This window comes from Adhaeribacter soli (assembly GCF_008727925.1).
In the GTDB taxonomy this organism is placed as follows: Bacteria; Bacteroidota; Bacteroidia; order Cytophagales; family Hymenobacteraceae; genus Adhaeribacter_A; species Adhaeribacter_A soli.
This window is the reverse complement of sequence record NZ_VTWT01000004.1, coordinates 115,344-173,014: the sequence shown is the minus strand read 5'-3', so window position 1 is coordinate 173,014 and position 57,671 is coordinate 115,344. Positions and strand designations below refer to the sequence as shown.

General features: G+C 47.1%; 50 protein-coding genes (2 of these 50 cut by a window edge). 30 read left to right on the top strand and 20 right to left on the bottom strand.

Annotated features, from left to right (window positions below; all coding sequences use genetic code 11):
- From F0P94_RS08890 to F0P94_RS08830, 13 genes are all read left to right on the top strand, one after another.
- Positions 1-662 carry the 3' portion of a succinate dehydrogenase/fumarate reductase iron-sulfur subunit gene (locus F0P94_RS08890; protein WP_150903687.1) on the top strand. Its footprint begins 91 nt before the window's first position, so the window shows 662 of its 753 coding nt (coding positions 92-753); its start codon lies beyond the left edge, outside the window; its stop codon occupies positions 660-662.
- A gap of 272 nt (positions 663-934) precedes the next feature.
- Positions 935-1,462: an NADPH-dependent FMN reductase gene (locus F0P94_RS08885; protein ID WP_150903531.1), complete on the top strand. Its 528-nt coding sequence runs from the start codon at positions 935-937 to the stop codon at positions 1,460-1,462.
- A 28-nt stretch (positions 1,463-1,490) separates the two neighbouring features.
- Positions 1,491-2,375, top strand: coding sequence for an AraC family transcriptional regulator (locus F0P94_RS08880; protein ID WP_150903530.1), 885 nt, complete (start codon positions 1,491-1,493; stop codon positions 2,373-2,375).
- Positions 2,376-2,441: 66 nt separating this feature from the next.
- Complete coding sequence (locus tag F0P94_RS08875) at positions 2,442-3,008, top strand: DUF417 family protein (protein ID WP_150903529.1); 567 nt, start codon at positions 2,442-2,444, stop codon at positions 3,006-3,008.
- Positions 3,009-3,371: 363 nt separating this feature from the next.
- Entirely contained in the window at positions 3,372-5,066 is a 1,695-nt protein-coding gene (locus tag F0P94_RS08870; protein WP_150903528.1) for an acyl-CoA synthetase, read from the top strand.
- Between the two features lie 73 nt (positions 5,067-5,139).
- Positions 5,140-6,285, top strand: a complete 1,146-nt coding sequence (locus tag F0P94_RS08865; protein ID WP_225307169.1) for a DUF3800 domain-containing protein — start codon at positions 5,140-5,142, stop codon at positions 6,283-6,285.
- 270 nt (positions 6,286-6,555) lie between these two features.
- The gene (locus F0P94_RS08860; protein WP_150903527.1) at positions 6,556-7,263 is read left to right on the top strand and encodes a VIT1/CCC1 transporter family protein; all 708 of its coding nucleotides are present in this window, start codon (positions 6,556-6,558) and stop codon (positions 7,261-7,263) included.
- A gap of 225 nt (positions 7,264-7,488) precedes the next feature.
- On the top strand, positions 7,489-7,845 hold the full coding sequence (locus F0P94_RS08855; protein ID WP_150903526.1) for a hypothetical protein: 357 nt from the start codon (positions 7,489-7,491) through the stop codon (positions 7,843-7,845).
- On the top strand, positions 7,835-8,059 hold the full coding sequence (locus tag F0P94_RS08850) for a hypothetical protein (protein ID WP_150903525.1): 225 nt from the start codon (positions 7,835-7,837) through the stop codon (positions 8,057-8,059). The genes F0P94_RS08855 and F0P94_RS08850 overlap by 11 nt, the downstream gene beginning before the upstream one ends.
- Before the next feature lie 154 nt (positions 8,060-8,213).
- Positions 8,214-9,614, top strand: coding sequence for a hypothetical protein (locus F0P94_RS08845; RefSeq protein WP_191906979.1), 1,401 nt, complete (start codon positions 8,214-8,216; stop codon positions 9,612-9,614).
- Positions 9,615-9,782: 168 nt separating this feature from the next.
- Positions 9,783-10,346 carry a Crp/Fnr family transcriptional regulator gene (locus tag F0P94_RS08840; RefSeq protein WP_150903524.1) on the top strand — a complete coding sequence of 188 codons (564 nt, stop codon included), beginning with the start codon at positions 9,783-9,785 and terminating at the stop codon, positions 10,344-10,346.
- Positions 10,347-10,415: 69 nt separating this feature from the next.
- Positions 10,416-10,748 (top strand): DMT family transporter, encoded by a 333-nt coding sequence (locus F0P94_RS08835; RefSeq protein WP_150903523.1) that lies wholly within the window; start codon positions 10,416-10,418, stop codon positions 10,746-10,748.
- A gap of 180 nt (positions 10,749-10,928) precedes the next feature.
- Positions 10,929-11,693, top strand: coding sequence for a class I SAM-dependent methyltransferase (locus F0P94_RS08830; protein WP_150903522.1), 765 nt, complete (start codon positions 10,929-10,931; stop codon positions 11,691-11,693).
- A 93-nt stretch (positions 11,694-11,786) separates the two neighbouring features.
- Here F0P94_RS08830 and F0P94_RS08825 read toward each other — a convergent pair whose 3' ends face one another.
- The 15 genes from F0P94_RS08825 to mraZ all read right to left on the bottom strand — a co-directional run bounded on the left by F0P94_RS08825 (position 11,787) and on the right by mraZ (position 30,115).
- The gene (locus F0P94_RS08825; protein ID WP_150903521.1) at positions 11,787-13,304 is read right to left on the bottom strand and encodes a malate:quinone oxidoreductase; all 1,518 of its coding nucleotides are present in this window, start codon (positions 13,302-13,304) and stop codon (positions 11,787-11,789) included.
- Positions 13,305-13,624: 320 nt separating this feature from the next.
- Entirely contained in the window at positions 13,625-15,346 is a 1,722-nt protein-coding gene (gene ftsZ / locus F0P94_RS08820; protein ID WP_150903520.1) for a cell division protein FtsZ, read from the bottom strand.
- Complete coding sequence (locus F0P94_RS20030) at positions 15,321-15,401, bottom strand: hypothetical protein (protein ID WP_150903685.1); 81 nt, start codon at positions 15,399-15,401, stop codon at positions 15,321-15,323. The genes ftsZ and F0P94_RS20030 overlap by 26 nt, the downstream gene beginning before the upstream one ends.
- Complete coding sequence (gene ftsA / locus F0P94_RS08810; protein ID WP_150903519.1) at positions 15,370-16,701, bottom strand: cell division protein FtsA; 1,332 nt, start codon at positions 16,699-16,701, stop codon at positions 15,370-15,372. The genes F0P94_RS20030 and ftsA overlap by 32 nt, the downstream gene beginning before the upstream one ends.
- A gap of 9 nt (positions 16,702-16,710) precedes the next feature.
- Complete coding sequence (locus F0P94_RS08805) at positions 16,711-17,478, bottom strand: cell division protein FtsQ/DivIB (protein ID WP_150903518.1); 768 nt, start codon at positions 17,476-17,478, stop codon at positions 16,711-16,713.
- Positions 17,479-17,491: 13 nt separating this feature from the next.
- On the bottom strand, positions 17,492-18,913 hold the full coding sequence (gene murC / locus F0P94_RS08800) for a UDP-N-acetylmuramate--L-alanine ligase (protein WP_150903517.1): 1,422 nt from the start codon (positions 18,911-18,913) through the stop codon (positions 17,492-17,494).
- Positions 18,914-19,254: 341 nt separating this feature from the next.
- On the bottom strand, positions 19,255-20,364 hold the full coding sequence (murG, locus tag F0P94_RS08795) for an undecaprenyldiphospho-muramoylpentapeptide beta-N-acetylglucosaminyltransferase (protein WP_150903516.1): 1,110 nt from the start codon (positions 20,362-20,364) through the stop codon (positions 19,255-19,257).
- A complete protein-coding gene (locus F0P94_RS08790; protein WP_150903515.1) occupies positions 20,357-21,538 on the bottom strand; it encodes an FtsW/RodA/SpoVE family cell cycle protein in 1,182 nt (393 codons plus the stop codon). Before F0P94_RS08790 ends, murG begins: the two co-directional genes overlap by 8 nt.
- A gap of 99 nt (positions 21,539-21,637) precedes the next feature.
- On the bottom strand, positions 21,638-22,984 hold the full coding sequence (gene murD / locus F0P94_RS08785) for a UDP-N-acetylmuramoyl-L-alanine--D-glutamate ligase (protein ID WP_150903514.1): 1,347 nt from the start codon (positions 22,982-22,984) through the stop codon (positions 21,638-21,640).
- Between the two features lie 107 nt (positions 22,985-23,091).
- Complete coding sequence (gene mraY / locus F0P94_RS08780; protein ID WP_150903513.1) at positions 23,092-24,315, bottom strand: phospho-N-acetylmuramoyl-pentapeptide-transferase; 1,224 nt, start codon at positions 24,313-24,315, stop codon at positions 23,092-23,094.
- A 214-nt stretch (positions 24,316-24,529) separates the two neighbouring features.
- Positions 24,530-26,005, bottom strand: coding sequence for a UDP-N-acetylmuramoyl-L-alanyl-D-glutamate--2,6-diaminopimelate ligase (locus tag F0P94_RS08775; protein ID WP_150903512.1), 1,476 nt, complete (start codon positions 26,003-26,005; stop codon positions 24,530-24,532).
- On the bottom strand, positions 26,005-28,113 hold the full coding sequence (locus F0P94_RS08770; RefSeq protein ID WP_150903511.1) for a penicillin-binding protein: 2,109 nt from the start codon (positions 28,111-28,113) through the stop codon (positions 26,005-26,007). The genes F0P94_RS08775 and F0P94_RS08770 overlap by 1 nt, the downstream gene beginning before the upstream one ends.
- A complete protein-coding gene (locus F0P94_RS08765) occupies positions 28,103-28,537 on the bottom strand; it encodes an FtsL-like putative cell division protein (RefSeq protein ID WP_150903510.1) in 435 nt (144 codons plus the stop codon). The genes F0P94_RS08770 and F0P94_RS08765 overlap by 11 nt, the downstream gene beginning before the upstream one ends.
- 148 nt (positions 28,538-28,685) lie before the next feature.
- Positions 28,686-29,645: a 16S rRNA (cytosine(1402)-N(4))-methyltransferase RsmH gene (gene rsmH, locus F0P94_RS08760; RefSeq protein ID WP_150903509.1), complete on the bottom strand. Its 960-nt coding sequence runs from the start codon at positions 29,643-29,645 to the stop codon at positions 28,686-28,688.
- Positions 29,646-29,647: 2 nt separating this feature from the next.
- Positions 29,648-30,115, bottom strand: coding sequence for a division/cell wall cluster transcriptional repressor MraZ (mraZ, locus tag F0P94_RS08755; RefSeq protein ID WP_150903508.1), 468 nt, complete (start codon positions 30,113-30,115; stop codon positions 29,648-29,650).
- Between the two features lie 218 nt (positions 30,116-30,333).
- Between mraZ and F0P94_RS19660 the strand changes: the two genes are divergently transcribed.
- The 10 genes from F0P94_RS19660 (at position 30,334) to F0P94_RS08710 (ending at position 41,967) form a co-directional block, all read left to right on the top strand.
- Positions 30,334-30,480 (top strand): hypothetical protein, encoded by a 147-nt coding sequence (locus tag F0P94_RS19660; protein ID WP_191906978.1) that lies wholly within the window; start codon positions 30,334-30,336, stop codon positions 30,478-30,480.
- A 630-nt stretch (positions 30,481-31,110) separates the two neighbouring features.
- Positions 31,111-33,333, top strand: coding sequence for a hypothetical protein (locus tag F0P94_RS08750; RefSeq protein WP_150903507.1), 2,223 nt, complete (start codon positions 31,111-31,113; stop codon positions 33,331-33,333).
- A 4-nt stretch (positions 33,334-33,337) separates the two neighbouring features.
- Positions 33,338-35,029: a T9SS type A sorting domain-containing protein gene (locus F0P94_RS08745; RefSeq protein WP_150903506.1), complete on the top strand. Its 1,692-nt coding sequence runs from the start codon at positions 33,338-33,340 to the stop codon at positions 35,027-35,029.
- A 176-nt stretch (positions 35,030-35,205) separates the two neighbouring features.
- Positions 35,206-35,835, top strand: coding sequence for a hypothetical protein (locus tag F0P94_RS08740; protein ID WP_150903505.1), 630 nt, complete (start codon positions 35,206-35,208; stop codon positions 35,833-35,835).
- A 31-nt stretch (positions 35,836-35,866) separates the two neighbouring features.
- Positions 35,867-36,517: a hypothetical protein gene (locus F0P94_RS08735; protein WP_150903504.1), complete on the top strand. Its 651-nt coding sequence runs from the start codon at positions 35,867-35,869 to the stop codon at positions 36,515-36,517.
- Between the two features lie 116 nt (positions 36,518-36,633).
- The gene (locus F0P94_RS08730) at positions 36,634-37,056 is read left to right on the top strand and encodes an HYC_CC_PP family protein (RefSeq protein WP_150903503.1); all 423 of its coding nucleotides are present in this window, start codon (positions 36,634-36,636) and stop codon (positions 37,054-37,056) included.
- 85 nt (positions 37,057-37,141) lie between these two features.
- Entirely contained in the window at positions 37,142-39,355 is a 2,214-nt protein-coding gene (locus F0P94_RS08725) for a TonB-dependent receptor (protein WP_225307168.1), read from the top strand.
- Between the two features lie 244 nt (positions 39,356-39,599).
- Positions 39,600-39,950, top strand: coding sequence for a heavy-metal-associated domain-containing protein (locus tag F0P94_RS08720; RefSeq protein ID WP_150903501.1), 351 nt, complete (start codon positions 39,600-39,602; stop codon positions 39,948-39,950).
- Between the two features lie 152 nt (positions 39,951-40,102).
- Positions 40,103-41,389 carry a DUF2157 domain-containing protein gene (locus F0P94_RS08715; RefSeq protein ID WP_150903500.1) on the top strand — a complete coding sequence of 429 codons (1,287 nt, stop codon included), beginning with the start codon at positions 40,103-40,105 and terminating at the stop codon, positions 41,387-41,389.
- Positions 41,386-41,967, top strand: a complete 582-nt coding sequence (locus F0P94_RS08710) for a GDYXXLXY domain-containing protein (protein WP_150903499.1) — start codon at positions 41,386-41,388, stop codon at positions 41,965-41,967. The genes F0P94_RS08715 and F0P94_RS08710 overlap by 4 nt, the downstream gene beginning before the upstream one ends.
- A 700-nt stretch (positions 41,968-42,667) precedes the next feature.
- On the opposite strand, the gene F0P94_RS08705 is transcribed toward F0P94_RS08710, so the two are convergent.
- Genes F0P94_RS08705 through F0P94_RS08690 form a run of 4 tightly spaced genes read right to left on the bottom strand, consistent with a single transcriptional unit; the run spans position 42,668 to position 48,807 of the window.
- Entirely contained in the window at positions 42,668-43,882 is a 1,215-nt protein-coding gene (locus F0P94_RS08705) for a TolC family protein (protein ID WP_150903498.1), read from the bottom strand.
- Positions 43,879-46,989 (bottom strand): efflux RND transporter permease subunit, encoded by a 3,111-nt coding sequence (locus F0P94_RS08700; RefSeq protein ID WP_150903497.1) that lies wholly within the window; start codon positions 46,987-46,989, stop codon positions 43,879-43,881. The genes F0P94_RS08705 and F0P94_RS08700 overlap by 4 nt, the downstream gene beginning before the upstream one ends.
- Positions 46,990-46,994: 5 nt before the next feature.
- The gene (locus tag F0P94_RS08695) at positions 46,995-48,503 is read right to left on the bottom strand and encodes an efflux RND transporter periplasmic adaptor subunit (RefSeq protein ID WP_150903496.1); all 1,509 of its coding nucleotides are present in this window, start codon (positions 48,501-48,503) and stop codon (positions 46,995-46,997) included.
- Between the two features lie 55 nt (positions 48,504-48,558).
- On the bottom strand, positions 48,559-48,807 hold the full coding sequence (locus F0P94_RS08690; protein ID WP_150903495.1) for a hypothetical protein: 249 nt from the start codon (positions 48,805-48,807) through the stop codon (positions 48,559-48,561).
- 432 nt (positions 48,808-49,239) lie between these two features.
- On the opposite strand from F0P94_RS08690, the gene F0P94_RS08685 reads away from it, so the two are divergent.
- Entirely contained in the window at positions 49,240-49,473 is a 234-nt protein-coding gene (locus F0P94_RS08685) for a hypothetical protein (protein WP_150903494.1), read from the top strand.
- A 354-nt stretch (positions 49,474-49,827) separates the two neighbouring features.
- Here the strand turns inward: F0P94_RS08685 and F0P94_RS08680 are convergent, their stop codons facing one another.
- Entirely contained in the window at positions 49,828-50,286 is a 459-nt protein-coding gene (locus tag F0P94_RS08680) for a hypothetical protein (RefSeq protein ID WP_150903493.1), read from the bottom strand.
- Between the two features lie 442 nt (positions 50,287-50,728).
- Here F0P94_RS08680 and F0P94_RS08675 point away from each other — a divergent pair, with 442 nt between their 5' ends.
- The 6 genes from F0P94_RS08675 to F0P94_RS08650 form a co-directional block, all read left to right on the top strand.
- On the top strand, positions 50,729-51,610 hold the full coding sequence (locus F0P94_RS08675; RefSeq protein WP_150903492.1) for a DUF4349 domain-containing protein: 882 nt from the start codon (positions 50,729-50,731) through the stop codon (positions 51,608-51,610).
- 120 nt (positions 51,611-51,730) lie between these two features.
- The gene (locus F0P94_RS08670; protein WP_150903491.1) at positions 51,731-52,825 is read left to right on the top strand and encodes an AI-2E family transporter; all 1,095 of its coding nucleotides are present in this window, start codon (positions 51,731-51,733) and stop codon (positions 52,823-52,825) included.
- A gap of 46 nt (positions 52,826-52,871) precedes the next feature.
- Positions 52,872-53,153, top strand: a complete 282-nt coding sequence (locus tag F0P94_RS08665; RefSeq protein ID WP_150903490.1) for a type II toxin-antitoxin system RelE/ParE family toxin — start codon at positions 52,872-52,874, stop codon at positions 53,151-53,153.
- 1 nt (position 53,154) lies between these two features.
- Complete coding sequence (locus tag F0P94_RS08660) at positions 53,155-53,454, top strand: HigA family addiction module antitoxin (RefSeq protein ID WP_150903489.1); 300 nt, start codon at positions 53,155-53,157, stop codon at positions 53,452-53,454.
- Positions 53,455-53,499: 45 nt separating this feature from the next.
- Entirely contained in the window at positions 53,500-54,315 is an 816-nt protein-coding gene (locus tag F0P94_RS08655) for a hypothetical protein (protein ID WP_150903488.1), read from the top strand.
- A gap of 86 nt (positions 54,316-54,401) precedes the next feature.
- Positions 54,402-57,671 carry the 5' portion of an alpha-2-macroglobulin family protein gene (locus tag F0P94_RS08650; protein ID WP_150903487.1) on the top strand. 2,193 nt of this gene lie beyond the right edge of the window, so the window shows 3,270 of its 5,463 coding nt (coding positions 1-3,270); its start codon is at positions 54,402-54,404; the stop codon falls past the right edge of the window.

Genomic DNA, 57,671 nt, shown 5'->3' with positions numbered 1-57,671 from the left:
TGTCTTTCCTGGAAATGCTGGACGTGGTAAACGAAAATCTTGCGCACACCGGCGTTGACCCGATCGCGTTCGACCACGATTGCCGCGAAGGTATTTGCGGTATGTGCAGCCTTTTCATTAACGGCCGTCCGCACGGTCCGGAAACAGGTACTACTACCTGCCAGCTGCACATGCGTAAGTTCAAAGACGGCGATACCATTACCATCGAACCATGGAGAGCCCAGCCGTTCCCGGTTCACAAAGACCTGAGCGTAGACCGTTCTGCTTTCGATCGGATCATCCAGGCGGGTGGCTACGTATCGGTGAATACCGGTGGCGTACCGGATGCCAATGCTATTCCAATTCCGAAATCGATTGCCGATAAAGCTTTCGATGCTGCTACCTGTATTGCCTGTGGCGCTTGCGTAGCAGCCTGTAAAAATGCTTCGGCCATGTTGTTCGTTAGCGCGAAAGTGAGCCAGCTGGCCATGTTGCCGCAAGGTAAAGTGGAGCGCAAAACGCGTGTAGAAAACATGCTTGCCCAGATGGACAAAGAAGGCTTTGGCGCTTGTACCAACATCGGTTCGTGCGCGGCAGAGTGTCCGGTAGGCATTTCCCTGGAAAACATTGCCATGCTGAACCGCGAGTTTATCGCCGCCAAAGCAACTTCCGACAACGTTTAATCCCACCAAACTCTCCTCTGATTCAGGAGAGAGTTTTTAGAATACCAATGTTTCAAACCTGTGAGGTCTTAAAGACCTCACAGGTTTTTTTTATGTCCGGAACGTAGAGACGCCCAAATTGGGCGTCTCTACAGATGAACCGATAAAACCAATCCGGAAAATTGGTTTAAAAACAATATCCTTTTCCGCCGAAAAACGGTTAAACGCAAACGGCTACCCATACCAAACCGGATTTTAGTTAACTTTGGCCGGTAGAAAATTACTCTTTCAGCATGATCACGATAATTGTCGGCACGAACCGGAATGATTCTATTTCCCGCTTAATTGCGGAACAGTACGCCGACATGCTATTACAGAAGTTTCAGCAGCCCACACAATTACTCGATCTGCAGGAATTACCCGTCGATTTTATCAGCACTGCGCTGTACGAGCATACCGGCAAAAACGAAGCTTTTAATGCTGTTAGCGCTTTGATTGCCGGTTCCGAAAAGTTTGTTTTCGTGTTGCCGGAATATAACGGTTCGTTTCCCGGTGTATTGAAAGCCTTCATCGACGGCCTGGCTTACCCGAATACCTTTCGCCATAAAAAGGCGGCCATGCTGGCTATTTCCAACGGCACCCAGGGCGGCTTGCTGGCCATGAGCCACCTGACCGATATTTTCAATTACCTGGGCATGCACGTACTCGCCAATAAGGTGCGCATCCCGCAAGTGCATAACCATATGGCCGAAGGCAAGATCATTACCCCTTTTTACCTGGAACTGATGGAATTGCAGGCGGAGCAGTTTTTGAGCTTTTAAGGCTACGGTTTTACTATAATTTAATGAGATGCTGACCGGAAAGCTGCCCTTACACGTTTACAAAGCCAACCAGGAAACGGAGCCCTTGCTTATTTCAGAGGTTCAGGCGAAGGATAAGGTGTGGCAAAACCATACGAATTATTTCAGCGTGCTTTGGGTACAGGAAGGCGAAGGCAGGCTGGAAACCGATTTCTCGAAAACCAGCTTTGGGCCGGGGCAGGTATTTTGCTTTAACATTTACCAGGCTTTCGCCCTGCAACCCCATTCCCCGACCAGGGCGCAATTGCTGCTTTTTCACCCGAACTTTTTCTGCATCGAAACCTACCAGCACGAAGTAGGCTGCAATGGGGTGCTTTTCAACCAGGTGTACAACGCCCAACCCATAGCCGTTGAACCGGAAACGGCAATAGAACTGGCACAACTGCTTAAAAACATGCAGGCAGAAATGAAAACCGGGGAATTGGCCACCGGCGAGCTAGTCTTCTCGTACCTGAAGATTTTCCTGGTAAAACTTACCCGTCTGAAGACCGCGCAAACGCCGGGCTGCAATCCGAAGTTTCAAATTCCGGCGGTTTTAACCCAGCTCGAAACCCTGATAAACGAGAACTTCAGCAAGCACCACCAGCCTTCTTTTTACGCCGATGCCCTGCACCTGCCGCTTAAAACGCTGGGAAGTTTATGCCGGAAGCACTTCCATAAAAGCCTGTCGATGCTGATTTCGGAAAAGGTGCTGCTTCGGGCCAAATGGGAATTGCTGCACACCGATACGCAGGTAAAAGGCGTGGCTGCCAGCCTGGGTTTTAAAGACGAACATTACTTCAGCCGCTTTTTTAAAAAACACATTGGCCTCTCCCCTACGCACTTCCGTGAAGCCGAATGGGAGATGCGACGGGGATATTTGTCCATCCCTTAAAGCTTTTGGTGCATGGTATGGCGGCAATAAAAACCGGAAATTTGCAATAAAACAAATTTCTGAACCATGCATAAATTATTTCAATTCGCGGCCAGCCTCCAGGAAACCGGACTACACTTATGCCGCCTTGGCCTCATCATCGTACTCGTTTGGATCGGGGGCTTGAAAGCATTTCCTTACGAAGCCAACGGCATTGTTCCGTTTGTAGCCAACTCTCCGCTCATGAGCTTCTTTTATAAGTACGACGCGCCGGAATACAAAAAACACATGAACAAAGAAGGTGAACTGAAACCGGAAAACGTAGCCTGGCACACCGAAAACCACACCTATATTTTCTCTTATGGTCTCGGCACGGTGATCGTGCTCATCGGTTTGCTCATAGCCGCCTATCCGCTATGGCCGGGCGTCTCCGCCTTGGGAAGTTTTCTGGCTTTCGGCATGAGCTTGGTAACGCTTTCGTTTCTTATTACCACGCCCGAAACCTGGGTGCAATCCCTTGGCGACATACACCACGGATTCCCTTACTTGAGCGGTGCCGGAAGATTGGTGATAAAAGATGTGATCATGCTGGGCGCGAGTGTGGCTACCATGGCGCAGGCGGCGCGGAAGTATTTGCAATTGAAGGAGGTTTGACCTCACCTAAATCCTCCCCTAAAAACAGGGGAGGACTTTTTCTTTGCTGCTTTCTAATCTCAGGCATTTAGCTGTTTCGGACAATTGTGCCGGAAGAGCACGGGTGAAATCTTTTTTTTAAATTCTGAGAATTCTTTAAACTCTGATAATTCTGATTCAGACAATTTCTGTCTGAATCAGAATTATCAGAGTTTAAAGCCCTCCCCTGATTTAGGGGAGTGTTGGGTGGGGTCAAATTCTATCCCCACATTCTTCGCCTTTTACCAAATCCTTTCGTACCTTATTCAATCTTTTCAGCCGCAATAAAACGCTATTGTTTTCCGGCTAAAAGTCATTTCCATCAGATCTTAAACCGCTACTTATATGAGTTTAACGCCTTATTTCCAGGAAGTCAGAAGTTTAATAGCCAACCACGAATTCAGCAAACTCCGCGGCCTGCCTTTGGAAAAACCGGAATATTTTAACTGGGTTACCGAAGTGTTTGAAGCCATTAACCTGAAACAGCACCCACAACAGGAAGCTTTACTTTGGACCGATGGCGAAAAGGAAGAACGATATACTTATACCGAAATAGCCGAAAAAGGAAACCAGCTGCTCAACTTTTTCCGGGCGAACAGATTGCAGCAGGGCGATTGCATGTTCCTGCAACTGGCCTTGCTGCCGGCCAACTGGTTTGCCTATTTCGCGGCCATAAAAGGGGGCCTGGTGATGGTGCCGGTAGCAACGATCATGGGCGTGCAGGACATTAAATACCGTTTCGAAAAGCTCTTACCCAACGTGGTAATTTCCGACCTGGAAAATGCGGATAAAATTGATGAAGCCGAAAAACTGCTGGGGCAAAACGTGCAGCTCAAAATAATTGTGGACGGCGAAAAGCCTGGCTGGCAGCCTTTAAACGCTATCGAAAGCCAGGAAAAAACTGCCGAAGCTGCTCAGACCAAAGCCGACGATCCGCTGTTTTTGTTTTTCACTTCCGGCACCACCGGCATGCCCAAAGTGGTTACGCATACGCATCTGAGTTATCCGTTCGGGCACCTTTCCACGGCTTCCTGGATCGGGCTGAAACAAGGCGACGTGCATTACAATATTTCGCAACCGGGCTGGGCCAAGTTTTCGTGGAGCTGCGTGTTTGCGCCCTGGAACGTGGGCGCGACGGTTTTTGCCTATCATCCGGCCGGAAGGTTCAACGCCAAAGCGCAATTAGAGCAACTCGAAAAGCATAAAATCACGACCTTCTGTGCGCCACCTACGGCTTTGCGCATGCTCATTCAGGAAGACCTGAAAGCCTTCAACTTCAGCTTCCGGGAATGCGTTGCGGCCGGCGAACCGCTGAATCCCGAAATTATTGAAACCTGGCACGAAGGCACCGGAATCATGATCCGCGACGGCTACGGCCAGACCGAAAGCACCTGCATGGTGGCCAACCTGGTAGGCGACGAACTGAAATTCGGGAGCATGGGTAAACCCACCTTCCTCTACGACATTATTATTGCCGACGATGAAGGCCGCGAACTGCCGCTGCACGAAGAAGGTCACATTTGCGTACGCACCGATACTGGCAAACCCAACGGCATTTTCAAAGAATATTTCGGCGACCCGGAAAAGAAAAAGGACGTTTTCAAACACAACCTCTACTACACCGGCGACAAAGCTTACAAAGACGGCGACGGCTACATCTGGTTCATCGGCCGCGACGACGACGTGATAAAAGCTTCGGATTACCGCGTGGGCCCGTTTGAAGTGGAAAGTGTTTTAATTGAGCACGAAGCAGTAGTGGAATCGGCAGTTGTCGGAAGTCCGCACCCAATCAAAGGTTTTCAGGTAAAAGCGTTCATTATTCTGGCACCGGAGCATAAACCTACCAAAGAACTGGCTCAGGAAATTTACCAGTTCAGCCGGCATAACTTGGCGCCCTACAAAATTCCGCGCCTCATCGAGTTTGTGGAAGAACTTCCCAAAACCATCAGCGGCAAGATCCGAAGGGTAGAGCTGCGGGCCACCGAAGCGCAGAAAAAAGCCCGGAAAGAAAGTTCGGAAATGGAGTTTAGCTTTGAGTAGTTTTTGTTAGGAAATGGTAGTGTTTTGGGTTGGAAAGTGTAGATTGCTATATAAACGCAAACTAATAGATTAAATGATGCAAAATAAAATAACTGCATTTGCAGACGAATTTGGAAACAACTCATTTAATTTCGAAACTCAAGGAAGTCACTTCATTGTAGCAACCGTTATTTGCAAAAATGATAATCTGGATAAACTTAGAGATGGGATTGACCAGATTAGAAAAGTTCACAACTTTCAAACGGGTGAAATTAAATCAAGTGGAGTTGGACCAAATCATTCAAGAAGAAAAAGAATACTTTCTGATATTGCCAAATTAGATATCTCGGTTTATGCTGTGATAGTTGACAAAAGAAAATTATTTGGTAAAGGCTTTGGATATAAAAAGTCATTTTACAAATACATAAATAATCTTCTTTATAAAGAACTTTTCAGAACATTTCCAAGCCTTGAGTTATTTGTTGATGAGCACGGCGGTAACGAATTTATGAGAGAATTTAAAAGGTATGTTGAAAAACAGCATCCACCTACCTTATTTTTTGGTTATGAATTCAATATCCAAAACAGCAAACAAAGCTACTTCATCCAATTAGCAGATTTCATTGCAGGTACTTTAAGTTACATTTTTGATGAAACAAAAAAATCAGAGTTCAGCCAAGAATTTGAAGAACTGCTAAAACCAATCACAATTGATTTTAACTTCTTCCCTAGAGAGTTTACCTATAGTGAATTAGCAGAATCTAATATTGATGAAAGCTTTGATCCCCAAATTGCTGAAGTAAGTTATTTAAGAATCCAAAACTTTTTGGATTCTCATACAGGAACAGACCAGCAAAAAACTGATCAGCTGAATTTTCTGAAACTTTTATTATTCTTCCAAAGAACAAGCCCTAAAAATAGATATATAACAACTAAGGAAATTTTCAGGCATTTAAATCAAAGTAGACAGGATAAATTAAAGCCTGAATATTTTAGAACAAAAGTTGTGGGTGCATTAAGGGATAATGGTATCCTAATAGCATCTGGTAGAGATGGTTACAAAATACCAACTTGTACAAAGGATTTAAACAACTTTGTAAAGCATGGCAAGAGAATCATTTTACCAATGCTAAATCGAATTAAGGAGGCTAGGGAAACAATAAAACTTGCAACTGGAAACGATCTAGACTTACTTAATAATGATGAATTCAGAGAATTAAGGGATTTATTAGGAAATTGAAATAATGGCCTTAAATCATGATTTTAGTTCTATTAGTTTTAAGTTCCTAGTAACACACCTAACCCCAATCCCCGCCAGCCTTATTGAACTGCGCGACGACCGAAAAAAACAAAGCTGGAAAGTAACCATCAAACCTATCCTGCTGACCAGACTTCCGACAACACAGGAACTATATCAAACCGTGAAACCATAGTTTTGCAATTTACTTTCGGCGCAAACCAGCCTGCAACCGCACTTTGAGTTGCCTTTCAATTTCCTAAAAACCAAACCATGGCAGAAGAAACGAACGACTATTTAGCCCCGCATTTTGTACAGCGCAGCAACTGGCTTCGGGCAGCCGTGCTGGGTGCCAACGACGGCATTTTATCTACTGCCAGTCTTGCCATTGGGGTGGCCGCCGCCAGCAGCACCCGCGATCCCATTGTACTAGCCACGGTGGCCGGTTTAGTAGCGGGCGCTTTGTCTATGGCGGCCGGCGAATACGTATCGGTCAGCTCGCAGGAAGATGTGGAAAAGGCCGATATTGCGCGGGAAAAGCAGGAATTAGCCGATATGCCCGAACTTGAACTGCAGCGCCTGGCGGAGATCTACGAGAAAAGAGGGCTTAAAAAAGAAACGGCCTTAACCGTAGCCAGAGAACTTACCCAGCACGATGCCTTAGGCAGCCACATGCGCGACGAGCTGGGCATGAATGAAATCACGCAGGCAAACCCCATTCAGGCAGCCCTGGCTTCGGGAGCTTCTTTTACCGTGGGAAGTTTGCTGCCCTTGCTGGTTACGCTCTTTCTGCCCGTTGCCAACATGGAGTATGCTTTATATTTCTTTGCGATCGTATTTCTAGCCGCCTTGGGTGCGCTGGCAGCTAAAACTGGCAGTTCCAGCATCCTGAAGGCCGTCCTGCGCATTACTTTCTGGGGCACGGCCGCAATGGGTTTAACGGCTTTGGTAGGCTATTTATTCGGCGTGAACGTAGGCTAATTTAAATCAGGGTTTGAGGTAATACATTCAGCGGGCACCGAACCGACGAAAGGAAAAAAGGTAGTGTTTTGGTTGGAAAAGACAACCCTGGTATAACCGCTCCTGAAACAAAACTGCTCAGCGCGAAAACCGGACCTGTACGGGTTCAATCAAACAAAAATTACCGGAAATTCACGAAGTGTAAACCCACTTTCCGGAAGACCTCAGGCAAGAACTCCCAAAGAAATGAAATTAGAAAATCGCCGACAAAAAGTTGTTCCTTTCCCGCACTTCTTAGTCCGGCTTGGGCGTTACGGCTTGTTCGCTTTTGGCCTGATCCTGATCTCAGTATCACTGGGCACCATCGGCTATCATCATTTCGGCAAAATTTCCTGGCTCGACAGTTTTCATATGGCCTGTATGATCCTGACCGGCATGGGACCGGTGGTGGAAATGACTACGCCTACTGCCAAAATATTTTCTTCCCTTTATGCCTTGTACAGCGGCGTAGCATTTTTGAGTATTACAGCCGTGTTTTTCACCCCCATCATTCACCGGCTTCTACACATCCTGCACGTAGAACAAACCGAAGATGAAAACTGACAATCTGCAGAAAAATAACTGGCAACCAGGCATTGCTGCAGGCGCCACTGACGAACAGGGCAGAACTTTTGAATGCAGCGCAGCTTTCGCATTGAATTTATATAGAGGACACGTGCAAATCGGCTTTACAAAAAACCTCTGTGGGAAGCTTCGAAAAGCAGAACTGCGGATCATGAAAGCACAGAAAAAAGGAAAGTTCGGAATGGGAGTTTAGCTTTGAGTGGTTTTTCAGGTGAAATGGTAGCGTTTTTGAGGTAGAAAAAGGTAGCTTATTCAGGATTAAGATCCCGGTAAGCTGAACATTTGGTTTCTGAAGCAGTTGTGTGTTGTGCGACCTGTTCAGGTAATTTACCTTAAACACAGAAACCATGAAAATACAGATCAATTCCCTGGTAGAACTGATGGCAGCTCTCAATAATGCCACTCCGGCGGCTTTGGAATTACAAACCTCAATACTTTGTCCTTACGCCATTACCTTACCCGCCGGCTTCAGTATAACAGGCACTGACAAAGACAAGTGTATTTTAAGTTTCAGCAGCAGCGACGGCCTTGGTCTTACCGCCAACAATGAGGTTGCTGATCTTACCATTCAAACCAATCCGAACAACCGGGCCATTTATTTGCTAAGCAACCAGGCCGATCTTGGAACCCTTACCCTGAAAAACCTTACAGTAACCGGGCAGGTTCAGATCTTAACCCGAGCGGGAACCAGCAAAACCGATCTTATTGCCGACAACATAGACATTGTGGCTTGTGATTCCCGCCGGTATTCGGAGCAGCCACAGAAGTATGGCGTAAATGTTTACCAGGGTGCGTTTACCGTTTACAATTATAACAGCGATACAGAAAGTGTAATCAATGCCACTTTAACCAACATTAGTCTGGGTCGTAAGGGTGCACCGGTAATTGGCTCCGGGTTATTTGTGTGCGGCTTTGGCGATCAGGGCGGTTGGGTAATTGCCGACAATATTACCACGGGAGCAATTTACTCCAACGGTATGTTGCCGTACGGCCAGCCCGATATGATCACGGCCGGCGTGTTTATAGTCAACGGAACCAAGGTAAAAAACATCACACATACTGGCGAAATAACTACCTATGGCGTTAACGATATGGTGCTGGATACGTGGGGAAAGGTGGAAAAATGGACGGCAGAAAAACCCATCACTTCTTATGGTCCGAGTGGGATCGGCTTTGTGAACTTCGGGGTTGTGGATGAATTTGAAGCGAAAGATAAGATTGAAACCTTTGGCTTAGGCGCACGCGGGTTTAATCAATACGACGGGACGGTTACCAAATCAACCTTTCATTCCCTGATTACGCATGGCAACGGCTCTATCGGGATGCAGGTAAGTAAACCGGTAGGGAGCATAACCGTTAAAAACGGAATTGTAACCCATGGCTCCAAAGGACAAACGCTGGTTAAAGGCGTAATCATGGAACTTCCGGCTGATGGAGTTAGCGTAAAACCGGGAGGTGAAATCAGGAAATTAACAATTTCCGGCGGTATTACCACGCACGGCGACGAGGTGCATTCTTTTAATGTGGAAGGTGGCCTGGTTCAGCAAGTGGAAATAAAAGGAATGGTGGAAGCCAATGGGAAAAATTCCGTTGCCGTGTCCGTTACGGATAATGGCCAGACACCATTAACCAATATATCCGCTGCTTCTAAACAAGGTATAGCAGTGCAGATCGACAAAGGCAAAATCACAGACCGAACAGGTTTGGATGCAAACGGCGCAAAGGGAAATATAGTAGAGAAAGAATAACGTTGCCAAACACAATCGCCCAAGGATCGGCTTGATGAAAGTCCGGCCGACGGACCTTGGAAAACATTTGCGCAGGTTCTGCCTTACTGCTTATTTTATATTCGTGAAAAAATCCCGTCCTTCGGCAAGTCGCAAAACGCAATGTGCTACGCAAGCAGGAGATAATAAATGCACCTAGATCAAATCCTCGATAAAATTCACCCGCTTCCCGGCACATCTAAAGCGATCCTCAAAGCAAGCATTACCGAGATCACCTTTCCCAAAGGCCATATTCTTTTAAGGGCCGATAAAGTTGAGCCGAACATCTATTTTATAAAAAAAGGAATTGCCCGCGCGTTTGCCAGCTTACCGGATACCGAAGTAACGTTCTGGTTTGGAAAGGAAGGCGATACCGTTATTTCCATGAAAAGCTACGTGGAAAACCAGAAGGGCTACGAAAGCATCGAGTTGCTGGAAGATTGCGTTTTATATGAATTACAGGCCGGTAACCTGCAAAAACTCTTTCTGGAAGACCTGCCCATTTCCAACTGGGGCCGGCGGTTTGCCGAACAGGAACTCATAAAAACGGAAGAACGACTCATTTCCCGGCAATTCCGCACCGCTTCCGAACGCTACCAGCAATTGCTCGACGAGCATCCGGACTTAATACAGCGGGTTCAGCTGGGGCATATTGCCTCTTACCTGGGAATAACCCGGGGCAGCTTAAGCCGGATCAGGGCGGAAATCAGGTAAAACGGCTGCATTTTTTCACATTTGAGAAATAATCTTTCAGCCATCTTCCGGACCTTTGCTTAAAAAAGTATGAACTGGATCATCCTGATAATTGCCGGCCTGTTTGAAGTAGCTTTTGCTTCCTGCTTGGGAAAAACGAAAGAAACTACCGGAAATGAAATGTATATGTGGTACGGCGGTTTTCTGGCTTGTTTAACCGTAAGCATGTTACTCCTGATGAAAGCCACCCAAACCTTACCGATCGGCACGGCCTATGCAGTCTGGACCGGAATTGGTGCCGTGGGTACCGCCATAATGGGAATTCTGGTGTTTAAAGACCCGGCCAGCTTCTGGCGGATCTTCTTTCTTTTTACCCTCATCGGCTCGATTATCGGGCTGAAAGCGGTGTCGCACGAAGCATAATCCAGACACAAGACCCCACGGCTGGTTTCTGCAATGTTTAATCTCCTCAGATAAAGGAAGCCTGAACGTTCAATAAAAAGTACATAAGTAAAAGGTAAAATTCCGGTAAGATCCCATGCAACCAAAGCAGATTTCGGCTTGTCTTAGTGGCAAAACCTTTCATGCAAAACCTAAATTTCAATGAAGATCTCGAACCCTGCATTTAATTATGAAACAGGCGGACAAACGTATTCCAATATCCGCCGAACCGACCCCAGAATTGCAGCATACGTAACCGAAGCTTTAGGCGAGGCCAAAACTATTTTGAACGTAGGCGCCGGAGCAGGTTCGTATGAGCCTGATAACCGGTATGTGGTGGCAGTAGAACCTTCGGCCATGATGCGGTCGCAACGGAAGAAAAACGGGAAAGTGCCGGCCTTAATCGGAACTGCCGATTCGCTGCCATTCGATGACAAGGCCTTTGATGCGGCCATGGCAATGGTTACGGTACACCATTGGCCCGATCTGCAAAAAGGCCTGAAGGAATTACGCCGCGTAACCACCGGTCCGGTCCTGGTCATGACCTTCGATCCGGATGCCCTGGATGAATTCTGGAACGTGAATTACTTCCCCGAGCTGATTGCCGTAGAAAGGCAGCGTTACCCGAAAATCGAAACAATAGTAAAAGCCCTGGGCGGAAATTGCGAAGTGAAACCCATTCCGGTTCCGCTGGATTGTGTCGATGGTTTTCAGGAAGCCTTTTACGGCCGGCCGGAAGCTTTTCTGGAAAGAGAGGTCCGGAAGTCGCAATCGGCCTGGGGCTTTTTACCGGAGGGCCTGGAAGAAAAACTGGTAAAAGCCTTAGCCGATGACCTGGAATCCGGTGCCTGGGATCAGAAATACGGCAACTACCGAACCCAGCCTTATTTTACCTGTGCTTTGCGGTTGATTGTTTCCCAACCGTAGGTTTAAAGCTGCATTTTTTCAAATAAAAAGTCTCTTTCCTTTACAGGAAGAGGCTTCTACTTTTTGGGTCACCAGGCTACCGTTTCAAGTAACCTACAACCTGGATGCTACCGGTTTCAGGCCAAGCACTTCGCTCGTAAAGGTTCTTACTTCTTCCAGCAATTGCGCATTCTTACCCAGATCCTGCCCATGCGAAGGAATCATTTGCCTGATCTTGTGCTGCCATTCTTCGGATCTATATTTTTCCGGAAAACAGCGCGCAACCAGGTTCAGCATAATGGCCACTGCCGTAGAAGCACCCGGCGAAGCGCCGAGCAAAGCAGCTAAGGAACCGTCTTTGGCGCTCACCACTTCCGTTCCGAATTCCAGGACCCCGCCCTGCTCCTCGTCTTTCTTAATGATCTGCACCCGCTGCCCGGCAATCTGCAAATCCCAGTCTTCCAGTTTGGCGTGGGGCACGAATTCCTGCAGCACGGCTAACCGGTCTTCCGGCGACTGCATGACCTGACTGATCAGGTAGCGGGTTAAAGGAATATTCCGGGCGCCGGCATATAGCATAGGCCGGAGGTTGTTCAGTTTTATGGAGGCCGGCAAATCGAAATAAGAACCGCTTTTGAGGAACTTGGTAGAGAAACCGGCATAAGGTCCGAAAAGTAACGCTCTCTTCCCGTTTATTACGCGGGTATCCAAATGCGGTACTGACATAGGCGGCGCTCCAACCGAAGCTTTGCCGTAAACTTTGGCCTGGTGCTTTTCAATAACTTCCGGATTGTTGCAAACCAGCCACTGGCCGCTTACCGGGAAACCGCCAAAGCCTTTTCCTTCCGGAATATCCGACTTTTCAAGCAAAGGCAAGGAACCGCCTCCGGCGCCAATGAACACAAACTTTGCCCGCACATTGTGCTTTTCGCCGGTAGCCAGATTTTTTACTCGCACGTTCCATCTTCCGTCCGGTTCCTGGCGAAGCTTGCGCACCTCCTGGCCAAAATGCAGGTTCACGCCGGTTGTACCTTTCAGGTAGTGGAACATGCAGCGGGTTAAGGTGCCAAAGTTTACGTCGGTGCCAATGCCCATGCAGGTGGCTGCCATTTTTTGAGAAGTGTCGCGGCCTTCCATCATGAGCGGGATCCATTTCTGCAGCTGCACCGGATCTTCGGAATATTCCATGTCTTTAAACAAATGGCATTGCGTAAGGGCCGCGTGCCGCTTACGTAAGAATTCCACGTTTCGCTCGCCCCACACAAAACTCATGTGCGGAATTTTGCGGATAAACGTATCGGGCAGTTTTAGAATATTATGCTGAATAAGGTAAGACCAGAACTGCTTCGATACTTCAAAGGACTCGGCAATTTTTACGGCTTTGGAAATCTCGATCGTGCCGTCCGGAAGTTCGGGCGTGTAATTGAGTTCGCAAAAGGCGGAATGGCCGGTTCCGGCATTGTTCCAGGCATCGGAACTTTCAGCGGCGGCCACGTCCAGGCGTTCGAATATTTCAATGGTGAGCTCGGGTTGCAGTTCTTTCAGCAAAACGCCCAGCGTAGCACTCATAATACCGGCCCCGATCAATACTACATCGGGTTCAGGCTGGAAGGGAATATTATTGTTGGTCATAAGTTTTCTGAATTTCGGTTGCAAGTAAGCTTGCTTAAAACCGCATTACGATAGTTCAGAAACTTTTGACGAAGAATTTGCGAATAGGTTGGCGTTTTGGTTAAAAATCAGGTTTCTGGATTCAATATCAGTAATGCTAAGTTGTAATACCGACTTCCATTAAATTAAAATTTCAGCAGGCTATAGCGCAAGCGTCCGCTTGTGCTATATCAAATAATGGAAGATGCTAAATTTGAGTGGAATAACACGTAAAAAAGTAAAAGCCTCTCCGAAACAATCCAGGGAGGCTTTTACTTTTTATGCTAAAACGGTACCGTTTATTAGTCTACATTATCGTGCAGGAAACGGTTGTCGCCTAGAATTTCGTTGTCGTCGTTCAGGCTGAAACGGGAGATGTTTCTTTCGTTGGAAGGCACTACTGTTTCCAGGGCCACGTTCCGGCGAAGGTAAGCAGGCACTTCCAGTTTCTCCTTGATGGCATCGTTGGAAATCTCAGAGCTCAACCGGCGAAGACGTTCGCGGCGCTGTCTCAGGGCTTCGCTTTCCAGGTGTAACAGGCGTTCGTTTTCCTCGAAGTTATCCATTGCCGGAACTGCGGGTGTGGCAGGCGCCTGGTATTGCGGCTGCGGGTAACCGGCCGGCAGTTCATGCTGAAATACTTCGTGACCAACACCCAGATCGAATACTACACGGGCAGGACTTTCCGGCATTTGCACCGGAGCAGGCTCCGGCTGATAGACCGCCTGCTGCGGCTGAGCAAACTGGTTATTCGGATGCTGCGGTTGCTGCGGCTGGTAAGATGGCTGTTGCGGGGTTACTGGTTGCGTTGGCTGTACATATTGCGGCTGTGGTTGCGGTAGGCGAACCGGTTCCGGAGCAGGTGCATTATAAGGGGCTGGTGTCGGAGCCGTAAATGCCGGCGCGGCAGGAGCAACTGGCTTGGCCGGCGCTTCCACTACCGGATTGAAATCGGTATTGAAAATATCTGGTTGGGCAGGAGCAGCTTGTTTAGCAGCTTCCTGATCCATTATTTTTTTTAAAGCGGACATTTGCATAATGCTGTTGCCTTCTCTGGCAAAGCCAGTAGCAATTACCGTAACGCGAATGCTCTGGCCTAATTCCGGATCGATGCCGTGACCGAAGATCACTTCTGCTTCTTCGCCGGCTTTGTCCTGGATGTATTCGGTAATTTCGGTCAGCTCGTCCATTTCCAGTTCGGCCTGGTCGCCGGACATGATGGAAAGAAGAATTTTCTGAGCGCCGTGAATATCGGTATTGTTCAGCAAAGGCGAAGAAAGGGCTTCTTCGGCGGCGCGAAGAGCGCGGTTCTCCCCTTCGGTAATAGCAGACCCCATTACGGCAGCGCCGGAGTCTTTCATTACCGTTTTCACATCTTCAAAGTCAACGTTAACTTCGGAGGTAACCGTAATAATTTCAGCAATACTTTTAGCGGCAGTGGTTAATACATTATCGGCTTTGGCGAAAGCGGCGCGGATCGGCAGGTTGCCGAAAATTTCGCGGAGCTTGTCGTTCAGAATTACCAGTACAGTATCGCAATTGTCGGAAAGTTCTTTAATTCCGTTATCGGCGGCAACACGCTTCTTACGTCCTTCGAACATGAAAGGCGCCGTTACGATACCAACCGTTAGAATATCGAGTTCTTTGGCAACTTTGGCAATTACCGGGGCGGCACCGGTTCCGGTTCCGCCACCCATACCCGCCGTAATGAATACCATCTTGGTGTCGGTACCCAGTAATTCGCGGATCTGTTCTTTGCTTTCGATTGCAGCTTGTTTACCTCTCTCCGGGTTGGCGCCTGCCCCTAAACCCTCCGTTAAATCAACCCCGATCTGCAGTTTGTTTGGTACCGTGCTGCTTTTTAAAGCTTGGGCATCGGTATTACAAACCACAAATTCCACATCCTTAATTCCTTGCCCGAACATGTGGTTAACCGCATTGCTGCCGCCGCCGCCCACTCCTATCACCTTAATGATGGATTTGTTCTGTGCCGGAACGTCAAATTTGTAAGAAGAAAAGGTCATAATGATTGCCGCTTATAGTATTATTAGTAATTCTGTTGTTTGTCGTCGAAGTCATCGATCAACAGGCCTTTGGTCCGGTCGATGATCTTCTTGAAGAAATCGCCGCCGCTGCTGGAACCCGAGATCTTGGCTGCCGGACGGTTTTCTTCGCGTCGCACGCTGTTCTCTTCTCTGGCTTCCATGTACCGGTTCATGCGGTCGTCCAGAGACTGGTAACCCGCCAGAACCAGGCCTACGGATGTAGCATAGGTCGGGCTTTTCACGGCGTCGATCTTGCTTTTGCCTAGGTGTTCGTTCGGGTAACCGATGCGGGCATCCATACCGGTCAGGTACTCGGCCAGCTGCACTAAATTCTGCAGTTGCGCACCACCACCCGTAATCACGATACCGGCTGCCAGATTATTTGCGTACCCAGACCGAACAATTTCTGAATAAACAAGTTCAATAATTTCTTCCATTCTTGCTTCTATAATATATGCAAGATTTTTCAAAGAAATTTCTTTCGGGGTCCGGTCACGAAGGCCAGGAATCGAAACGATCTCATTCTCAGAGGCTTCGTCGGCAATGGCTTTGCCAAACTTCACCTTAAGCGCTTCGGCCTGGTTCTGCATTACCATGCAGCCCTGCTTAATATCGGAAGTAATAATGTTACCGCCGAAAGGAAGAACAGCCGCGTGCCGGATGATATTATCCTTAAAGATAGCTAAATCTGTGGTTCCGCCACCAATATCTACCAACGCAACACCGGCTTCTTTTTCTTCTTCGCTTAAAACAGACATAGAAGAAGCAAGCGGCTCCAGGATCAGGTTCTCGATCTCGAGGCCGGCGCGGGTTACGCACTTGTTAATGTTGTTGATGGCATTGCTTTGCGCGGTAATGATGTGGAAGTTACCCTCCAGGCGCACGCCGCTCATCCCTACCGGATCCATAATGCCTTCTTCGTAATCCACTTTATAATCCTGTGGCATTACGTGAATAATCTCGGAACCCGGAGGCGTTACCAGCCGGTACATATCGTTGGTCAGACGGTTTACGTCTTCGATGGTGATCTCATTGTCTACAGTTGCGCGGGTGATGCTGCCGTTGTGCTGCAGGCTTTTAATGTGCTGCCCGGCAATGCCTACGTTCACTACGCCAATGTTTATGCCGGATTGCTCTTCCGCCTGAAGGATGGCTTTCTTAATGGCGTCTACGGTTTTGTCGATGTTGCTAACGATGCCCCTCACGACCCCTTCGGAATTCGCTTTACCCATACCGAGGATCTCCAGCTTTCCGTATTCGTTTTTGCGCCCAACCAATGCACAGATCTTGGTTGTTCCGATGTCGAGGCCTACTACTATTTTATCGTTTTGCATAGCTATATTTTATTCACAGATAATCTGATCATTGAATTCTATATTAACCCGTTTATACTTGTTCCACCCCATTTGCGGCAGCACGTGCTTATAAACGATCATCAGTTTTTTGAACTTCCGTTCGATGTCTTCCGGCAAGCCGAACTCGATAACCTGGTCGCCGACTTGCGGCATAAAGCTCACTTTGCCTTTCGCATCTATGTGCATTTGGGCCAGCTGGGCTTTCCAGAAGCTATCGTGGTCAATAAACTGCAACAAGGACAGGTAGGATTGACCTACCGAGTCCTGAAAAAAAGCGTTGTTCAGCGCTGGAGATTTTTCCGACTTGGTGATCGGAATTACGCGGGCGGTAAAACGTTCGGATAAGGGAAGGATGTTCCCTTCGTCGTCGATGTAAACGTCCTGATCGGACTCGGGCTGTATAATTCTTGCTATAGGCCTGTTCTGTTTTATGCTTACTCGTAAATTTCCTTTTAAATCGCGCGATACCTGGGCTTCCTTCACAAATTTGTGCGCGGTAATGCGCTGTTCAAGGTTCTTCAGGTTGATCTCGTTCCGGCGTAAACCGGTAATTTTCTCAGTTCCGCTTTTGGTAAGCAACTCCGTTACTTCCCTGTCGCTAATAAAGTAATTATTGTATTCATTTTCAATAGCAATGCTCACTTTATTTATTGTTTTCTGTTGCTGGCGCAAATCGGCAAAGTAAGCCAGAGCACCGAAAACCGCCACGCAACAGAGGGCAAAAATTAGCGATTTTATTTTACGGTTCAATGGCATTGCCAATGTTTTTTTACTTTTTTTCTAAAATATTTTTTATTGGCGTTACCAAAGTATCGATATCGCCTGCACCTACCGTAGCCAACACATCGAAGCTATTTTCGGATTGCAAATTTAGCAATACTTCTTCTTTGGTTTGCAAAGATTTTCGTGAACTCGTGATTTTTTTCAGGATAATTTCGGAAGTAATTCCGGGGATCGGTTTTTCGCGCGCCGGATAGATATCGAGCAGCACTACTTCGTCGGCCGGGCTCAGGCTTTGCGCAAAACCATCGGCAAAATCGCGGGTGCGGGTAAACAGGTGCGGCTGAAAAATAAGCTTGATCTTTTTCCCCGGATAAAGCGCTTTCAATGATCTCACAAACGCCTCAATCTCAGTGGGATGATGCGCATAATCATCGATGTAGACTTTTTCACCAGTTTCAGCTACGAATTCGAAACGTCGTTTTACGCCCTTGTAATGCTTTACCCCTTCCCGGAGCGCGCTTTCGTTTACGTCCAATAACAAACAAGCCTGCAGGGCGGCCAGCATGTTTTCCACATTGTGAAAACCCGGCACCGGCAATTTCAGGTTAGCAATATTTTTTCCCGGACCTTCGAAATTAAATTCAAACGTGTGGCCCTGCACGGTAATGTTACCTGCCTGCAGCTCGCCTTTGTTTAAAGAATAAGTAATAACATTCACCGAGGGATCGATCTTCTCGGTCAGGCGCGGGTCGGTGTTGCTGTTGAGAATGAGCGTGCCGCCGGGCTTTATCTGGAAAATAAAATCCTGAAAGGAATGAATAAGGTGATCTTTGTCGCCGTAAATGTCGAGGTGGTCGGCATCGGAGGAAGTAACAATGGCAATGTCCGGGTGCAGCGTGAGGAAAGAACGGTCGTATTCATCGGCTTCTACCACTACAATGGGTTTGCCATTCTTCTTCGCATCGCCCAGGAGTAAATTCGAATTCAGGTTTACCGAAATACCCCCTAAAAAGGCCGCGCAACTTACCCCGGCATCTTTAAGCAAATGCGCGATCATGGCGGAAGTACTGGTTTTGCCGTGCGTGCCGGCAACGGCCACCGTGTAGGCATCAGCCGTGATCACACCCAAAACTTCGGAACGTTTTTTAATGGTATAGCCTTCGCGGCGGAAAAAATTCAGTTCAGCATGATCCTGCGGAACAGCCGGCGTAAGCACCACCAAGGTTTCGGCTTTGTTTTCCAGAACTTCCTTCGGGATCAGGTTCACATCATCTTCGTAATGAATATTTACGCCTTCGGAAGTTAAGGCTTTGGTTAGCGGCGTTTCGGTTTTATCGTAGCCCCAAACCGGTTTGCCATTCGCCCGGAACCAACGCGCAATCGCACTCATGCCAATACCGCCAATTCCTAAGAAGTAGATGTATTTGTAATTCGTTGTTCGTTGTTGGTTGTTAGTTGTTGGTTCCATGTTTTTTTCAATTGTTCGAATGTTCGAATTTTCGAATGTTCGAATTTTCGAAGATTTAAATGTGTAACTTACTTTTTATGCCGAAAGCAATAGCGTATTTTATCAAGAGCTACTTTAATAAAAGTTTTGTCATGTTGAGCGTCAGCGAAACAACTCGTCGGCTCACAGCAGTACCGTTTTTTCTAAGATTTCTACTGAGAGCCAACGAGTTCCTTCACTATCGCTCAGGATGACAGATATAAAAGCTGCAGTACGGTTGTTGGTGAAAACACCAACAACGGCAAGTTTTAATTTCAACTTCTATTTCAAAAATCGAAAATTCGAACCTCGAACATTCGAACTTACAATAACTTAATCAGTTCGTTTACAATTTCGGCGGTGGCTCCCGGTTTGCTCATGCTTAACACATTCGTGCTTAGTTCCTGTAGTTTCGCTTCGTTCTTCAACAGAGCAAAAGCTTCGGGGTAGAGTTTGGTATTTGCTTCCGAATCCTTTACCAGTACGGCGGCACTTTTTTGCACCAGGGCCATAGCATTTTTAGTCTGGTGGTCTTCGGCTACGTTCGGGGAAGGCACTAAAATGGCAGGCTTTCCGGCGAGGCAGAGTTCAGAAATAGACAAAGCACCGGCGCGGGAAATTACCAGATCAGAAGCGGCATAAGCCAGGTCCATGGTCTTTATGAAGTCGAAAACGCGAACGCCTTTTTCTGACAATTCAGCGCTTTTTTCCTGAGCGGTTTGATGGTACGTTTTTCCGGTTTGCCAGATCAGTTGATACCCTTCCGCTACCAGTTGGTTCAGGCTTTGCGCGGTGCTTTCGTTTAGCGTTCGGGCGCCGAGGCTGCCGCCAATTACCAGAATGGTTTTCTTGTTTGGCTGCAGGTTGAAGTGTGAAAGCGCTATGAAGCGTTTAGTATTGCAGCCGATAATGTCGCTTCGCACCGGGTTTCCGGTAAGCACAATTTTATCGGCCGGAAAATACTTCTCCATGCCTTCGTAAGCCACGCAAATTTTCCGAACCCGTTTAGCTAAAAGTTTATTGGTAATACCGGCATGGGAATTTTGTTCCTGAATTAAGGCCGGAATTTTTTTGGAAGTTGCCGCAAACAAAACCGGCGCGCTCGCATATCCTCCTACCCCAACCACGGCATCGGGCTTAAAGTCTTCGATGATCTTTTTAGCGGCGGAAATACTGCTCAGCACCTTAAACGGAAAACTTAAATTCTGAAGCGTGAGCTTGCGCTGCAAACCGGCAATGTTGAGGCCCACAATTTTGTAACCGGCTTCCGGCACGCGGGTCATTTCCATGCGGCCGTTCGCGCCCACAAATAAAATTTCAGCGTTTGGGTAAACCACTTTAAACTGGTTTGCGATGGCCACAGCCGGAAAAATATGTCCGCCGGTGCCGCCGCCGCTGATGATGATCCGGTATTTTTTATTCTGCTCAGGCATTGACTAATACATTTTCGGCGGCCGGTTTTATTTTCGGTTTGGTGTTTTCTTTGGTAAAAGGCGGCTCCATTTCGTTCCGGCTCACAGATAAAATAATACCCATGGAAATACCGGTAAAGATCAGGGAAGTACCACCCATACTTAATAGCGGCAGGGGCAAACCGGTGATCGGACCGAGCCCTACGGCTACGCCCATGTTGATCATGGCCTGGATGACGAGACTGAAACTTAGCCCCGCCGAAAGCAAGCCGCCGAATGCGCCTGAACTTCGGGCTACCACAATCATGCCGCGGTAGAGAAAAGCCAGGTATAAAAACAGAATTACTACGCCGCCCACAATACCGTATTCTTCAATGATAATGGCATAAATAAAGTCGGAGTACGGGTGCGGCAGGAAGTTACGTTGGTCGGAGTTGCCCGGACCTTTGCCCACTACGCCGCCGGTTGCAATGGCAATGTAAGATTGCTCAAGCTGAAAAGGCACTTCGTCTTTATCCATGAACTTCTCGATCCGGCTGATTGCCGTGCCCATCCGTTGCCCGACGGCCAGGGCCACGCTTCCGAAGATCGCGCCCACAATGATCAGCATGCCAATGTATTTCATGGGAACGCGACCGATAAACATTAACAGCAGACAGGTAGCAAACAGCAACAAGCCGGAAGAAATGTTACTCAGCATGATCAGGCCGCAAATGCCGCCGCACCACAACAGGATCGGGATCAGAGTTTCCTTTACCGCATCGATGTTCATTTGTCGCTTGGAAAGCATACTGGCCAGGTGCGAAATAAGGGCAAGTTTCGCTAAGTCGGAAGGCTGGAATGTCTGGTTGATAAGCGGAATTCGGATCCAGCGCGAAGCATCGTTCAGGTTGGAACCGAATTTCCAGGCAAACAGCAGCAAGGGCACCGATAAGCACAAAGCCAGCAATGAAAGCTTCGAGTAATATTTGTAGTTGATCTTATGCGCAAACCACATAAAAATGAGGCCCACGAAGATCAGACTGCTATGCTTGAAAAGAAAATACTCGGTATTGCCGCTCATTTTTTTGTACGCCAGCGTGCCGGTAGCCGAATACACTACCAGGATACTGATAAGCGAGAACGCAATGATGATGCCCCATAAGATCGGGTCACCTTTCAGGTTCTCCTGCAGCCATAACTTTGCCTTTTCCATACTTTAAAAGAGTTAAAAGTTATGAGTTAAAAGTTATGAGTTGAGATTTAAAAGGCTATGCTGAAACCTAAAAAACTTTAAACTCATAACTTTTAACTCTTAACTATATTTTAATGCTATTTCCCGCACGGCTTCCATGAAGCGGTGGCCGCGGTGCTCGTAATTATTGAATAAATCGAAACTGGCGCAAGCCGGAGAAAGCAATACCACGTCGCCGGCGGTTGCCAGGTCTTTTGCCATCTGCACCGCTTCTTCCACTCGTTGCGTTTCCCGGATTTCCGGAACAATGCCGCCGAAAGAAGTTTTGAGTTTCTCGTTGTCTTTGCCCAAACAAATGAGCGCTTTAATTTTTTCTTTGGCGAAGGGTTTCAGGGTTTCATAATCGTTGCCCTTGTCCACGCCGCCGGCAATCCAGACGATGGGCTGTTTAATTCCTTCGAGCGCAAACCATACCGCTTCCACGTTCGTGGCTTTGGAATCGTTGATGTACAGTACACCATCCGCTTCGCCGATCTTTTGCAGGCGATGCTCCGCATTTTCGAAGGTTGCTAATGCAGCTTCAATTTGTGCTTCGGTTAAACCTAACAGCTTAGCCACCGAAACGGCTGCTAACGAATTGTACTGGTTGTGCTTGCCGATCAGAGGGGAGTTTTCGGTGGAAACAGTAGCGTTTCCGGGCGCAAAACCCAGCACCATTTTATTCCCTTCGAACCAGGCTTTAGCATGCTCGCGTTTTTCGAGCGCAAATGGTATGGTTTGGCCGGCAAAAGCTGCCGGTTTGAAGTACTGAAAAATCAGCGGGTCTTCCTGGTTGTAAATAAAGTAATCTTCCGAAGTCTGGTTTTGCGTGAGCCGAAGTTTGGAAAGCGCGTAGTTTTCCATGCTGTAATTGTAGCGATCCAGGTGGTCGGGCGTGATGTTGAGCAGCACCGCAATGTCAGCTTTGAAACTGTACATGCCGTCGAGCTGAAAGCTGCTTAGTTCCAGTACATAATAATCGTAGGTATCTTCAATTACTTTTTCCGCCAGACTTTCACCGATGTTTCCCGCCAGGCCTACATTCAGCCCCGCACTTTTAAGCAGGTGATAAGTAAGCAGCGTGGTAGTGGTTTTTCCGTTCGTTCCGGAAATGCAAATGAACTTCGCTTTGCTGTAGCGGCCGGCAAATTCGATCTCAGAAATCACCGGAATCTGGCGGGCATAAGCCTCCTGCACCAAAGGTGCTTTCTCCGGAATGCCCGGACTTTTAATGATCTCGTTGGCATCCAGAATCCGGCTTTCGGTATGCTGACCTTCTTCGTAAGGAATACCCGCCTGCTGCAGCTTGAACTTGTATTCGCCTTTGATCTCGCCTTTATCAGAAACGAAAACATCGTAGCCTCTGGCTTTCGCCAGCAAGGCCGCCCCTACCCCACTTTCCCCGGAACCTAAGATTGCTATTTTCATTCTTTAAATTACTAATTGTTAATTTCTGATTGTTGATTGTTTTTTTCTTTTAATGCTGATCAAATAAAAATCAATTAACAATCAGCAATTAACAATCAACAATTCATTTACCGTAGCTTTAAAGTGGCCAGCGTCAAAATGGCCAGCATAATGCCTACAATCCAGAAGCGGTTTACAATCTTCGATTCGTGGTAACCGAGTTTCTGGTAGTGGTGGTGCAGCGGGCTCATTTTGAAGATTCTTCTACCTTCGCCGTATTTCTTTTTGGTGTATTTAAAGTAGCTTACCTGCAGCATTACCGATAAATTTTCGATCAGGAAAATACCGCACAGCACCGGAATTAAAAGTTCTTTCCGAAGGATCAAAGCCAGCACTGCAATGATACCGCCGATGGACAAGCTGCCGGTATCGCCCATGAAAACCTGGGCCGGATAAGAGTTATACCAGAGAAAACCGACGCATGCTCCCACGAAAGCGGTACAGAAAATCACCAGCTCTCCGGTATTTGGTATGAACATGATGTTCAGGTAATCGGCAAAAATGGAGTTACCCGAAACCCAGGCGAAAATAGCTAAGGTAATACCAATAATGGCGGAAGTTCCTGCTGCCAATCCGTCGATACCGTCCGTAATGTTGGCGCCGTTGGAAACGGCCGTGATGATGATAATTACTAACGGGATGTATAGGAAACGGGCATAAGAACCTAGTACCGGCGAAGCAAAGCTGAAGAATTTGTAATAGTCTAATTCGTTGTTTTTGGCAAACGGAATGGTGGTTACCATTTTCCGGACGTCTTCATAAGAAGTAGAACCGGCGGCGTGAAAAATAGCCGTTCCTTTTTCGGTGAAATACTGACGAACCGTAACATCTTCGCTGAAGAAAAGCGTGCACCCCACGATCAATCCCAAACCGATCTGCCCTACTACTTTGAACTTCCCTGCCAACCCTTCTTTATTCTTGCGGAACACTTTAATGTAGTCGTCCAGAAAACCGATGCAGCCGAGCCAGATGGTAGAAATCAGCATCAGGATGATGTAGGTATTATGCAACTTGGCAAAAAGTAAAGTTGGGATCAGGATTGCTGCCAGGATAATAAAACCACCCATAGTAGGCGTACCTTTCTTTTCCAATTGTCCCTCCAAACCGAGGTCCCGGATGCTTTCGCCAACCTGCAACCTGCGCAACACTTCAATAAGTCTTCCACCAAAAATCATCGCGATCAACAGGGAAACCAGCGTAGCTAACCCGGCCCGGAAGGAGATGTATTGAAAAACGCCAACACCGGGGATGTTGTAGTTTTTATCTAAATAGTCAAAAAGGTAATAAAGCATTTTGGTTCAATTGTAATTTCGATTGTTCGAACGTTCGATATTCGATTGTTCGATTTTTTTTATTTCTATTTAGTTTTTTCTGGGTAGTTTCTAACCCTATTTCTCTTAATTTTCTCAGTTAAAAATTCAAATATTCTTGTCGGAAATTCGAACCTCGAAAATTCGATTAATATTCTTTCGAACAGTCGAATATCGAACAATCGAACAATCGAAATCACTTTCCCATTAGCGCAAACATTTCGCGGAGCACTTGTTTGTCGTCGAAGGGAGAGCGCTGGCCTTTTACTTCCTGGTAGGTTTCGTGGCCTTTGCCGGCAACCAGAATAATGTCGTTGGCATCGGCTAAAGCGATGGCGGTTTTTATGGCTTCGCGGCGGTCTACAATGGAAAGCGTTTTTTTCAGGTCGGTTGGTTTTACGCCCTGCTGCATCTGGTTCAGGATTTCCTGCGGTTCTTCGTCGCGCGGATTATCGGAAGTCAGCACAATGCGGTCGGAGAATTTGCAGGCGATATCAGCCATTACCGGACGCTTAGCGGCATCGCGGTTTCCGCCGCAACCAACCACGGTAATTACTTTCTGTTCCGGTTTTCTTATTTGCTGAATGGTGCTCAAAACATTTTCCAGGGCATCGGGGGTATGTGCGTAATCGACAATGCCCGTAATGTGAGAATTGGAGATCAGATAATCGAAACGCCCGGCAGCGGATGTAAGATTCGAAAGTACCGTTAAAACTTCCGTTTTATCTTCACCCAATAAAACCGCCGCCCCATAAACCGCCAGAATATTATAAGCATTGAAAGTACCGATGAGGCGGAATAAAATTTCGTGGCCGTCAATTTCCAGATGCAAGCCCTGAATGGAATTATCGAGCAGGCGCGCCTTGAATTCGGTGGCTTTCCTTAAGGAATATTCGTGTTTTTCGGCTTTGCTATTTTGCAGCATCACCGCGCCGCGTTTGTCGTCGGCGTTAATCAAGGCGAATGCTTTTTTCGGCAGGTTATCGAAGAAGCCTTTTTTTGCCTTAATGTATTCGTCGAAGGTGCCGTGGTAATCTAAATGATCGTGCGTGATATTGGTAAAAATGCCGCCTTTAAATTCCAGACCGGTTACGCGGTGCTGCACCACGGCGTGCGAACTTACTTCCATGAAGCAGTGCGTGCAGCCGGCTTTCACCATATCAGCCAAAAGCTGGTTCAGGGAAATGGCATCGGGCGTAGTGTGCGTGGCCGGAATTACCGTTTCGTTTATCTGGTTCTGGACCGTAGAAAGCAAGCCTACTGAATATCCGAGTTCGCGGAAAAGTTTGTGCAGCAGCGTTACGCAGGTGGTTTTACCGTTGGTGCCGGTTACGCCTACGAGTTTCAGTTTCCTGGATGGTTCCCCGTGGAAAACGGAGGCCATTAAACCCATTGCCGCCGCGCTGCTTTTTACCTGAATAAGGGTAGCATTTTCGGCCAGTTTTTCAGCGTTTTCCGGTAGCGTTTCGCAAATAATTGCCGAAGCTCCGGCTGCAATCGCTTTCGGAATAAAGTTATGCCCGTCGGCCTGCACGCCGCGCAAGGCAAAGAAAGCCACACCCGGCGTCGCTTTGCGGGAATCCATGGTGAGGCTTTGAATTTCGGTTCCGGCGTTGCCGAGCACCTGAATTACTTCCGTATTCCCTTTTATTAATTCTGATAGCTTTGGCATTAGCTTAAGACTATAGTAATTACACTTCCTTTTTGAATAGGCGCACCCGCCGGTAAACTCTGGCTTTGTACCCTTCCGCTGCTACCAATCCGGCGCACTTTAATTCCCTGGTTATTCAGCAAATACAAGGCATCGCGAACGGTCATGCCGGTAACGTCCGGAATCTGGTTCGTCTCAATTTTATTTGGTTTCCAGAGGTAAGAACGGCTTTGCGAATCGGCTTTCACCCAGTCAAAATCTTCCATTCCCGGAACGCCCGGATGGTGGCTGATACCGAGCTTGTTGCAGATAAGCGTGAGTTCTTCCTGACTGCCGGCTTTAACCATGGGCAGTTGTTTCTTGTCCGGAATAATGCGCTCCGACATTGGTTTGTGAATGGCCAGATCGCGGGCGTAGGCTTTATCGGCAAGTTCGCGGAAAACCGGAGCCGCCACGTCGCCGCCGTACTGGGCTGCAGCTTTCGGGCTATCGATAATTACAATGCAGGAATACTTCGGATTATCGGCCGGGAAATAACCCACAAAAGACGTGGAATAAGTTTTAATGTACTGGCCGTTTTTGATCTTCCGCGATGTACCGGTTTTGCCGGCCACTTTGTAGTTTACGTTTTTCACGTGCTTACCCGTTCCGCGCTCCACTACGGTTTCCATCATCTGCCGGAGCTTCTTCACGGTTTCGTCGGAGCATATCTTTTCGTTCAGGATCTTTGCTTCGTAAACGGCTATCGTTTTATCGGCTTTGCGGGTTTCTTTTACAATGATCGGCTGCACTTTTACCCCGTTATTGGCAATGGCGTTAAAAAGCGCCAGCGTATGGATCGGGGCAATTTTCAACTCGTAACCAATGCTCATCCGGGAAAGTGTGGTGCGGCTCCAGCTCCGGTCCGAAGGTTTTTTAATGTAAGGCCTTGCTTCACCGGCCATCTGGAAACCGAGCGTAGAATTCAGCCCGAACCTCTGAAGGTAATCCACAAACTTTTGCGGGTCGTTGCCGAACTGATTCTCGATAAGCATGGCAATGCCTACGTTCGACGATTTGCCGAACACGTCTTCCACCGTAATCTTGCCATAGCCGCCTTGTTTCGAGTCCGTCATGGAAACCCCGCCGAAGCTTTTCTTGCCGTTGCCGGTGTCCACGGTATCGGTCAGCTGGATATTCGAATCTTCGAGCAAAGCCATCATGGAAGCCAATTTGAACGTAGACCCCGGTTCGGTAAGACCCTGGTTGGCAACCGCGTAGTTGTAGTTTTCCAGGTAAGCGCCTTCGGCGAATTTTCCGAGGTTGGCAATGGCTTTAATTTCGCCGGTCTTTACTTCCATCAAAACCACGCAACCGTATTCGGCGTTGTGCGCCACCAGGGCTTTGTTCAGCGCATTTTCGGCAACGTCCTGCAGGTTAATATCGATGGTGGTTTTAATGTCGTAACCCGGCATCGGTTTTACTTCCGAACCGTCGTAAACCGGTTTATTACCGCCGGCCATGCGTTCAAACAGGGCTTCGCCGTCTTTACCGGCCAGCTGACTGTTGTAAGTGTATTCCAGACCGGCGCCGTTTTTATCTTCGTTTATAAAACCGATGGTCCGTTGCGCCAACATGCCGAAAGGACGAAAGCGCTTGTCTACTTTCTCGAAAATTACGCCGCCTTTGTTTTTACCGGCCCGGAAAATAGGCCAGCGCGCCATCATCTTTTTGTCCTGGTAATTGATCTGACGGTTATTCAGCCTTACGTAATGACGACCGGAAATACGCGCATTTTTGATCTTGCGGCGGTACTCCTGCTCCGGTTTGTCTTTGTAAAAACGCGCCAGCAAATACGCCAACGAATCGATACCTTCGTTAAAAAGCTTGTCGTCGCTGATCGAGGGATCGAAGGCCACGCGGTAAAAAGGCAGCGAAGTGGCCAGAATACTTTCGTTATCGGAGTAAATGTTGCCGCGGGTAGCAAAAACCGGCTGATACACAAACCGTTTTTCCCGCTGGATCTCCTTCCACTTGGAGCCTTCGGCAAACTGAATGTTGGCCACTTTAAAAATAATGGCGAAGGCAAAAAGCGCGACGGCTAAAAAAGCCACCCGCACGCGCGTGAGAATGGATTTCTTAATATTCATCTTTGCTTACAATTACCTGGTACGGGGGTGTTTTACTTTCTTCCAGACCGAGCGGCTGCACGTGCTTAGCTACTTCCGATTGCTTGCTGGCTTCCATGTAATCGGATTTCAGCGTGGTATAATCGGCTCTTAAGTCTTCGGTTTCGGATTTGGTGCGGTCTATTTTGCGGATGGTTTTTTCGGCGTAATGCGTATTACCGATGTAGAAAAGGGCAATGAGCATGCCGTACAAAACGTAAGGCAAATACTTTACAGGGAGGCCGTCTTTAAAGAAGGCATCCATTTTAGTGTATCGCTCCAGCAAATGAAAAATGCTGGTACCTTTTGGCCGCGGCGCTTCTTCCACCTTCGGCTTAGGCACCGGGCGCATGGTATTGGCGCGCGAAGCCGCTTTCGGTTTAGGTTTTAAAGTATTCGTAGCCATTTTATTCGATTGTCCGAATTTTCGATTGTTCGAATTTTCGATTTCTCTTAAAAAAATTATTCCTTTTTGACCGGTTGAAAATGCTAAGGTTTCCAATCTAAAAAGTAGCGCATGGATTAATCCGTACGCTACTTCCCTAATTCACTCTTTACTTTTTTCCTCTTCTGCCTACCGTTTTGTCGGGTTTCTCTTCGAAGTTCAGTTCCCCGGTTTTCACCGCGATCCGGAGCTTGGCGCTACGGGACCGGTTATTTTCCAGCAGCTCTTCTTCCGAGGGCGTTAGCGCTTTGCGCACCACGGCTTCGAGCGGCTTCAGCTCGTTGCCGAAAAAATCTTTTTCTACGTCGCCGTGGAATTTACCTTTCTGAATAAAGTTCTTCACCAACCTATCTTCCAAAGAATGGTAAGAAATTACCACTAACCGTCCGCCAGGCTTCAGCACTTCGGCCGACTGCACCAGCATATCTTCCAGGGCTTTCAGCTCGTCGTTGGCTTCTATCCGTAAGGCCTGAAAAACCTGGGCTAAGTATTTATTTTCTTTGCCGCGCGGAATACAGCTTTGTATCGCTTTCTTAAATTCGGCAATGGTATTTATTTCCTGACCGTTGCGGGCGCTTACAATTGTCTGGGCCAGGGTTTTGGCATTCTTCACTTCGCCATAAATCCCGAAGATCTTATGCAGTTGTTCTTCCGGGTAATTGGCAATAATTTCTTTGGCCGAAAGTGGGGCGTCCGGATCCATACGCATGTCCAACGGACCGTCGAAGCGGGTAGAGAAACCGCGCTCGGCCGTGTTGAACTGGTGCGAAGAAACGCCCAGATCCGCCAGAATACCGTCTACCTGTTTCACGCCGTAAAGCCGGAGGAATTTTTTCAGGTACCGGAAATTGGCTTTTACGAACTGAAAGGTCGCGCCTTCCAGTTTTTCGCTTTGCTTTTCGGCATCCGCATCCTGGTCGAAGCTGTAAAGCTTGCCGGTGGTCAGGTGTTTTAAAATTTCGGCAGAATGGCCGCCGCCGCCAAACGTTACGTCCACGTACGTGCCGGCAGGGTTAATGGCGAGGGCTTCCACCGACTCGCGGAGCATCACAGGGTTGTGGTAAGCCATACTTATAAATTAGGTTGAATGACAGGCTGATCGCCCAGGAATTTTTGCGCCAGCTGGGAGAACTCCTGCTGGTCTTTGATCAGGAACTCTTCGTAGCGTTCCGGATTCCAGATCTCTACCCGGTTGCCAAGGCCTACAATAATTACTTCTTTGTCGATGTCGGCGTAGCGCTGCATGGTTTTAGGCAACACAAAGCGGCCGGTATTGTCGAGCTCAAGTTCGGTATTGCCGCGGAAGAAGTTCCGCTGGAACTGCCGGTACTCTTCGTTGAATTCGTTCAGGCTGGCTACCCGGTCGTATATGCTTTTCCATTCCTGTTTAGGGTACAGCACGAGGCATGGCTCAAACCCGCGGGTCAGCACCACGTTGTTACCCGACTCCTCCGGCAGGTTGGCTTTTATCTTGGCAGGTAAAACCAACCTTCCCTTCGGGTCAAGCTTACACTCGTATTCTCCGGACAGAAAGTTCATATACTTGGGTAGACCTCTTCTATTTCGAGGTAAACAAAAGTACACAATCCCGAAAAAAGGGCAATCACATTTTCCCACTTTTTCCCACTTTGTGGATAAGTTATGGTTATCCACCCCACTTATCCACTTTATCCACAATTCCGCTTACCACTTTCAGGAAATTTCTTTCCGGTCATTTTCATGACTTCCGATGGAAGAAACCCTACCCCAAAACACAAATGCTTGACACAGTGAAATTTATAAAACACAATCACCAAGCATGGCGCTATTCTGAAGAAAAAGTGGGAGAAAGTGGAGCGATTTTCCGGAAGTGGGAAAAAGAGGCGTTGCTGTGGAAAGAAGGTGCTGATAAAAAACTGACCTGATTTTTGGAGCTTTTTTGAAAATTATTTAATGCAACAAAAGCCGGTTTGCTGAATTTGGATTCAGGATTAAGGGAAATTGAGCTCTTCTTGCGGGATGCGTTAGCTGAAGGATTTTAAAGAAGCCCCCCTGCTATCCGACAGCGATCCGTCAGCTAAAGCAGACGGCAATGAAATTCAGCTAGCAAAACTTAACCAATAAAATACGTGATTCGGGCCCGTTTTTTTTACGCATGGATTCGGCTGTGCAGAAAAGCCTTCTTTTTTAACTTCCTTCTGCAGCCCTCTAACCGCCTTTTTTCCCAACTCACCCAACATTATCTACTTGTAACGCTTTTGTAACGAACAAAAGTTGCTTCAGATAATTATTAGCCTGTACTTTCACCCTTAATTATTACCATTATTTAAAATTTGTATCCAATTTATTTATCAAGTATTAAACTAAACTAGTTTAAATTTTAACTATACAAACAAAAACAAACTTTAACTGTTAATTAGGTCAGGTCACTAAATGAAACTCACCGTTCACCCTTAATCCGGCAGTTTCTTAAGACCTGAAATCCATAAAACGGTATAAACGGAATTGTGCCGGAAAACCTTCCTCTGGTAAACCGGCCAAAACGCGCTCTGACTATGCAAATCGTTACTAAACTTTTATCTGCTTTCAGGAAACTGAGGTTATTCTTATGCCTTTTTTTTCTGGTCTTAAGCTGGCTCCCGAAAACCTACGGCCAAAGCCCTGCCCCCGGGAGTTCCCCATCATGCGTACAATCGGACGCCTGTTTCGACTTTATATATAAAGGCTACGTGCGGAATGCCAATAATACGGTAACCTTAACAGTTGGAGTCAGGACGAATTGCATTTATGACCTGAGCCATGCCGCTTTTGAGTTACCTGCCGGTGTGGTGGCCACTAATCCGGTAAACGCTAAAAAAACTTATTCTTATTCCATCGCAAATCCTACCAATAATCCTTACTACTGCTTAAAATTTGACGGTGTACGAATAAATGGCTACAAAAACGGGGCGGAAGATGAATTCTCTTATACCCTTCCAGCAGCTGCTTTTAATTCTCTGACTACCTTCCGGGCTACGGCAAAAGCAGGAACAATAGTAGGCACCGTTACCCTCAATGCTCAGGCGGGAATAGTTGGACCCGAAGCCATTTGTCCGAATTCCGTTCAAACCTTTACCGTACCGCCCCTTGCCGGCACCACTTATCAATGGACCATTCCGAATGGCTGGACCTTAACTAGCGGGCAGGGCACCAATAGCATAACGGTTACGACCAATAGTACCCCGGGAAATGTAGCGGTAACAGTTTCTGATCAGAGTTCGAGCTGGTGCGGCAACAAAGAGGTAGCTATATTACCGGCTTCCCTCAGCACCCCTGCCTCCATCTCCGGTCCGGCGGTGGTTTGCCCCAATACCGATTATTATTTTGAAGTACCCAATGTGCCTTACGCTGCCTATTACAACTGGCAGGTACCCAACGGCTGGCAGATCTTAAGTGCTCCGGTTGGGAATGGTTTTGAGAACCGGATCCTGGTAAAAGCGGGCATTACCGGCGGAAACATTTCCGTTGCGGCTGCCAATGCCTGTACCAGTAGCGCTGTTACAAGTACCACCGTAAGCCTTGAGCCTCTGGTTTCGGTTTCTTCCAGTATTTCAGGAAACGTAAATCCCTGCCCCGGAAGCACCCAGACCTACCAGATTAACGCTACCAATGCCGCTACTTTTACCTGGACCGTTCCGAATGGCTATACCTTACTTTCCGGACAGGGAACCAATACTGTAACGATACTAATTGGCAGCAGCAGCGGGAATATCGATATAAGGGCAACGAGTCCGTTGGGCTGTAGTTCCGCGACGCAGAATCTAACCATAACACCCATTTCTGCTCCTGTAATAATAGTAGCTCCTCAGTCTGTAACAATCAACCGGGGAACCAGTACCACTTTTAAGGTAAGTAGCAGCGGCCGGAATTTAACGTTTCAATGGCAGGTGAATTCCGGCAGCGGATGGGCAAATATTACAAACAGCGCTATTTATCAATCCTTAGACTCGGTATTACAAATAAGCAATGCTCCCATTTATTTGAATGGATATCAGTACCGGGCAGTAGTAAGCAGTTGCAACCAAAGCACCGTAACTTCCCCCGCTACCTTAACCGTTAACCAGACCGGTATTGCGGCAAATATTAAAGTGTTTCTAGAAGGCCCTTACAATCCGGCTACCGGCCTCATGCGCACTTCGTTGAACGCAGCCAATCTTTTACCGAACGATCAGCCTTTCAACAATGCTTTCTGGAAATATACCGGGAACGAAAATGTGCCCGCGGGCTTTTTTGCCGCAAACCCGGCTATTGTAGACTGGGTAATGGTGGAACTCAGAACGAGCCCTTTACCCAATTCCAGTGTAGCAATGCAAAGCTTTCTCCTTAAAAATGATGGAAAAATAGTAGACCTGGATGGAAAAAGCCTGCCCTCCTTCCCGGGTATTCCACCGGGCTCCTACTACCTGATCGTTCACCACCGCAATCATTTATCGGTCATGAGCAAGGGCCTGATAAGCCTGGATACCAACCCCAGCCTTTATGATTTTACCACAACGTACAAAGCTTCCAGTGGCGTTAACCCCCTAAAGAGAATGACCGACGGTAAATGGGCGCTGTTTACCGGCGATGCCAATGGAAACGGTTCGGTTACTACCAGCGACTGGGGCAGCTTCTGGCTGTTAGAAAATGGCCAGAGCGGCTACCTGCCTTCAGACTGGAACCTGGATGGAACGGTAAATCAGACCGATTATAACTACTGGTACGCAAACGGAGGTTTTACAACGCAAGTTTTAAGGTAATACCATGAAGAAATATACCGCCTTAAAGTGGCTCCGGCCCGCTTTTTTGAGAGCATTCCTTAGCATTTGCTTTTTACTGGCCCTGCATGCAGCAAATGCCCAGAACAATGCCCGGATAAAAGGCAGAATCGTTCTGGTAGATAATACGAACAACACGCTCATTATAAAACTTCAGGTACAGGCCGTTCACGATACCGATCCGGGCAAGATCCTGAAATTAGGAACCGGTTCTTTATGGGTCCGGTATAACGACAGCCTTGTAAGCATGGCCGAACAACCCCTTCAGGCCACTAATATAAACCTTACGGATGGCGATTATTTTTACCCCATGCTTGCTTCAGCCAACTACACGCAAAAAAAAGTGATCAGGCAGTCAAAACCGGACGACATTAAAATGACCAGCCTGTTCAGTATTTCGCATTTTGTATATGAACCGCCTGCAAGCTCTCCGCCTATAGCCGAACCCATAAACAGCTGGACAGATATAGCCGTTTTTAAATATAAAATCATAAAAAGTGGCAATGTTCAGTTAAAATGGAATGTGCTGGCCATGGAAAATGAGATCAAAGACGAAGCGGAGGCTTCCTTTGCGGTAAACAAAGTAGATTTTGAAGATTGGTCCGGTTATGTAACTTTTCACCAACCTACCCTGATCCTCAATGCTGTTGGTGCAGGCTCCTCAACCGATCCCTATTTTGCCACGATTACCTCCTTCGACGCTACCCTCCGGCAGGCAGGAACTGCCGGAATCCGGCTCTATTATTCCAGCGATGAAATAAATGCCGTAACGTTCTCGGATCAATTATCAAAATCTCCCTTTCACTGGAACAATGCTGATATACGGGATGAAAGCATTCCGGAAATCTGGAAAAACGGGGAGCTTTATGACCGCCAGATAACGTATACCAGCAACGATAATAATCAAGGCAACGATTACTGGCCGGCAGCAAATACGGCCACCCCAGTTAAGCTACTGGAACTTACTTTCACCCCTAATGATGGTAATTTAACTGACTTTACGACTTACCTGGAAGTAATCGGGCAGGAATCTTTTAAAACCTGGGACAGAACTATAAATCACATTGTATTAGAAGGAAACGCAAATAACCCTGGCGGAGGCCCCAATTCACCGCTACCGGTTTCCCTGGTAAATTTCACGGCAACTTTACAGAACCCAGCTTCGGTTTTACTAAACTGGAGCACAGCCAGTGAAAAGGATAACGACAGGTTTGTGGTTGAACGGAGCGCGAACGGCAAGAATTTCGAAGCCGTAGCCACCGTGAAAGGGAACGGAACCTCCAGCAATTATATTTCCTATGAAACTACCGACAATAACGCGCTGGCCGGAATTTCTTATTACCGCCTGAAGCAGGTAGATTTTAACGGAAAGAGCGAATACTCGAAAATCGTGACCGTAAACAACACGCTTAAAACGGAAGTCCTCCGCCTAAAAGCGCTTTACCCGAACCCGGCTCATAAAACGGCAACACTGGAATTCCTGTCGACAGCCGATGAAAAAATCAGCCTGACGATAACCGACATGCTCGGAAAAGTAGTGGGCAAGCAGGCGTTGGAAGGCCACTCCGGACAAAATAAAATCGAACTGGAAAACCTGGCTTCCCTGCCAAACGGAATTTATATCATATCGCTCTCCAACGGTTCTCAGCTCGTTTATCACAAACTGGTGAAAGAATAAAAACGCAATTGTTTTTGTTTTCCTGAAAATGGTCGAAGGATTACTTCCGGCCATTTTTATTTTAACCAATTCGGGTTTCTCAGGGACATCTCAGGCGATAGTCCTCAAAAAAACAATACGTAATTTTGTTATGACAATTACAGACTTTAAATTAGAACCAGATTAAAGTTTAGTTTATGTGGCGTTCTATACTTGTAAGCAGTTTATTATTCCTGGGGGCATCAATTTCAGCTATAGCACAGTCTGAAACGGTAGCTTCCAGGCCCAAAAAACTGCAGCAGTTGTATTTAAGTATTGGTGGCGGTCCGGCTTTCACGCTAAATAAGGAAGCCAGAACCCGTGGGATAGCATTTACATCCGATATTTCCCTGGCATTGAGACAGCAGCGCATTTTCCGGTTAGGCTTTCAGATTTCCGGATTTACTTCAAAAGACGCCCCCAAACCGGACCTTATATTAGACAACACAGGCTTCGACCACAGCCTTGTATCGCCAAGCGTTTCAATTGGGAAACGGAAAAAAATAAATGAAAAGCTTCAGATTCAGGGTTTGGCCGGCGCCAGTTTAAACCTGCATAGCTACTTACCCTATATATCCGAAGAAGCGGCTGCTGCGGGTACAGAAGCTTGTATTCCGGCCTTCTTGGTAAAGCCCGGCCTTATTTTACGGGCAGAAGCCATGGCTTTACCTGTCCGCTTTGCCGGTTTAACGATTGGCGCTTTCTATCATTATGTGCCGGGGATTTCGAATGGTGGTGTAACCCTGAGCCTGAATTTTGGCCTTATAAAACGGAAGGAATTACTTTAAACGAATAAGTAGCATAATAAATCCCAACCTTATGTGGCGTTGTTTACTGGTAATCGGGCTATTTTCCTTTTTAGCTTCCGATCCAGCCATAGCCCAAACTGAAGCGGTAGTTCCAAATGAAAAAAATCTGCAACAATTGTATGTGGGTCTGGGTAGCCAACTGGGAATAACTGACAACCAGTACCTTGATGATAATGGCATTGGCCTTAATGCTTACTTAAACGTGGGTTTAAAATCCAACTGGAATTTTCGACCTGGAATAATTCAGACTAATTTCAAGGACGACATGAGCAGATTTGAGCATGTTACAGCTTCACCCGGGGATTATCCAAAGCATAGATTTACATCTACCTATTTATTGATCGGCAAAAGCATTGAATTTGAAAACGTAATTCAGCTAAAAGGAATGGCCGGTCCAACGTACACCACTTACCGCGAGCCTTATGATTTTCAGGGAGCACCACTTTTATATTTATTCCATACTTACAAAACCGAATTCCGGAATCACTATTATATAGGTGGCTTGGTACAGGCCGAGGCTTTGTTCATGCCCGGAAAATCTGCAGGATTTACTTTGAGCGGGTTCTTCAATTTCATTCCTCAAAATTCATTTGGTGGTTTGGGACTTACGTTGAATCTGGGATTATTGCGAAGGGAAAAAGGCTACCCGGAAATCCTGTAAAACAAACCCGGAATCCTGTAAATACTTTTTCCGGCCCTGCCCCTACTTTTGTAACGTAAAACATTAACATACCCGGGAAGAAAATAAAAACCGGGAAACTTCGTATATTTGTTTAAATGAAAACCCTGCTGAATAAATCGGTTTGTTTATGGCTAAGCCTGATGGTGCTTCTCAGCTCCGTGGGTCTTACTGTAGGCCAGCACATTTGCCTGACCAGCGGCAAGGTGATGTTCAGCTTCGAGCTAAAGGAAGACCCGTGTACGAAGCATGCCGCCGAAGCGGACTGCAAAATTCCGGAAGCCGGACAAACCGTTTCGAAGAAATGCTGTGACTTTAAACTCGACCAGCACAAACTGGACCTGGCTTCGCAAGTAAAACTGAAGCAGTTCACCTCTACCTGGCTTGCCCCGCAACCAACCTTTTCGCCGGTTTTCATTCCTGTTCAGCACACGGAACAGGAAGTGCTGCAGTATACCAATTCCTCGCCCCCGCTGTACGGCAAAAAACTGCTCTATTCCCTGCATATCCTTCGCGTTTAGTTTAAAATTCTGAAAACCAGTTCTGCCTGCCGCATTTTAGCAGCAAGCCATTCTGTTCATTTCTGAATTTTAAATCAAAAACGCTATGATTTTACCTTTAAAAGGCCGAAGTATCCTTTTCGCCTTCCTTTCAATATTATTTTTACCCGCTTTTGCCTCCGCCCAGATCCTGAACGGCCAGGTATTCGACAAAACCGATAACGCTACCGGTTTAACGGGAGCCAGCCTGGTTTGGGCCGGCACTACTTCCGGCACGCTGGCCGATGCCAATGGGGGCTTCTCCCTGCCTTTTTCCACCCAGACCAATAAACTGGTGGTAAGTTTTATCGGCTATAAAGCCGATACGCTTACCGTAAAACCGAACGAGATCTTCCTTCGCATTTACCTGGAGCCGAACACTAACCTGGAGGAAGTAGAAGTAGTTGCCCGCAAAGACCGCTTCGATGCCACTTCGCCGGTTAACGCCCAACTGATCACGAACCGCGACCTGGAAAAGTCGGCGTGCTGCAACCTGGCTGAAAGCTTTGAGACCAACGCTTCGGTAGAAGTAAGCACCACCGATGCCGTTTCCGGCGCCAAGCAGATCCAGATGCTGGGTTTGGACGGCGCCTACACGCTCCTTACCACCGACAACGTGCCTACCCTGCAAGGCCTGGCCACGCCTTTCCGCCTGAATTATTTATCCGGCACGTACATCGACAACATCGATATTATTAAAGGAACCGGTTCGGTGCTGAACGGTTACGAATCGATTTCCGGCCAGGTGAACGTGAAACTGAAAGACCCGGAAAAAGCCGAACAGATTTACCTGAACCTTTACGGCAACGACCTGGGAAAATGGGATGCCAATGCCAACGTGGCCGTGCCGCTTTCCGAAAAACTGAGCACCGTGCTTATGCTGCACACCAACCACCTGCACCAGCGCGTAGACCGCAACAAGGACGGATTTATGGACCAGCCCCTGAATTCGCAATACAACGTTTACAACAAGTGGAAGTACATTAACAAACGCTTTACCGGCGAGATCGGCCTGAACGCCTTGCGCGAAGACCGGCTGGGTGGCCAGACAGACTATGAAAAAGGAGCCGGTGCGGAATCGGGCATTTACGGCACCGAAAGCCGGACAGAACGCCTTTCAGGTTACAGTAAACTGGCCCTGACCGCAAAGAACAAACCTTACGAAAGCCTTGGTTTGATCTTATCCGGAAGCCTGCACGAATTCGATTCCCAGTACGGGTTCCGGCGTTACGACGGGGAGCAACAATCGGGTCTGGCCCGGTTGATTTTCCAGTCGGCAATCGGCACTACGGCACATACCTATAAAACCGGTTTAAGTTTTTCCCACGACAATTACCGCGAGTTTTTCGAAGACACCCTGCTGAAACGTCAGGAAAATGTACCGGGCGTGTTTGCCGAATATACCTACAACAACTCGCATAACTTAACGGTAGTAGCCGGCGCCCGCACCGATTTTCACAACCTGTACGGTACCGTTTTCACCCCCCGCCTGCACCTGAAGTACGACTATACCCCGAACACCATTTTCCGGATCTCGGGTGGTAAGGGTTTCCGGGTAGCCAACCCGATCGCCGAAAACAGCGGTGCGCTGGTAAGTTCCCGGAAGTTCGTTTTCACGGAAGAACTGCAGCCGGAACGCGCCTGGAACATGGGCGGAAGCTTTACGCAATACTTTTCCCTGGGCGGCAAGCATGGTACCTTCATTACCGATTACTATTACACCACGTTCCAGAACCAGGTAGTAGCCGACATGTACAGCGTTCCAGGAGCCGTAATTTTCAGCAACCTGGAAGGGCGTTCATTCTCCAACAGTTTTCAGGCGGAAGTGCAGTATGAACTGGCAAAAGGCCTCGACCTGAAAGCGGCCTATAAGTTCTTCGATGTAAAAAGCAGCTACAACGGCAACCTGCTCGATCGCCCGATGAACCCGAAAAACCGTTTCTTTGTGAACGCCGGCTATGCCACTGCTTTCGATAAATGGCGTTTCGATGCTACGGTGCAATGGTTCGGTCAGCGGAGCCTGCCAACAGTGGTAACGCACGATGGCGACCCGGAGCCAAGACGAACTGCCGAGCCATTTTCGGTGTTAAACAGCCAGGTAACGCGTAGCTTCAAGCATTGGGACATTTACGTAGGCGGCGAAAACCTGCTGAACTTCAAACAAAAAGACCCGATCATGGGCGCAGAAGCGCCCTTTGGCCACACCTTCGACGCCAGCATGGTCTGGGGTCCGGTAGTTGGCCGGGTAATTTATGCCGGCCTCCGCTATAAACTAAAATAAGGCACGGTTTTTTCGATTGTTCGAATGTTCGATATTCGTAGGTACGAATTTTAAATTGTTCGAACGTTCGATATTCGATTATTAGACTAAAAAATAAAAGAAATAAATTCGATTAAAAACAATGTCTCGGCCTCTTAAATAAATATAGAGTCCTGAATTGAGAACAGTTTACTTTCGGAAGTTAGATTTGATCAAAAACAGATAATTACTAATCATTAATCACTATTCACTAATCACTAAAAAGATGAAAACTTTAAGAATACTTTTTGCCGCTTTTTCCCTGGTGATTTTCAGCGTAAACGCGCAGGCGCAAGGCAAGAAAACGGAAACCGTAAAAATTAAAACTTCTTCGGTTTGCGACATGTGCAAAAAGACCATCGAGAAAAGCATGGCTTATGAAAAAGGCGTGCAGCAGGCTACTTTGGATGTTAGATCTCAGATGTTACTCGTTCAATACCGTCCGGATAAAACCAACGTAGAGGCCTTGCGCAAAGCAGTTTCCCAGATCGGTTATGATGCCGATTCGGTAGCCGCCAACCCGCAAGCCTACAACAAGCTGAACGATTGCTGCAAAAAAGATAAAGGCATTCACTAAGCTTCCTACACCATAGAAAAAGCCTTCCGGAACAATCCGGAAGGCTTTTTCTATTTCAGGCGCCTCGGTCTCTAACAAATAAAAACAAGGCATTCATTGGAAATAAATAGTTTAAGCTATACTTTGGGTATTCGAAAAAACCGGTTCAATACATGGCCAGTGATATTTTAAAAGACCTTCCGGAACTGGTAAACGGCAACCTTATTTCCGCCGAAACCGCCGAAAAGATCCGCTTGCATTACCGCAACAAAAGCAAGGATTCAAGTCACCGTCCGGTGCTGGTTTTTGGTATACTGGGAGCGCTTATTACTGGCCTCGGCATTATCCTGATTATTGCGCATAACTGGGACGAGCTTTCCCGGCAAACCAAAACGATCCTGGCTTTTATTCCTTTACTGCTGGGGCAAGTGGCCGCGGGCTACACCCTGCTGAAAAAGGACGGGGAACAAAACCGGAAAGAAGCCGCTGCCACCTTTTTATTTCTGGCCGTCGGCGCTACCATTTCCCTCATCAGCCAGATCTACCACATTCCCGGAAAGATCAGCAGCTTTTTACTTACCTGGATGCTGCTTTGCCTGCCTCTGGTTTACCTCATGCGCTCCGGCACCGCCTCCTTGCTATTTCTGCTTGGCATTACGTATTACGCCGCCGAAACCGGTTACTGGACTTATGGCTCTTCCGAAAATTATTATTACTGGCCATTGCTGCTCGCGGTGCTGCCCTTTTACTTTTTCCTGTTCCGAAAGAAACCCCAGAGCAACTTCCTGATCTTTCATAACTGGTTTCTTCCGCTGTCGGTAACGATTGCCCTGGGAACCGTGGCCCGGCACACCGAAGAGTTTATGTTCATTGCGTACCTGAGCTTGTTTGGTTTGTTCCTGCAATTGGGTTCGCTTTCATTTTTCAACAGTCAGAAACTTCGCAACAACGGTTTTAAAATTTGCGGCTTTGCCGGAACGGTGGCTCTGCTGCTGTTTTTAAGCTTCGAAACGTTCTGGAAGAGCCTGGGCCGGCAACCATTCAAAGCACAGGACCTTATTTCTCCTGAATTTATTTCTGCCGTATTGGTTACAATTACAGCGGGTCTGTTTTTATTCAGACAATACCGTCAAAAGCCGCTTACCGAACTTAATCCGTTTGAAATAGTTTTTTTGGTCTTTGCCCTACAGTTTCCTATAGGTTATCTATATCCCTTGGCCGGAGCCGTAGCCATAAACCTGCTAACGCTGTTCCTTGGTATTTTCACGATCCGTTCCGGCGCCCGGCAGGACAGTTTAGGCATTCTGAACTTCGGCTTGCTGCTTATAACTGCCTTGGTGATCTGCCGCTTTTTCGACACGAACCTTACTTTTATTGCCCGAGGAGTTTTGTTTATCCTGGTAGGCCTGAGCTTTTTTGCCGCCAATTATTACCTGCTTAAAAAACGGAAAACCGCATGAAAAGCAAAACCTCCCTCCTGCTTGCCTTTCTGCTTGTTGCGCTGGTGCAGCTTTACGTTCCCGCCAGTATGATCCTGGACCGGGAAAAGATCCTGGCGTCCGGCACGGAATACAAATTCAAAACGGCCCCCTTAGATCCCAACGATCCTTTCCGGGGCAAATACATCGTTTTAAGTTTCCGCCAGAATTCCATTGCCCTTCCAAACCGAAAGCCTTGGGAAAATACGGAGGATATTTACGTCAACCTGAAAACCGACCGGAACGGCTTTGCCCAAGTTGCCGGCATTTCCAAAACGGAACCAGCCCCGAATAAAGCTTACCTGAAAGCCCAAATAGATTATATTACGACCGAACACGGCAAGCACCAGCTCTTTATCCGCTATCCCTTCGACCGGTTTTACCTGGAAGAGACCGTAGCCCCCGAAGCCGAAAAAGTCTACTTCGATTCGGTACAGGACACCACTAAAACTACTTATGCGGTGGTTCAAATCCTGAAGGGTGAAGCTGTACTGAAAGATGTGTATATTAAAGATACGCCCATTACGGAAGTTGTAAAAGCCGGCCGAGCGAGTAAATAAAACTTATGCAGAAGTTTCGACTGCAAACCGTGCGGTAAGAACTTTATGAGTAATTAATACGATTTGGCAAGAATGGTTTCCAAATTCTGTACCCTTACAGAACTTTTGCTTCATAGCTTATTTTCTTTCCAAGTAAGGAAGAGGGCTGTCAGAGGACCTAGGGTATATACACAGCTTTAAGTAGGGAAAACTATTGAATATCACGTCCACCCCGGCCTGTCCCCCCGACAGGACGGACTATCGCCACTCCCTTCAGGTAGCCAATCCACCAGACATTTTACCTTTATTAACCGCTTTATGGAAGCTTCTGAACAATGCTCATAGTTGCAGTGCTTCCGGCCTGTCGGGGGACAGGCCGGGGTAGAAGAAAAGCAGGTCATTCTGAGCTTGTCGAAGAAACTATTGGTTACTGCTATGGTATTTGAGCGTAGCAATAAATGCCTTTCGCTCGGGCTCGGTATGCGATAGTTCCCTCAACTTCGTTCGGGATGACGCAATAAATCGGGATGACGCAATATAGCAACGAAGCTAGACAATTATGGTGTTTTCACCAACATTAGCAGGCTTGATACAACTTAATAAAAAAACCCGAAACGGCTTCAACTTTAAAAGGTACCTCTTTCCATTAAGGCGCTAATAAATTAGTGCGTTTTCTTCCGGTCCCGGATATCCGTTAAACCTTCCTTTTAGCATTAATAATTTATAAAGCGAACTTGTAAAGCCTAGCTACTACCTGGTTGTATTCTTTTTTCAGGGCCAGGTAATTATCGTAAGCGTTATAAAAATATGTCAGTTCCATAAAGTATTCGATGCTGGAGATTTCGCCCAGGCGTAACGCTTTTGCCAGTAACACATCGCTTTTAACGTCCTGCATCAGATTTTGATAATCCACTAATCCGGCCCGTAGGCTTTCATAGCGATCGTACAGGGCTTTAATATCGTGCAGGTGCTCGGTGCGGTGGCTCTGGATCTGTAGTTCTGAATATAGGATTTCGGCCTCTTTCTGCTTTACCTTATTTTTATCCTGCCACAAGGGAACGGAAACGCCTACCCTGCCCCCGTTAAAGGTTTGCCCCAGAATTGCCTGCGAATGGTAGCCGGCCCCAAGTTTTGGCAAGGTAAGCGCTCTGGCAACTTCCTTTTCCTTTACGGCGATCTCTCTCTGCTGCTTTACCGTTTTAAGGATAGGGTCATTTACTTCCACCACGCTATCCATTACTTCATAGGCCGGCAGCTGCGTTTGCGCCGGATAAAGCGTATCGGTTACGGCAATAACATTTCCGCCGTTCAGTTGGGTAAGTTTTTCGGTGTAAAGCTTTAGCTGACTTTCAATCTGGCGCACCTCGTTTTGCAGCGTGGTAAGCTGAATTCTGGATTTATTTACTTCCAGAATACTGGCGAAGCCTTGTTTGAATTTCTTCTGATAATCGTGGTACAATCTTTCCGAGGTTTGCAGGCGGCGGGCCAGCGTTACTTTTTGACGGTTCAGGTATACCATTTCCAGGTAGCTTAATTTGGCTTCGAGCAAAATATCCTGCCGGAAAGCTGCTGCCTGAAATTCCGTCTGCGCGATCTGCTCTTTCGAGAGCGCTTTCTTTTTGCTGTACGCCGTCGGGAAATCGAATTGCTGGGTTACGGTAAAATCGTGCTGGTTTCCGGCAATTTCCTGGGGCCTGCCCCGCATATAATCATAAACCACCTCCGGGTTTTCGGGCGTAAGGCCGGTTCTTAAAGCCAGCTTCCGGGCTTCCCAGTATTGCTTATTCGCGGCAATGGCTTTGTTGTGCTGAGCGACGGAAGCAAGTACCTTTTCCAGGTTACCCTGGGCAAAACCTGTTCCCGGAAATAAAACGATGAAACAAAAAAACAATCTTCTCCAGGTATTCATACAAACAGTTTTACTTATGTTTTTCATACCGATTCCTTTTTATTATTCGCCCAGAAAAACACGATCGGGATCACAAACAAATTCAGCACGGTAGATGTAAGCAGGCCTCCTAAAATTACTTTGGCCATCGGGCTTTGAATTTCGTTACCCGGCAGATCGCCGGCAATTGCCAGGGGAATAAGGGCCAGCGCCGCCGTTAAAGCCGTCATCAGGATCGGGCTTAAACGGTCTCTGGAACCCTGAACAATGGCCTGGTAAAGAATTTCTTTATGGCTGCCGGTAAAATGGTTTTCCCGTAACAGTAGTTCGTAATGCGAAACCAGTAGAATACCGTTCCGGGTGGCAATTCCGAAGAGGGTAATAAAGCCGATTATGGCAGGAATGCTCAATATACCGGAGGTAAAGTAAATGCTCAGAATGCCTCCAATTAAAGCCAGCGGCAGGTTCAGGAGAATAATACCCGAAACCCGGGCATCTTTGAACTCCTGGTATAAAAGCAGGAAAATGACTAGCAGGGCTAAAGCCGAAGCTACCAGTAAGGTTCGGGAAGCTTCTGCTTCTGCTTCAAACTGCCCACCGTATTCAATATGATACCCTTCCGGCAGCTTAATATTCGCTTCGATCTTTTTCCGGATCTCTTCCACGGCACTTTTCTGATCCCGGCCGGCCACATTGGCCGAAACTACCGTTTTGCGCTGCACATTCTCCCGGTTTATGGTATTGGGTCCGGAAGTTGAAACGATATCGGCTACGTAATACAAGGGAATTTTTTCGCCGTTTCCGGCATCGATGAGGCTATTTCGGATGTTCTCCATTTTACCCCGGTTCTGGTCGTCGAACTTCAGGATCAGGTCGAAGCTCCTGGCTCCTTCGTACACTTCCGATACTTTTTCCCCGGCAAAAGCCACATCAATAAAATCCGTGAACCGGCCGATGGAAATACCGTACTTAGCCAGCATATCCCGGTTGGCTTTGATCTGAATCTGCGGGATGCCAACCTGCTGTTCCACACTCAGATCAACCAGACCTTCTATGTCTTCGATACTGGCTTTAACCTGCTCGGAAAGCGTGAACAATTGATTCAGATCATTACCGAAGATCTTGATAGCGATATTGGCACGGGTACCCGAAAGCATGTGATCGATGCGGTGTCCAATGGGTTGCCCGATGGTAATGTTAGCGGTAGTAATGTTGCCTACTTTTTCCCGAACTTCTTCCATAAATGCCTCCCGGTCGCGTTCATCCAGGATGAAAGGGGCATCGATTTCAGAAGCATTTACGCCCTGGGCGTGTTCGTCGAGTTCAGCACGACCGGTACGGCGGGTGGTAATTTTTATTTCCGGGACCGTAAGCAAAGCTTTCTCCACCTGCGTCCCGATCTTGTTCGATTCTTCCAGTGAAATACCCGGCAAACTAACTACGCTTACTACCAGCGAACCTTCGTTGAATTCCGGTAAAAAGCTGCGCCCTAAGCCAGAAAAAAGAACCAGGGAAATTGCGAATAACCCTACCGCCAGGCCAATTACCAGCTTACGCATACCCATTGCTTTTACCAATGCTTTTTCATAAACGGCATTCAGGTGACGTACCAGCCAGGTTTCCTGGTGCTCTTTTAAAAGCAATTTATCGTTGGTGAGCAGGAAGCTGCAAAGAACCGGTGTAAGGGTGATTGCTACTATTAAGGAGGCAAAAAGGGCCACAATAAACGCGATGCCCAACGGGGCTAAAAGCCGGCCTTCCATGCCCGAAAGAAAGAAAAGCGGCACAAAAGCGACGATAATAATAAAGGTGGCATTAATAACCGAAGACCGGATTTCTACGGAAGCATCGTAGATCACTTTCAGCTTGTTTACTCTTTCTGCAAGTGGTTTATGGGCATTTTCTTTTAACCTGCGATACACATTTTCCACGTCAATAATGGCATCGTCTACCAGGTCGCCAACGGCAATTGCCATTCCGCCGAGGCTCATGGTGTTAATGGTTAAGCCCAGCCATTTTAAAGTCAGAATGGCTACCAGAATGGAAATGGGAATGGCAATGAGGGAAATAACCGTAGCCCGCCAGTTCATCAGGAAAATAAACAGGATAATTACCACAAAAATGGAGCCTTCTACCAGTACTTTCTGAATGTTGTTAACCGAAGCCGTTATGAAATCGGCTTGCCGGAAAATCCTGGTATTGATATGAATATCCTGCGGCAGGTTCCGGCTCATTTCCGCCATGGCTTCATCAATGCGTTTGGTAAGTTCCAGCGTGTTGGTATTAGGCTGCTTCATTACCGTCATGATTACTGCCGGCCGGCCTTTCAGGGAGCCATCGCCGATCTTTACCGCGGTTCCGATCTTGATTTCGGCCACGTCCTCGATTTTTACCGGAATCTGGTTTACCGTTTTTATTACCGATTTGCCAAGTTCTGCCAGGTCGCTGGTTTTCCCGATTCCCCTTACAATGTATTCGTTACCGTACTCGTTCAGGAAACCGCCGGAAGCATTCTGATTCGCGTTTTTACCGGCCTCCAATAATTCCGGTAGCGAAACCCCGTAGTATCTCATTTTCTGCGGCGAGGCCAGTAACTGGTATTGCTTGTATTCGCCGCCAATTACCACTACTTGGGAAACCCCGCCGGTAGCTAATAACCGGGGCCGGATATTCCAGTCGGCAAGGGTGCGAAGATCCATCAGGCTGGTGCTATCGGCAGTTAAGCTGATGAGCATAATTTCGCCCATAATGGAAGAATTCGGGGCAAGGGCAGGATTACTAACGCCTTCGGGCAGGTTTTCGGCCACCGAGATCATGCGTTCGTTCACGATCTGCCGGGCCTGGTAAATATCGGTTCCCCAGTTAAACTCTACCCACACAATGGAAATGCCTGCCGAAGAAGAGGACCGGACCCGGCGTACATCGGAAGCGCCGTTCACAGCCGTTTCGATCGGGAAGGTAACCAGTCTTTCGACTTCTTCCGGAGCCATCCCGTGGGCCTCGGTTAAGATCACTACCGTAGGGGCCGTAAGATCCGGAAAAACATCAACCTCCATATTAGCCGCGGTGTAACTCCCCATAAAAATGAGCAACGCCGAAGCCACCATAACAATCAGGCGGTTATGGAGCGCAAAATCTATAATCTTATTCAGCATGGTTTTTAATGTTCGTGACCATGGGCCGGTAGTGCACCAGACATGGTAGAAAGTTTGATCTGGTAAGCGCCTTTGGTTACCACGCGTTCGCCTTCGGAAATGCCGCTCCGCACCTGCACCTGTTCGCCGTTACTGGCACCTAGTTTCAGTTCCCGCTTCTGAAATCCTTCCCCGGAAACCTGCACGTAAGCATAGAAATTTCCCTGGTCTTCGAGCAAGGCCGAAACGGGTATTACCAGGGCATCCTGCGTTTGGGTAGTCTGCAAATAAACTTCCGCAAAAGCGCCCGGCACAATTCCTTCCGCCATCTCGATTTCAAAACTGACCGGAACGGTAATGTTGTTTTCCGTGCTTCGGCCGTAGGTAACTACCTTTCCGTTCAGTTCGCTGGTATTGTAAACCTTATTGTTGTTCTGCATTTTGAAACGGGCACTTTTTATAGAAGCCAGTTTCGGAAAATACGCTTGCGAAACATCGGCGCGGAGCACCAGTTTCCGGTTTTTCGCGATTTCTGCCAGGGGTTGACCGGCCGAAACGAATTGCCCTTCCGCCACCTGAATGTTTTGCAGAAAACCATTTATGGGGGCTGAGATCCGTAAACCGCCGGCGCCGTAATTTTTAGTTAGCGTATTGTAAGCAGTCTGGGCATTGGTGTAAGCCGCTTTTATAGACAGGAAATCCCGCTGCGAAATGATGTTGTCTTTAATAAGTTCCTGCGCCCGTTGGTAATCTGTGCGGGCTTTATCGAGGTTGGTTCTGGCTTCCTGAATACTGGCTTCGAGGTTGTTCTGGGTAAGGCCACTGCCTGAAACGGAGAAAAGTAATTCTCCGGCTTTCACCGGTTCGCCTGCTATCATTCCCTGTTTCCCGAATTTGAGAATGCCTTCGCTTTTAGCCGTGATCGCAACCACATCGCCGGGCGCGGCTAACACCTGGCCGGTAGTTTTGATCACTTCCGCAAAGGGCTGCTTTTTTACTTGCTGGTTTGCAAATTCGTTTTTCCAGGCCTGTTCTTTCAGGTAGGTTATTTCTGTTCCGGCAGCATCGGCAGGCTGAGCGGCCAGAGCCGCTTTTTCATCTGCATAAACCGGAATGTTGTCGATCACAAACTGGTCGGTAAATTCCCTGGTTTTTAAGTCGAAAATAAGCTTGCCTGTACCGGCGGTTTTCGGCTGTAAAGCCAACTGGAAAAGTCCCGGTGAACTGGCACTATCGGCGGTGCTTCGGATGCCTTTTCCCCTGGAAACAAAACTTACGGTAACCTGGCCTTCAGTATAAGGCTTAAAATCGTTGAGCCCGGTTAAATGCGTGGCGAATTTGGAAACCTGCCCCACAACCAGGGGTTTAAACTCTACAAAAAGCTCCGACCTGTCCGAATAAAGGGTATAGAAAACCGGCTCCAAACCATGAGTATGACCGCCTTCGCCGTGCGCATGGCCTTCTTCTTTCTGCTGCTTATTGCAGGAACTAAAAACCAGGAAAAGGCTTAAAACGAACCAATGAATATTTTTCATAAATACTTTTTCCAAAAGAAAGGCAGGCCTGTTTTAAACCTGCCTTTCGTTAAAATTAGTGGGTATGGGCTTCGCCGTCAGCGTGCTTGTGTTCGCCTTCAGTAACCGGAGCAGTGCTTGTAGCGGTATCGGTGACTGTTGCATCGAATTCTTCCTGAGCAGGAACCGTTTCCGGATTAGCTTCCGTATGCGCTTCGTGGGTAGTGCCGTCTTCGTGGGTATGCGTTTCGGTTTCGGCTTTCTTTTCAGCACAGCCAACAGTTAAGGCAAGGCAAAAAATTGCCGGGATGATAAATTTCTTCATCGTGGTTTGAATTTTAAATTGAAATGAAAAAGTATTAATATGAAATTTTAACAGGAAAGGTCCGGCACTTTTTAGCCTGAAAGCATAGCGTTATTACGGTAGCGAACAGCAAATTCTTTGCTCCATTGCCTGGCTTCTTAACCGGGTAACAGCTTTGGAATGCTTCGCGAACATCCCTGCTTACTTGTACACAGAAATGCTATAACCTCAGCGAAAGGCTAAAAAAGCTTTACAGGATAAAAAAAACAGCAAAAGCCTGACTTACAAAATATAAGCAGGCGGCCCTCATAACTGAAAGGAAAGGAAATGGTCGGATTTATAAAAATTTAAATCCGGGGAAGTGTATTGGGGAGAGACTGGTACTTTTGGATATTTGAATAAATATTTAGCCTTTGCAATAAAGGTAAATTTTAATTCCGCTTTTTTAACCAAATGCTCTGCTACAGAAACATGCAGGATTTCTGCAGTATTGGAATGCGCTTCATGGCCAATCAGATCTACCAGCCCACCAAAGTTGCCGGAACCCGAATGCTTTTTACCATGACTATGACCATGATCGTGGTTATGGCTATGACCTGCTTTCTCATGAGGGCTATGGTAGTGATGATGTGGCAGCACAATATGCGCCTGCATTACCATAAAGGCAAAAAAAAGAAAAAGCGATAAGTATTTGCTCCTTAGCACTAAAGCAAAGATAAACAAATCAGGTTACAATTTGAAAATTCAATTCTTAACCCGAAATCGTAACTTGTTTGGACGAGCTTTCCGGGCAGGTTATTACTCCTTGCTCTGGTTGCTACGGTGCTTGTATTTACGAAGATCCTAACCCCTACTAGTACACTGTTAATTTAAATTATAGAATTTGCTTGACGGGATTACAAATTACTATTGCACAAAAGTCACCAAAGCTCATGATAGCCAATAAGTTAACTTACTTCATTAGGGTCTCCATTGCATTGAGCTACCAGGAATTTTATCATTTACATTTCTAACTCATCTGTAAATTTCTCTTTAGCGATCTTATAGCTTGAGATCTTGTTTTCTTTCCTGTACACCAAAATCACGGCTGCTGATGCCCCGGTCAAAAACAAGCACCTGCTGTTCTTTTTTACTGCTCTTTAAGTTACTGCTCTTTAACACAAATTCCCCCAAGGCAACATCTTCACTCAGATAAGCTTGTTTCCCGGATACAGCGGCCTCCACCGGAAAACCATTGCTAAGGCTGATGCTGAATTTTACCTGCTTTTTTCCTAAGCCTTCTTTAAGCTTCCTGCCCACTGGCATTCCTTCTTTCAAAAGTACTGCCGAGGCTGCTACCATCGTAGAGTCGAAGCTTTTAATGGTCAGGCTCTTTTTATCCTGGCTGCCCATAAAGTACTTATCACCCATAAAGTACTTATCAAAAAGCTGCCCTGAAACATACCGGTATGCTGCTATCACGGAGTCCGGCAAGTAGGACAAAAGCTTATCTACCGTCATTTTCTGCTTTTTTTACAGGTTATTGCTTTCCGGGCTTTTCGTTTCTGGATTTAGGCATAAGCCTACAACACTCATTCGCAAGGCATTAGCTCAATTATTATGGCTTAAACAAATATTTACAAATACGAACTATTTATATATTACTGATTATCAATAGGATAATATACTTTTCGTACAGTAGTAATTACAAATCCCGTCAGAACCGAGCCGTGGATTTTGTAATCCCACTTTCTGAAAGTTAACCTGACCATGCAATAGTAGAAAAAGCAGGAATGGCTACGGCAGCATGGTGTCCGGTGAGGGCACGGTAAATTTTTTATGTCATTTTCACTTGCAGAAACTTTAAGCCAAAATTCTCCCCACTCAGAATGACGCAAAAGATTCAAAATAAGCCAAGGTTACTTTTATACTGAAGCGTGTATTAAAGGCAAAACTGCAGGCCATGAAAACGCTCTCCTTTTTGCCTCAAACGCGAACAGCTTTCTTGCTAACGCTCTTCATCTGGACAAGCCTTCTAAGCTGCACCAATAAACAGGAAGTTGCTACGGATGCAGCTGAATCGCAGGTTCAGTTTACCCCACCGAATATTCCGGCGCCGGAAGAACCAGAACAGCAGGAGGCAAGAGAAGAAAACATCGAAACAGGGCAAAATGCTGCTATACCAGCGCAAATCAAGATCATCCGGAATGCATCGCTCCGGTTTCAGGTGCAGGATTACCGGAAAAGCATCCGCAACATCGAAACGCTGGTAAAGCGCTACCAGGGCTTTGTGGTGAACAGCAACGAAAGCCGGATCGACAACAGCCTCCAGAACACCCTCAGCATCCGGGTGCCGTCCCGTAACCTCGACAACCTGGTGGAAGCCCTCGCCAAAGAAGCCATTTTCCTCGACTACAAGAATATTTCTTCCGAAGACGTTTCCACGGAGTTTGTTGATATTTCCGCGCGGCTGAAAGCCAAGCAGGCCGTAGAACAGCGCTACCTCGATCTGCTCAAACAAGCCAAAACCATTAAAGACATTCTGGAGATCGAAAACCAGTTGCGCCAGATCCGGGAAGAAATTGAAAGCGTGCAGGCCCGCATCAACTACATCAACAGCCAGGTAGCGTACAGCACCGTATCCGTAGAAATTTACGAAAACCGCTCCGAAGTTTCTGAAGGTAACAGCTTCTGGGTCCGGATCCTGAATGCCCTGAAAAACGGTTGGGATATGCTGCTTTCCTTTATTGTTGGGCTGCTTTACATCTGGCCGTTTATATTACTCCTGGCCCTGATAACTTTCGTTCTGAAAAAATTCTTCCGGAAACATCCTCCGGTACGGTAATCCGGGCGCAAACCACTGAGGTTTAAAAAACCTCAGTGGTTTTGTTAACCCTTCAGTAATAGCGTACAACCAAAACCACTTCCGGCAGTAAAACGTTAGCAAATTCCGCTAAAAACTACCATGGCCAAGCTCACCAACCTTCAGCGATTCAACCAGACCTTAATGGCGCTGTTACTGTTCTTTGGTCTCATGAAACTCGGGGCGCCCTTTCTCATTCCCATTACCATCGGCGGCCTTTTTGCCATGATGCTGATTCCGGCCAGCCGCAAACTGGAAACCTGGGGCTTTTCGCGCCTGCTTAGCAGTCTGGCCTGCATTATAACGGTCCTAGTGGTGCTTGTAGTACTGATATTTCTGCTCGTAAACCAACTAACCGGCCTGCTCAACGACCTGCCCCGGATCAGCGACACCATGACGGCCAAACTAAACCAGCTACACGCCTTTGTAGCCGCCAAGATCAATGTTTCGCCCCAACAGCAGCACGCCTTCCTGAAGAATGAACTAAAAGAGTTCCTTGATTCCCTGAGCACGTACATTGCCGGTTTTGTGCGGCTTACCGGTACCGTGCTGGCCAGCTTTGTACTTACCATGGTATATGCCTTTTTTTTCCTGCTATACCGCCAGAAGCTAAAGAACTTTATATATCTGATTGTCACGTCTCGCATGCACCCCAGTCCGCAGACCATCATCGGCGCGCCCACCCAAAATCCCGGGGTAATCATTAACCAGATCACTTCTGTTGCTAATTCCTATGTTTCCGGCCTGTTTCTGGTTATCCTGATCCTCTCGGCGGCCAATACGCTGGGCATTTACCTCATCGGGATCGAACACGCCCTTTTCTTTGGCTTAATGGCCGGCCTGCTCAACCTGCTTCCCTACATCGGCTCCATTATCGGCAGCCTGGTTCCGATCCTGTTTGCCCTGCTCACCAAAGATTCGATCTGGTACCCCGTCGCGCTCATCATCTTCTTTATTCTGCTGCAAATGGTGGAAAGCTACGTGCTCACGCCCAACATTACCGGCGCCCGCATCAAGCTCAACCCCATGATCACGATTATGGGCTTATTGCTCGGTGGTTTTATCTGGGGCATTCCCGGCATGATCATTTTCATTCCCTACCTGGGCATTGTAAAAGTTATTTTCGACAATGTGAAAAAACTTCGCCCGTACGGGTATCTGATGGGCAAAGATCCGGGGATGGATGTGACGGGGTAATCAAACAAATTACTTACCTTTGACGTTAGTATCGTAAAGCAGAAGTATGATCATATCCTTTGGCTCAAAAGAAACTGAAAATATCTGGCAGGGTGAAAGATCGAAAAAACTGCCTTCTGAGATTCAGGAAATTGCCCGCCGGAAGCTTCGCATGCTGCATAACTCCCAAACGGTAACCGATTTAAGAATTCCACCATCGAACCGGCTGGAAAAATTAAGCGGAAACCTGAAGGAGTTTTACAGCATCCGGATCAATAATCAATGGCGGATTATTTTCAAATGGAATGAAGGCCAGGCAGCTGAAGTAGAAATTATAGATTATCATTAAAATGGAAAAATTACCCAATATTCATCCCGGCGAAGTTTTAGCAGAAGAATTTCTGATTCCACTAAACATCACTGCTTATCGTTTAGCTAAGGATACCGGTATTCCTCAAACCCGGATTTCTGAAATTTTGAAAGGCAACCGCCGGATTACTGCTGACACCGCATTGCGTTTGGCTTCTTATTTTGGCAATTCCCCTAAGTTCTGGCTTGGGTTACAGGATGATTTTGATCTGGAAGAAGAAATTAATGCAAAGCAGCAGGTTTTTGAAAGAATCAAGCCTTTTCAGGCCGATGCAGCATAAGAATTTAAGTAAATTCAACCTTTACTTAATTTACTTGTCTTTGAAATGAATAAATTATTATTCTTACTTCTGATAATTCTTGTTTCCTGTTCCAAACCTAAAAAACAAGTACAAGCCGAAAAAAAAGAACTTGCAGTTGCTTCGAGTTCTGAGAATGCAATTAAGTCTACTAAGCAGTTAGATAAAAAACTTCAGGGAGAATGGATCAACACAGCCCTGTTGGATTCTACATTAACACAAAAGAAATTGGAGCCGTGGCTTTCTTCTTTCTATGGTGAAATGTATTTAAAAATAAATCAAAAAGATTCTATTGATATCGAAGGGAATATGGATGGTGGAATAATTAAAATAGAAATTAAAAATCCATTTTCATTTAAAATCCCTAATTACACCGAAGAACCAACCTTTACCTATTTAGAAAATCAGGATTTAATTCAGCAAAAAGTCGCTTACCATAAATTCCTATTCCGAAGAAAGCGGGCAACAGAAGATATTAGCTTTATGGCTGATGAAGAAAAATTCAATAATTTCTTCCTGAAAAAGCTTTTTGAAGGCAATTATTTAGAATTAACAAATTCAGGCATAAACAAAATATCCATTAATGATAAAAGCTTTATTGGAGATCCGAAGAAAACTAAAATTGAGCGCCTTTGGAGTGGATTCGAAACATTTACTCCTTTCGATTTTGATGCTATTCAACTAAAAGAAATTGGTAAAAAAGAACCGGAATATTTTGGCTGGGAGTTTTCCGGCGATACCTTAAAGCTTTATTCCACCTCCCATAAATTCGATGAAGAATCTGGTTTTGCCAAATATGAGCGCGGCAAATTATACCGGACCTTAATTAAGCAAAATCTATAGGTTTTATTCGAATTTCCAAACATTCCTTCCTCCCTATATACCCAAAATTCCGTACCTTAGAAACGACCTAAAAACCAATCGTTTCTATGTTCTTCCGCCAATTTCCAGCCCGACTTCTTACCCCCTTTTTCCTAGCGTTTTTAATTTTTTCAGCCAGCTGCTCCAAGCTCTCAAACACCCTGGAAGTAGAAAGCCGCAACTTCGACGAAGAGATTGCCCAGCACCAGAATTTAACGTTCCGCTTCAACAAAGATGTGGTCGGCGATTCGTTGCTCAACCGCTGGGATTCTACGGCTTACATCAGCTTTAAACCGGCGGTGAAAGGCAAATTCCGCTGGAGCAGTTCCCGGGAGCTGACCTTCTCCCCTTTCGAGCCGTTTGCGCCCAGCACACAATACGTTGCCAAACTGCAGCCGGCACTGGCAAACCTGAGCAAAGAAAAACCGAAGCTTAATACCGAAGACAGCATTTTATTCCACACGCCGCTGCTATCGCTGACCGGCACGCAGGTTTACTGGACAATGTCGGCCATGCAAGCCAATGCGGTGGATATTCGGGTGAACGTGAATTTCAATTACCCGGTAAAACCGAACGATGTAGACCGGCTGGCGCATATTTTCGTGGATGGCAAGGAAGTAAAAAAGGAACTGGCAACTTCGGAAACCGACCAGACTGTAGGTTTTACTATTCCGGCGTTGGCGGAAAACCAGAGCGAAAGTGTGCCGCTGAAAATTGTGATCGATAAAGGTTTGCAGCCGGTGGGCGGCAACTGGAAAACGCCGGAAAACTTAACGCTGCAAAGTGAAATTCCGCCGAAAGGCGTGTTTCAGGTGGCGGAAATTACCGGTTCATTTGTGCAGGGCGAAGGCGTGATGAACGTGTTTATGAACCAACCGGTGCAGGCCGAAAAGCTGAGCAGTTTTATCACCATTTCCCCTACCGTTCCGGATCTCCAAATTGAACCGCACGATAATGGTTTTGAGGTGCGCGGCAAATTCCGGAGCGGCGAAAACTACCAGATCGTTATCTCCAAAGAGCTGAAAAGTATGTTCGGCATTCCGCTGGGCAAAGAGCATTCGCAGTACGTTTCTTTTGGCGAATTGCAGCCGTCGGTGAGTTTTGCCAATACCAAAGCGTTTTATCTGGGCGCTGCCGGAAACCGGAATTTAGCGGTAAACCTGGTCGATATTCCGAAGGTGAAAGTGACCATTGCGCGGGTGTACGCCAATAATGTGCACGCCTTTATGCGCACCGGCGAAGAATACGGCTACGATTATGAAAGCGAAGAGGATTACCAGCCCAGCGAAGACGGCGAATACGTGGACCGCAGCTACAATTATTACAACACCTCCGATTTCGGTGACGTGGTTTCCACGCGCACCTACGAGACCAAAAACCTAAAGAAAAACGGTAGCCAAACCCTCCTAAATCTCAGCCTCGCCGACCTCGATTTCAACTCCGAATTCAAGGGCATTTACGTGGTAAAAATTCAGGACACGGAGCGGCAGTTTTTGCAGGCTTCCAAAATTATTTCGGTTTCGGATATTGGCTTAATTGCCCGCCAGGGAACGAACGAAGTGCTGGTTTTTGCTAATTCCATTAAAACCACCGAAGCGCTGGCCGGCATAAAAGTAAACTTCATCAGTACGAATAACCAGGTGGTGCAAACGGTTACCACCGATAAAAACGGCGTAGCCAGATTTACCGGTTCGCCACTGAACAAGCACTTCAAAATCGGTATGGTTTCGGCGCAAAAAGGTCAGGATTTCAACTTTATGATTCTGGAAAGCAACCGCGTGGAAACGTCGCGGTTTGAGGTGGGTGGTTTGCGCAGCAATCCGGCCGCTTACGACGCTTTCATTTACGGCGACCGCGACATTTACCGTCCCGGCGACACGGTGCACGTGAACACCATTCTCCGCACCCAGGACTGGAAAACGCTTTCGAATATTCCGGTAAAAATCAAACTGCTCTTGCCAACCGGCCGCGAATACAAAGCCTACCGCCAGACCTTAAATACCCAGGGTGCGTTCCAATCCGATTTCTATTTGCCGCCGGCCGTAATGACGGGCCAGTACACCATCGAAGTTTATTCGGGCAACGACGTGCTGCTGAATTCGAAGAAAATTTCGGTGGAAGAATTTATTCCGGACCGCATAAAAGTGGACCTGAAACTGCCGAAACCGGAAGCCAGACCAGGCGAAGAAATTACGGCTTCCATCACGGCAATGAACCTGTTCGGGCCGCCGGCTTCTGGCAGAAAATACGAAATGGATTTCAGTCTAAAACGCAAGACTTTTTCGCCTCAAAACCATAGCGATTTTAATTTCAACCTGGAAGGCGCCAATAACGTGAGCTTTCAGAACGAATTAAAGACCGGCGAAACGAATGAAGAAGGCTTCGCGCAGCAAAGTTACAAAGTGCCCGATTTCAAAGATTTGGGCGTGCTGGAAGGCAAAGTTTTCGCAACCGTTTTCGACGAAACCGGAAGGCCGGTGAACCGGATGAAAACCTTCGAAGTGCCTACGCAAACGGCTTTCTTTGGTATCAAGAATTTCAATTCCTGGGTAAGTACTCGACAAATTCTTCCCATTCAACTAATTGCTTTAAACAAAGCCGGGAAACCGCTGCAAAACGCTAATGCCAATGTACAAATAATTAGAAAAGTTTGGGAAACGGTGGTGCAAGGCCGCAGCGGCGGACGTTACGGCTACAATTCGCAGATGCGGGAACAGGTAGTTACATCCCGGGATATTGCGATTTCCGGCAAAGGCACGACTTTCAGTTTCAATCCGCTTAACTCCGGCGAATACGAAATTAGGGTGCGCAGGCCGGGTGCGGAAACGTACGTGGCGCAACATTTTTACGCCTACGGCTACGGCGATACGCAAAGCAATTCCTTTGAGGTGAACAACGAAGGCGAAATAACCATTGAGTTCGATAAAGCGGAATACCAAGTCGGCGACAAGGCAAATATTCTATTCAAAAGTCCGTTTGCCGGGAAAATTCTTGTAACCGTGGAGCGGAATAACGTGCTGGAACATTACTATTTGCCCACCGATAAAAAGTCGGCGAGTTTGGCGCTGAACATCAAAGATGCCTTCCTGCCGAACGTGTACATCACGGCCACGGCCATCCGGAAAATGGAAACTAATAGTGGTTTGCCGCTTACGGTGGCGCGCGGTTTCAAGCCCTTAATGGTAGCGAAAGCAAGCACGAAACTGGCGGTAAATATTTCCGCGCCGGCGCAAAGCAGAAGCCAGAAAACGCAAACCATAAACGTAAAAACGGCGCCGAATGCGGAAGTTACGCTGGCGGTGGTGGACGAAGGAATTCTGCAACTCAAGAATTTCGAA

What these genes read in the sequence shown, in the direction of transcription:
- F0P94_RS08885 (WP_150903531.1), top strand. Translation starts at nt 935, where the DNA reads ATGATCACGATAATTGTCGGCACGAACCGGAATGATTCTATTTCCCGC.
- F0P94_RS08880 (WP_150903530.1), top strand. Translation starts at nt 1,491, where the DNA reads ATGCTGACCGGAAAGCTGCCCTTACACGTTTACAAAGCCAACCAGGAA.
- F0P94_RS08875 (WP_150903529.1), top strand. Translation starts at nt 2,442, where the DNA reads ATGCATAAATTATTTCAATTCGCGGCCAGCCTCCAGGAAACCGGACTA.
- F0P94_RS08870 (WP_150903528.1), top strand. Translation starts at nt 3,372, where the DNA reads ATGAGTTTAACGCCTTATTTCCAGGAAGTCAGAAGTTTAATAGCCAAC.
- F0P94_RS08865 (WP_225307169.1), top strand. Translation starts at nt 5,140, where the DNA reads ATGATGCAAAATAAAATAACTGCATTTGCAGACGAATTTGGAAACAAC.
- F0P94_RS08860 (WP_150903527.1), top strand. Translation starts at nt 6,556, where the DNA reads ATGGCAGAAGAAACGAACGACTATTTAGCCCCGCATTTTGTACAGCGC.
- F0P94_RS08855 (WP_150903526.1), top strand. Translation starts at nt 7,489, where the DNA reads ATGAAATTAGAAAATCGCCGACAAAAAGTTGTTCCTTTCCCGCACTTC.
- F0P94_RS08850 (WP_150903525.1), top strand. Translation starts at nt 7,835, where the DNA reads ATGAAAACTGACAATCTGCAGAAAAATAACTGGCAACCAGGCATTGCT.
- F0P94_RS08845 (WP_191906979.1), top strand. Translation starts at nt 8,214, where the DNA reads ATGAAAATACAGATCAATTCCCTGGTAGAACTGATGGCAGCTCTCAAT.
- F0P94_RS08840 (WP_150903524.1), top strand. Translation starts at nt 9,783, where the DNA reads ATGCACCTAGATCAAATCCTCGATAAAATTCACCCGCTTCCCGGCACA.
- F0P94_RS08835 (WP_150903523.1), top strand. Translation starts at nt 10,416, where the DNA reads ATGAACTGGATCATCCTGATAATTGCCGGCCTGTTTGAAGTAGCTTTT.
- F0P94_RS08830 (WP_150903522.1), top strand. Translation starts at nt 10,929, where the DNA reads ATGAAGATCTCGAACCCTGCATTTAATTATGAAACAGGCGGACAAACG.
- F0P94_RS08825 (WP_150903521.1), bottom strand. Translation starts at nt 13,304, where the DNA reads ATGACCAACAATAATATTCCCTTCCAGCCTGAACCCGATGTAGTATTG.
- ftsZ (WP_150903520.1), bottom strand. Translation starts at nt 15,346, where the DNA reads ATGACCTTTTCTTCTTACAAATTTGACGTTCCGGCACAGAACAAATCC.
- F0P94_RS20030 (WP_150903685.1), bottom strand. Translation starts at nt 15,401, where the DNA reads ATGACTTCGACGACAAACAACAGAATTACTAATAATACTATAAGCGGC.
- ftsA (WP_150903519.1), bottom strand. Translation starts at nt 16,701, where the DNA reads ATGCAAAACGATAAAATAGTAGTAGGCCTCGACATCGGAACAACCAAG.
- F0P94_RS08805 (WP_150903518.1), bottom strand. Translation starts at nt 17,478, where the DNA reads ATGCCATTGAACCGTAAAATAAAATCGCTAATTTTTGCCCTCTGTTGC.
- murC (WP_150903517.1), bottom strand. Translation starts at nt 18,913, where the DNA reads ATGGAACCAACAACTAACAACCAACAACGAACAACGAATTACAAATAC.
- murG (WP_150903516.1), bottom strand. Translation starts at nt 20,364, where the DNA reads ATGCCTGAGCAGAATAAAAAATACCGGATCATCATCAGCGGCGGCGGC.
- F0P94_RS08790 (WP_150903515.1), bottom strand. Translation starts at nt 21,538, where the DNA reads ATGGAAAAGGCAAAGTTATGGCTGCAGGAGAACCTGAAAGGTGACCCG.
- murD (WP_150903514.1), bottom strand. Translation starts at nt 22,984, where the DNA reads ATGAAAATAGCAATCTTAGGTTCCGGGGAAAGTGGGGTAGGGGCGGCC.
- mraY (WP_150903513.1), bottom strand. Translation starts at nt 24,315, where the DNA reads ATGCTTTATTACCTTTTTGACTATTTAGATAAAAACTACAACATCCCC.
- F0P94_RS08775 (WP_150903512.1), bottom strand. Translation starts at nt 26,005, where the DNA reads ATGCCAAAGCTATCAGAATTAATAAAAGGGAATACGGAAGTAATTCAG.
- F0P94_RS08770 (WP_150903511.1), bottom strand. Translation starts at nt 28,113, where the DNA reads ATGAATATTAAGAAATCCATTCTCACGCGCGTGCGGGTGGCTTTTTTA.
- F0P94_RS08765 (WP_150903510.1), bottom strand. Translation starts at nt 28,537, where the DNA reads ATGGCTACGAATACTTTAAAACCTAAACCGAAAGCGGCTTCGCGCGCC.
- rsmH (WP_150903509.1), bottom strand. Translation starts at nt 29,645, where the DNA reads ATGGCTTACCACAACCCTGTGATGCTCCGCGAGTCGGTGGAAGCCCTC.
- mraZ (WP_150903508.1), bottom strand. Translation starts at nt 30,115, where the DNA reads ATGAACTTTCTGTCCGGAGAATACGAGTGTAAGCTTGACCCGAAGGGA.
- F0P94_RS19660 (WP_191906978.1), top strand. Translation starts at nt 30,334, where the DNA reads ATGCTTGACACAGTGAAATTTATAAAACACAATCACCAAGCATGGCGC.
- F0P94_RS08750 (WP_150903507.1), top strand. Translation starts at nt 31,111, where the DNA reads ATGCAAATCGTTACTAAACTTTTATCTGCTTTCAGGAAACTGAGGTTA.
- F0P94_RS08745 (WP_150903506.1), top strand. Translation starts at nt 33,338, where the DNA reads ATGAAGAAATATACCGCCTTAAAGTGGCTCCGGCCCGCTTTTTTGAGA.
- F0P94_RS08740 (WP_150903505.1), top strand. Translation starts at nt 35,206, where the DNA reads ATGTGGCGTTCTATACTTGTAAGCAGTTTATTATTCCTGGGGGCATCA.
- F0P94_RS08735 (WP_150903504.1), top strand. Translation starts at nt 35,867, where the DNA reads ATGTGGCGTTGTTTACTGGTAATCGGGCTATTTTCCTTTTTAGCTTCC.
- F0P94_RS08730 (WP_150903503.1), top strand. Translation starts at nt 36,634, where the DNA reads ATGAAAACCCTGCTGAATAAATCGGTTTGTTTATGGCTAAGCCTGATG.
- F0P94_RS08725 (WP_225307168.1), top strand. Translation starts at nt 37,142, where the DNA reads ATGATTTTACCTTTAAAAGGCCGAAGTATCCTTTTCGCCTTCCTTTCA.
- F0P94_RS08720 (WP_150903501.1), top strand. Translation starts at nt 39,600, where the DNA reads ATGAAAACTTTAAGAATACTTTTTGCCGCTTTTTCCCTGGTGATTTTC.
- F0P94_RS08715 (WP_150903500.1), top strand. Translation starts at nt 40,103, where the DNA reads ATGGCCAGTGATATTTTAAAAGACCTTCCGGAACTGGTAAACGGCAAC.
- F0P94_RS08710 (WP_150903499.1), top strand. Translation starts at nt 41,386, where the DNA reads ATGAAAAGCAAAACCTCCCTCCTGCTTGCCTTTCTGCTTGTTGCGCTG.
- F0P94_RS08705 (WP_150903498.1), bottom strand. Translation starts at nt 43,882, where the DNA reads ATGAAAAACATAAGTAAAACTGTTTGTATGAATACCTGGAGAAGATTG.
- F0P94_RS08700 (WP_150903497.1), bottom strand. Translation starts at nt 46,989, where the DNA reads ATGCTGAATAAGATTATAGATTTTGCGCTCCATAACCGCCTGATTGTT.
- F0P94_RS08695 (WP_150903496.1), bottom strand. Translation starts at nt 48,503, where the DNA reads ATGAAAAATATTCATTGGTTCGTTTTAAGCCTTTTCCTGGTTTTTAGT.
- F0P94_RS08690 (WP_150903495.1), bottom strand. Translation starts at nt 48,807, where the DNA reads ATGAAGAAATTTATCATCCCGGCAATTTTTTGCCTTGCCTTAACTGTT.
- F0P94_RS08685 (WP_150903494.1), top strand. Translation starts at nt 49,240, where the DNA reads ATGCTCTGCTACAGAAACATGCAGGATTTCTGCAGTATTGGAATGCGC.
- F0P94_RS08680 (WP_150903493.1), bottom strand. Translation starts at nt 50,286, where the DNA reads ATGACGGTAGATAAGCTTTTGTCCTACTTGCCGGACTCCGTGATAGCA.
- F0P94_RS08675 (WP_150903492.1), top strand. Translation starts at nt 50,729, where the DNA reads ATGAAAACGCTCTCCTTTTTGCCTCAAACGCGAACAGCTTTCTTGCTA.
- F0P94_RS08670 (WP_150903491.1), top strand. Translation starts at nt 51,731, where the DNA reads ATGGCCAAGCTCACCAACCTTCAGCGATTCAACCAGACCTTAATGGCG.
- F0P94_RS08665 (WP_150903490.1), top strand. Translation starts at nt 52,872, where the DNA reads ATGATCATATCCTTTGGCTCAAAAGAAACTGAAAATATCTGGCAGGGT.
- F0P94_RS08660 (WP_150903489.1), top strand. Translation starts at nt 53,155, where the DNA reads ATGGAAAAATTACCCAATATTCATCCCGGCGAAGTTTTAGCAGAAGAA.
- F0P94_RS08655 (WP_150903488.1), top strand. Translation starts at nt 53,500, where the DNA reads ATGAATAAATTATTATTCTTACTTCTGATAATTCTTGTTTCCTGTTCC.